Consider the following 56,304-nt stretch of genomic DNA (forward strand, 5'->3'; position numbering starts at 1 on the left):
CGGCCGGCTCTGCGGAGCCGGCCGCCCCTCGGCGTATCTTGGGGCCCATGCCTCCCAAGTCCCGTACGTACCAACCGCAGAAGGTCCGCGCCGCACTGGCCGCCCAGACCGGGGCGCTGTGCTCCGTCGTGAGCGGCCTCACCGCGGAGCAGCTGGACCTGCCGACGAGGCTGGGCGAGTGGACGGTCCGGGAGCTGGTCGCGCACCTCGCCGTCCAACTCGACTACGTGCCCGCGCACCTGGACGATCCGCTCCAGGGCCGCCCGCCCCTGGACCTGTCGGGGTGGGTGGCGGCGGTCGGCACGGTCGCGGCAGTGCTGGACGAGCAGGCCAGGGAGCGGGCCTCGGCGGACTTCGGCGGGGATCCGGCCTCGGTGGCGGTGGCCTTCGGACGGTCCGCCGACGCGCTGACCGGACTGCTGGAACGGCCCGAAGCGGCAGACCCGGCACGGCGGTTCGAGATCCGGCTCGGCTCGATGACGCTCGCCGACATGCTGGTGACCCGGCTGGTGGAGACCGTCGTGCACGCCGACGACCTGGCCGACGCGCTCGGCCTGGACGCCTTCCCGCACGACCGCCAGGCCCTCGCCGCCGTCACCCGGATGCTGGCCGACGCCTTCGCGGACCACGTCCCCGGCGGCGCGGTGGAGCTGCGGATCCCGCCGTACGCCGTCGTCCAGGCCGTGGAGGGCCCCCGGCACACCCGGGGCACCCCGCCCAACGTGGTCGAGACCGACCCGCTGACCTGGATCCGGCTGGCCACCGGGCGGACCGACTGGGCGGCGGCGGTGGAGGCGGCCGCGGTGTCCGCCTCGGGGGAGCGCAGCGACCTGCGGGCGCACCTGCCGGTGCTCGGGTAGCCGGCTCAGCGCAGTTGCCCTGCCGCCGCCTCGGCGACCTTGCGCAGCGGCTCGCCGGCGATGTCCCGACTCCGTTGGGGTGCGGTCGGGTTCGGGACCGCCGGGGGCTACGGGACGGCCGGGCCGCCGAGGTAGGTGCCCTCCGCCGAGTACGGCCAGGCGTTGGGCGTGCAGCCCTTGAGGCCGTAGATCTGCTGCATCATCGCGGGTGCCGGCTTGCCGGGGGCGGGGCAGCCCTCGTGGCCGTGGCCGATCCGGTGGCCCACCTCGTGGTTGACGATCAGCGCCCGGTACTCCTCGATCGGCCCGCTGAACTGCGGTGAACCGGTGTTCCAGCGCTTGGAGTTGACGACCACCTGGTCGCCGACGTTGCAGTTGACCTCGCCGTGGGTGTCCAGGCCGGAGGCGCCGCAGATCCGGTCCACGGTGGCCGGTGAGGCGATCTTCACGGTGAAGTCGTACGAGCCGGTCGCGACCAGCTGGAAGCCGTTCCGGCGGTCGTTGGTCCAGCCGCGCGGGTCGCCGAGGATGCCGTGGATCTGGGCGGCGGCGTCCGCCGCGTCGATCCCGATGCCGTCCTCGACCTCGACCCGGTAGCGGCGCACGTTGCCGCGCCCGACCGCCTTGGCGTTGGCCGGGGCGGTGGTGAAGGTGCCCGGGCCCTTGGTGGGGCCGGGATCCGGTGCGGTGGGCGTCGGGGTGGGCGTGGGCGTGGGCGTCGGTGTGGGCGTGGGGGTGGCGACCGGGGTGGGGGTCGGCGTCGCCGCGGCGGTCTCCTCGCCGGGCGGGACGGCCCGCGCCTGGGTGGTCGGGGCGGCGGCCGGAGTGTCGGAGTGTCGGTCCAGCAGGACCGCGGTGGCGCCGAGCAGCACGGCGGCTGCCACCACTGCCGTGAGCATGCCAGGGCTCAATCTCCGACGGGGCCGGCGGCGTCTGCGGCCGCCCTTCTTCTGCTGGGCGGCTCGCCTACTGGCGGGTCGGACTGCGGGCACGACCGTCACCTTGGCATGGCGAACGGGTGAATGTCCATGTACCCGGTATGCAGATCGCCGGGTCTTCCTCCACACCGGGCCGTGCGACGGCGCCGTGACATCGCCGATCGACCGCACCTCGGACGATGCACCCACGGTGCGGCGGTTGACCCCTGCGTCTCGGGTGGCAGACTTCAGGGCATGGCGATTCACAGGAATCTTCTCGACGGTCCCGAACCGACCCTCCTGCCCGAGGAGGAGCGGCCCTACCGCATGCTGGCGGAGGAGTCCGCCTCACCGACCCAGGTGGCGGCCGAGTTCCCGTCCTTCTGCCTGGCCTGGGCCATGCTCGCCGACGACGCCTACGCGGCCGGCCGGTACGTCGAGTCGTACGCCTACGCCCGTACCGGCTACCACCGGGGCCTGGACGCGCTGCGGCGCAACGGCTGGAAGGGCCACGGCCCGGTGCCGTGGGAGCACCGCGGCAACCGCGGCTTCCTGCGCTGCCTGGCGGCGCTCGCGCGGGCGGCCGGCGCGATCAAGGAGACCGAGGAGGAGGCCCGCTGCTGGCAGTTCCTGAAGGACAGCAGCGCGGAGGCGTACGCGGAGCTCAAGCAGTAGGACCCGGACGTGCGGGTGCCCCCGGCGGAGGACCGCCGGGGGCACCCGTGTTCCACGCGGCTGCCGCGCTCGCACGCGGCCGCCGGGCTCACTTCAGGCGCTTGCCCGCCGAACGCAGCTGCTCGGCGGCCTCGACCACGCGGGCGGCCATGCCGGCCTCGGCCAGCTTGCCCCAGGTGCGGGGGTCGTAGGTGTTCTTCTTGCCGACCTCGCCGTCGACCTTCAGCACGCCGTCGTAGTTGGCGAACATGTGGCCGGCGACCGGGCGGGTGAAGGCGTACTGGGTGTCGGTGTCCAGGTTCATCTTCACGACGCCGTTCTCCAGCGCGGTGGCGATCTCCTCGGCGGTGGAGCCCGAGCCGCCGTGGAAGACGAAGTCGAACGGGTCGGTCTTGCCGTACTGCTTGCCGATCGCGTCCTGCAGCTCGCGCAGCAGCTCCGGCTTCAGCACGACGTTGCCCGGCTTGTACACACCGTGCACGTTGCCGAACGAGGCGGCCAGCAGGTAGCGGCCCTTCTCGCCCAGGCCCAGCGCCTCGGCGGTGCGCACGGCGTCGTTGACGGTGGTGTACAGCTCGTCGTTGATCTCGTGGGTGACGCCGTCCTCCTCGCCACCGGTCGGGGTGATCTCGACCTCAAGGATGATCTTGGCGGCGGCGGCCTGGGCCAGCAGCTCCTGGGCGATGGCCAGGTTGTCGGAGAGGGTCTCGGCGGAGCCGTCCCACATGTGCGACTGGAACAGCGGGTTCTCGCCCTTGGCCACGCGCTCGGCCGAGACCGCCAGCAGCGGGCGGACGTAGCCGTCGAGCTTGTCCTTCGGGCAGTGGTCGGTGTGCAGCGCGACGGTGATGTCGTACTTGGCGGCGACGATGTGCGCGAACTCGGCGAGCGCGACCGCGCCGGTCACCATGTCCTTGTTGTGCTGACCGCCCAGGAACTCCGCGCCACCGGTCGAGATCTGGATGATGCCGTCGCTCTCGGCCTCGGCGAATCCACGCAGCGCGGCGTGCAGGGTCTGCGACGACGTGACGTTGATGGCCGGGTAGGCGAACTTGCCCGCCTTGGCCCGGTCGAGCATCTCGTTGTAGACCTCGGGAGTTGCGATGGGCATGCGATCCGCTCCTGTCGGGTTGCGGCGTACGGACGGTGCTGTCCGACGCTGTGTACGCCTTCGTGACGACTCCGTGCCGGCCCGCCGACGCGCGGCGTTGCGATGTGGCTCTCCGGCACCAAGGTTCGAGCGACCTCCGCGGTACGGCCATGAGGGTGGTGGGCCGCCGCGGACCGGACGCCTCGGCCATCTTCCCAGACTCGTGCCCGCAGGTCAGCAGGAGCCCGCCTGTCGGAACGCGGCACCGTGCGGCCGGTGGGGCGGGTGGGGCCCGCGTGCGTCGGGCGGCGTCGGGAGCCCGGCGCACGGTACGCCCGCCCGCCCGCAAGGTACGCCCGCTATCCTGCGCCCGTGGACTACAACCAGCTGGCCGTCAACCTGCTCGACGCCAAATCCCTGATCTCGTCCCTCGGCGCCATCGGGCTGATCGCGATCATCTTCGCGGAGACCGGCCTGCTGGTCGGCTTCTTCTTCCCGGGTGACTCGCTGCTGATCATCGCGGGCGTCGCCGCCTCGAACGCCGCCTCGTCGGTGCTCGGCGACGGTGCCAGGCTGCCGATCGCGGTCCTGCTCATCGGCTGCCCGGTGGCGGCGATCGCCGGCGCCCAGCTGGGGCACCTGATCGGTGCCAAGGTCGGGCCGAAGATGTTCGACAAGCCCGATTCGAAGATCTTCCGACGCCAGTACGTGCAGAAGGCGGAGGAGTACTTCAACAAGTTCGGCTCCGGCAAGGCCGTGGTGCTGGCGCGCTTCATCCCGGTCGTCCGCACCTTCCTGAACCCGGTCGCCGGCACCCTGGAGATGCCCGCCCGGACGTTCTTCCTGTGGAACGTCATCGGCGGTGTGCTCTGGACCGAGTCCATGCTGCTGATCGGCTACTTCTTCGGCGAGGCGCTCGCCCCGGTGATCGACAAGTACCTGATCCCGGCGGCGCTGCTGATCGTGCTGCTGTCGATCTCGCCGATCCTGATCGAGGTCGTGCGCGAGCGGAAGAAGAAGAAGGCCGGCGGCGCCGACGCCGGCGACGGCCACGCGCAGGCCGGTGGCGGTCGGCACCGGCGGAGCTGAGCGCCCGGCCCGTAGGACGGCCGGAGGGCCGGGTCTGTTTCACGTGAAACAGACCCGGCCCTCCGTCGTTCGTGCGGTCGTCCGCGGGCGTGGGGTCGTCCGGAGACGTGGGGTGGTCGGGAGGTCAGAGACCCAGGTCGTCCAGGGTGTACGCGGTCACGTACTCCAGGCCCTGCTCCTGGACGGCACCCGCGCCGCCGCGCTCCACGATCACCGCGACGCCGACCACCTCGGCGCCCGCCTCGCGCAGCGCCTCGACGGCGGTCAGCACCGAGCCGCCCGTGGTGGAGGTGTCCTCGACCGCCAGCACCCGGCGGCCCTTCACCTCCGGACCCTCGATCCGGCGCTGCAGGCCGTGCGCCTTGCCGGCCTTGCGGACCACGAAGGCGTCCAGCTTCTGCCCGCGCGCGGCGGCGGCGTGCAGCATCGACGCGGCCACCGGGTCGGCGCCCAGGGTCAGACCGCCGACGGCGTCGTACTCCAGGTGCGAGGTCGCGTCCAGCATCACCCGGCCGACCAGCGGGGCGGCCTCGCCGTCCAGCGTGATCCGGCGCAGGTCGACGTAGTAGTCGGCCTCCTTGCCGGAGGAGAGGGTGACCTTGCCGTGCACGACGGCCTTGTCCTTGATCTGTGCCAGCAGGGCGTCGCGGTCGTTGCTCATGAGCGTTCAGTCTAGGGCCTGGCGACGCCCCCGGCGCTCCCGACTAGCGGCGACGCAGCGCCCTGACCAGCACCACGGCACCGCCCAGCAGGGCCACCGAACCGCCGATCACCCACGGCATCGCGTTGCGGCCGCCGGTGCCCGGCACCACGATCCCGCCGGCCTCGCCGCCCCACCGGGACGCCGCCCGGGCCCGCGCACTGCGGGCCGGCAGCGCCGGGGCGTACGGGCCGCGCGGCGGGGCGTGGTCCACCTCCTCGGCGGACCGGCCGACGATGCTGCGGCGCACCGGGCCGGTCAGCGCCGGCTCCTCCTCGTACGCGAAGAGCGGCTCGACGGGGATCTCCTCGGCGACGGCGTCCTGCTCCGCGGCGCCGGGCTCGACGTCGTCCTCGGGCTCGACGTCGTCCCGGTCCTGGCCGGTGGCGCGGTCCGTGTCCTCGTCCTCGTCCTCGTCGGCGGAGCCGGTGGGGAGGCCGAAGCGCTCGGCGTCGGCGTCGGAGAAGGCGATCAGGTCGGAGAGGTCGTCGTCGAGGTCGTCACCGGGCTGGTCCTGACGGTCCTCGATGAAGATCACCCCGGCGGTCTCGGTCCCGGCCTCGGCTTCGGTCTCGGTCTCGGCCTCGGTCTCGGCTTCGGTCGCCGCCTCGGCGTCGGAGTCCTCGTCCTGGTCCCGGTCCTGCTCGCCCTCCGGGGCGACCAGGGCGGCGGCGAACCTGTCCAGCAGACGGCGGCCGGTGGCGTCGAGGGTCTCCTCGTCGAACTCGGTCAGCCGACCGGTGGCGCTGAGGTCGCCGGTGAAGCGGATGACGGCGGTGCCGTCCTCGGCACCGTCCGCGACGCTGACCCGGACGGTGGCCGTCGCCTCGCCGCTGCCCCGGGCCTCCTGGCCCTCGGCGAGCACCGTCAGAACGCCCTCCCGGCCCTCGATCAGCGACAGCACGCCCTTGTACGTGATCGTGGAGCTGCCGACCCGCAGCTTCAGCCGCCCGCTGATCTCCTCGGCGGGCCCGGCCCCGACCGCAGCCGGCTCGGTGCTCAGCCCCGGCACACTCCGCGCCAGCAGCGCCGGATCCTGCAGGGCCTGCCGCACCAGCTCGGCGGGCATCGGGACGACAACCTCATGCTCCATGCCACGGAGCCTACCGACCCAACCCCGCCCGGTCCCTACCCACCACCACCCGACTTTCCCCACCCCACCCGCCCCACCCCGGCCCGCCGCCCCGCCTCCTCGGCCCGTCGAGGAGGCGGCCCCGCTCCGCGCGGGGCGTCCAGGACCGGCGGTGCGCGGCGACCCGTCGGCTGCGTCTGCTTCGCCGCCCCGTCGGCTGCGGGCTGTCGTGGTCAGTGCGGGCTGAGGAGGGTGAGGGCGGCCGGGGGACGGGCGGGGCGGAGGGCGGCGAGGCGGGTGGTGGAGGTGCGGAGGGTGTCGGGGGTGAGGGCCCGGGGCGGTGGGGCGTCGGGGGCGAGGGCGAGCGGGGGGTGGGTGGCGGCGGCGAGGAGGTAGTTCTGCCCGGAGGAGTCCGGCTGCCCGGGACGGCAGCTGGCGCTGGGGCTGCCCGGGACGGCGTACGGGGCGGTCTGCAGTCCGGCCGTGCGCAGGCCGGAGTCGATCTGCCAGAGGCCGTTCAGGTCGCTCCCGGCCCGGACGGCGATCCGGCCGCCGGGGGAGAGCAGCCGGGCGGCGAGGCCGTAGAACTCCTGGGAGTGGAACTTGACCGGCCCGCCGTCGGCCGGTGCGGGCAGGTCGGCGAGCACCACGTCGTACGGTCCGTCGTCCTCGGTGGCGCTCGCGCCGCGCAGCCAGGCCATCGGGTCGGCGGCGGTGGTGCGGACCCGCGGGTCGTCCAGGGAGTGGCCGCCGAGGCCGGCGAGCCCGGGGTCGGTGCGGGCGAGCCGGGGGAGGGCGGGGTCGGCGTCGACCAGGCGGACGGAGTGGACGCCGCGGTGGCGCAGCACCTCCCGCAGGGCGAGCCCGTCGCCGCCGCCGAGCAGCAGGACCCGGCTGTCCGGCCCGGCGGCCATCGCGGGGTGGACCAGGCCCTCGCTGGCCCGGTACTCGTCGGGCCCGCAGGCCGCGAGCCGTCCGTCGAGGTAGAGCCGGAGCGGGCCCTCGGCGGGGCCGGTGAGCACGATCTCCTGGTTCCGGCTGCGGGTGGCGAAGCGGACCTGGTCGCCGTAGAGGGCGTGCCGGGCGGCGCGTTCGATCGCGTCGGAGCCGGCCGCGGCCGCGGCGAGCAGGCCGAGGACGAGCAGGCAGCCGCCCCAGAGCAGCCGTCGTATCCGCGGGGCGGGTTCCTCCCGGAAGAGCCAGAGCACCAGGGCGGCGCCCGCGACGGCGTTGACGGCGCCGGTGAGGAGCGCGCCGTCGCCGGGGCCGAGCGTCGGCATGATCAGGAACGGGAAGGCGAGTCCGCCGATCAGTGCCCCCACGTAGTCGGCGGCGAAGAGGTCGGCTGCCGCGCGCCCGGCGTCCTCGCGTCTGATCCGTTGGACGAGGGTCATCAGCAGGGGGATCTCGGCGCCGATCAGGATGCCGATGAGGCAGGTGAGGCCGACCATCACGGCCTGGTAGCGGCCGAGCCAGGCCCAGCAGGAGTAGAGGGCGAGGACGGAGAGGCCACCCGTGAGGGCGAGCGCGCACTCGACCAGGGCGAAGGCGGTGGCGGGCCGGCGGGTGAGCCGTTTGGCGAGCAGCGAGCCGAGGCCCATCGCGAACACCATGACGGAGAGCACCACGGAGGTCTGGGTGACGGTGTCCCCGAGTAGGTAGTCGCCGAGCGCGACGAGTTCGAGTTCGTAGACCAGCCCGCAGGCCGCACAGACGAAGGCGGCCGTCAGGACGGCCAGCCGGGCGAGCCGGGGGCGGGAGCGCAGCCGGGATCGACGGCGGGCGGGCAGTGGGGCGAGGCCGTGCCCGGGCCGGGGTGGGGCGCCGTCGTCGAGGTCCACTCGCGGGCGTGCGGGCGGACCGGCCGGATGGTTGATCACGAACAAACGCTAGGGGACGTGCGGGACGGATAGCTGCGCCCATCCGACGGACAGTGGGCCACGCCGGATTGACGAACCGTTCCTGCGTACGATTCGAAGGGCTTTCCTTGGCAGCCTATGGCCGGGTCGGTGTTCGCGTCCCGGCTTTCGGGAGTCACGGCCCCGACACCACGAGCGAGGAGCGGGTGCACACCAGCTGCCCCTCCTGCGGGTAGGCGTGCCAGGTCCGCCAGAGCAGGCGGTCGGTGCCGCCCTGGGTGACCAGCGCGGTGAAGGCGCTCGGGTCGCCGGGGAAGACCCCGGCGAGGCCGCGCGGGTGGCCCTCGACCAGGGCCAGCAGTTCCTGGGCGCGGGCGGCGAAGTCGTGCGGCGGCAGCGCCTCGATCCGGGCGGCGAACTCGTACTCCCAGCCGCCGACCTGCTTGGCCACCCGGGCCGGCAGCGGGGTGCGGCGGCCGGGCAGGCAGGCGACGGTCTCCAGGCACCGGCCGGGACCGGCGTCGATCACCACCTGGTGCGAGGCGCCCAGCAGCCGCAGCTGGAGGGTGCCGGTCGCGCCCGGACGGCCGCCTCCGTCGAGTCTCAGGTCGCGGACCGCGAGAGCGGGCAGCGGGTCGCCGCCGAGGCACCAGGCGAGGTCACCGGCGCGGGTGTCCGTGTAGGAGGTCTGCAGTGTGGTGAGCATGCTCGGCTCCGCGTTTCAGCTCCGTGCGCGCCCGCCGAGCAGCAGCGAGTAGGCCTAGGCGATGGCGAGGCTGTTCGTGGCTGTGCGGCCCTGGGCGCGGCCGACCGTGGAAGGAAGGATTCCGGCTGGAGATTCAGCAGCAGAGAAGCACGAATACGCCGGGTCCGCCGGTGATTTACCCAACTTTGTCAAGCATTCACCGTTTCGAGCACACCTGCTTCCCGGCTCTGATCGACCCGGTGTGCGACTTTGCACAGCGCGCGCCCCTAGCACCGGGTCGTGCGCCGTGCGCGCCGGTTGTGCGCTGCCAGCGCGCATCACGCGCCGCCGCCCTCGATGCACGGGGCGGGGAGGGCGGCGGAGGTGTGCCGGATGGTGCGCCGGTTTTGCCCTGGGGGCGGCAAACCGGCCGTCCGATCAGGCGAGTTGATGGCCCCTCAGGATAGGCGTCCGGTCGGCGTCGACCGTCGTCGGGAGGTGTGAAAGGGGGCGCGCGGGCCCTCGGAGGCGCCGTAGGCGGGACACGCGCTCCCGGCGGACGTCATCCCTTTTGCAGCAAGTGAAGCGGATCAGGCTACGGCCGGCGTCGGAGCCGTCGTCCGGCGCGGGGTGGCAGGGTGTGACCCGCCTCACGGGCGTCCGTCGAAACTGCGTCAGCTTCCCTTGTCATCTCACTCTTCGCACTGATCCGAGGTGCGGACAGCATGGGGGTGTCGTTGTGGCGGATGACGGGGCGAAGGCGGGTGGGCCGGAGTTCAAGGTCCGGCCGGGGGAGTTGACGGACGCCGCGCCGACCTTCGAGAACCAGAGCAAGGCGCTGAAGACGGCGCTCGACACGCTCAAGCGCAGTCTGGCCGACGCGGGCAGTCCGTGGGGTGGTGACAAGCAGGGCAACGAGTTCGCGACGGCGTACAACGGTCCGCACGACAAGGTGCTCTCGGCGCTGGACGTCCTGGTCCAGGGGCTCGGCAGCATCGGCGCGGGGCTGCGCGCCCACGCCGACAACCATGCCGGGGCCGACGACCACGCCAAGAACCTGCTGTCGTGATCCGCCCCGTCCCTTACCTCGGGTCGGCCTGTGGGTGAGTCCACGGTCGCGAAGGCCGTTCAGAAGGTCACCGGCATGTGGTGGCCGGATGCGGACCCGGACAAGTTGCGCAAGGTCGCCGACGCGTGGGAGGCGATGGCCACCGCCATCGACAACGTCACCGCGCCGACCAATCAGGCCGCGGCCGCCATCGTGGCCAACAACCACGGCCCGGCGATCGACGCTTTCGGCACGTTCTGGGGGCAGTACTACGGCGGCAAGGACAGCGCGGGCAAGGGCAAGGGCTGGCTGCCCGACACCGCGGAGGCGTGCCGCAGTCTGGCCAAGGCGCTGCGGGAGTTCGCCCACGAGGTCGACAAGGCGATCAAGAAGCTGGAGGAGGAGGCCGCGATCGTCGGCGGCACCCTGGTCGTCGGCGCGGCCCTCGCCTTCGTGACCTTCAGCATCTCGGCGGACATCGCCGTCGCCACCGCCGCGGGCATCGTGGCCACCGCCGCGTCGGTCGGTGTCGCGGTCTCCGAGGTCGTGGCCACGATCGCGGCCACGATCCTGGTCGGTGCCGTGTTCGGTGCGGTCGAGGCGATCGCCGTGGACGTCGCCGTCGCTCAGCCGATCCGGGTGGAGTTCTTCGGTGACGGCGGCTACAGCCTCACCGAGGCCGCCGACTCCGCCAAGACCGGCGGCATCATGGGCGCGGCCGGCGGCGGCCTCGGCGCCGGCGGACGTGCCGTGGCTGCCGCCGCCGAGAGCGCCGAGAGCGCCTCGGTCGTCCTCAACGGTCTCGCCAGGGTGGCCAACGCCGCCGACACCCTCCCGGGCCGCATGGTCACCGGTGCCGGCCTCACCTACGGCTACGACGCCGCGTTCAAGACCGGGCCCGTCATGCCCCTGGACCTCATCGTCGGCGCAGTCGGCGCCGCGGCCGCGCCCGGAGGTACCCCGAAGCGCCGCCCGAGCTTCACGGGGGCCGAGGCCAATGGCTTCGCGCGCACACCTGACGGCGCTCCCGAGCCGTGGGTGTCCGAATCCGGATCCCGGTACGTGCACGACCCGGAGAGCAGTACGGGAATCGACCCCCGGGCCGTCAGGATCTACGAGGAATACCGCACCAGGACCGACGACATCGCGGAGGTGGCCACCGACGCCAAGGTCGATCCGCGAATCGTCGAAGTCGCGAAGAACAACCTCATGGTGAACCGCCATGACGTTCAGATCGGCCCGGGTGAGAAGAACGTCATGAAGGACGTCTACTTCGAACCCGAATGGGAGATCGCGCGGCGCTGGAACGCCATCGTGAAGGGCATCCCGGCGCCGAAGGACAAAATCGAGATCATCCGCTCCGTCATCGCCCACGAGTACGTGGAGGCCAAGCTCTTCGAAGCCGGCCTCCCGTATCTGCCCAGCCACCCCGACTGCTGGGTGGGCGCCCGGCCGGAAGCCCATCCCGACCACTTCAGCGCCCACCAGCTGGCGCCCAACAGCTTTGATAAGATTGACTTTTCGAGCGACAACATAACCAGTTCACTCTGGATCTGGAAGAAGTACGGTATCGAGGTTCCGCCCGTTCCGATTGCCGACGATCTCTCGAATCTCGACGTTCTGGTCGACGCGATTAAATCCCACCTCCGGGCGAAAGGTTACGACCTCAAGTGAGTTCCGACGCTGTGCAGTCGATGGTTGATCGCCTCAAGGCCGTCGACTGGAAGTCCCCGGGCGAGGCCATCGAGAAGGGCTATTCGCGCGCTGCGCTGATGGAGGAGTACTTCCGGCGGGCCGCGCTCTGGCTCGACGCCTATGGAGAGCCCCAGATGTGGCCCTTCTTCGACCTCGCGGAGATCGTGGACCCTTCCGTCCGTGCCGACCCGGCGGTGATCGCGGACATCGAGAACTTCATCGACGACGCCTCCGGCTCGTCGTACGCCATGGACAGCGGCGCGGCCGCCGTCCAGTGGGCCGCCCTGACCAGTGCGCCCGGGGTGCAACTGCCCCCGCTGCCGGATCCGTTCGAGCCCCTGCTCCGCCTCTACGAACGCGGCGGCTCCAGCTTCCGCTTCACCAACGGCTTCATCGACTTCGGCATGACCATGGTGCCGCGCAGCACCTGGCGGAAGCACCTGGCCCCGAGCCCGGCCGTCGAACTGGACGACCGGGCTCTGGACGCACTGGACGCGGAGGGCTGGGCCCGTTTCAACAACCCGACCGGCTGACGTCCACACCCCGACCGGCCGGCGTCGACACCCCGACCGGCCGGCGTCGACGCCCCGACCGGCCGGCGCGCCGGTCAGAGCCGCTGGAGTCGTGCCACCGCCTCGCGCAGGACCTCGTCCTTCTTGCAGAAGGTGAAGCGGATCAGGCTGCGTCCGGCGTCGGCGTCGTCGTAGAAGACGGCGTTGGGGATGGCGACGACGCCGCAGCGCTCGGGCAGGGCGCGGCAGAACTCGACGCCGTCCTTCTCGCCGAGCGGGGTGATGTCGGTGGTGACGAAGTACGTGCCCTCGGGGGTGAAGGCCCGGAAGCCGGCCGCGGTGAGGCCGTCGACCAGCAGGTCGCGCTTGCGCCGCAGGTCGGCGCGGAGGGTGTCGAAGTACGTGTCGGGCAGCCGCAGCGCCTCGGCGACGGCGTACTGGAACGGGCCGGCGCTCACATAGGTGAGGTACTGCTTGGCGGTGCGCACGGCGGAGACCAGGGTCGGGCTCGCGGTCACCCAGCCGACCTTCCAGCCGGTGAAGGAGAAGGTCTTGCCGGCGGAGGAGATGGTGACGGTGCGGTCGCGCATGCTGGGCAGGGCGGCCATCGGGTGGTGGGTGGCGCCGAAGACCAGGTGCTCGTAGACCTCGTCGGTGACCACCAGCAGGTCGTGCTCGACGGCCAGTTCGGCGATGGCCGTCAGCTCGTCGGCGGTCAGGACGGTGCCGGTGGGGTTGTGCGGGGTGTTGATCAGCAGCAGCCGGGTGCGCGGGGTGATCAGGGCGCGCAGCTCGTCGAGGTCGGGGCGGAAGTCCGGGGCCCGCAGGGTGAGCGGGCGGCGGGTGGCGCCGGCCATCGCGATGCAGGCGGCGTAGGAGTCGTAGAAGGGTTCGAGGGCGATCACCTCGTCGCCGGGCTCCAGCAGGGCCAGCAGGGTGGCGGCGATGGCCTCGGTGGCACCGGCGGTGACCAGTACCTCGGTGTCGGGGTCGTACCCGAGGCCGTGGAAGCGCTGCTGGTGCTCGGCGATCGCGGTGCGCAGCTCGGGGATGCCGGGGCCGGGCGGGTACTGGTTTCCGCGGCCCTCGCGCAGGGCCCGGACGGCTGCCTCGCGGACCTCCTCGGGCCCGTCCGTGTCCGGGAAGCCCTGGCCGAGGTTGATCGAGCCGGTGGCCGTGGCCAGGGCGGACATCTCCGCGAAGATCGTCGTTCCCATGCCCGCCAGTCGGCGGTTCAACAGCGGCCTCGCACTCATGCCCGGCTCCTCGTGGCTCGTCGGTGGGGTCCATCCTCCGGGGCGGGCGGACGCGCGAACAAGACCGTCGGCCCGTGTCGTTCGACCCGGTCGAGCGCTACGTCACGGCGCCGACGAACCGCGGACGGCCAGGGCCTGGTTCCGGTAGCGGTCCTGTCCGGTGATCTCCTCCCCGAACCAGGCCGGGGGCTCGAACGCCTCCGCCTCGGCGGGCGAGTCGAACTCCACCTCGACGGTGCGCAGGCCCTGCAGCGGGCCGGCGTACACGTCCAGGTAGGCGGTGGTCGGACCGAGCGGCACGGGCGTCCTGGTCTTCTCCAGCCGGGCGCCGTCCGTGGCGGGCCACAGTTCGCTGAACTGCTCCGCGGAGAGCTCGACCTCCAGCTCCGTGCGGACGAGGCCCGAGCCCTCCTTCACGGTGAGGAAGCAGCGCTCGCCGTGGCGCCGCAACCGGACCTCCTTCGGGCCGAGCGCCACGTACCCCTGGAGGATGCGCTCGCCGGCGGGCGCCGCGGGCTCCAGCTCCGGCCGGTCCGCCAGGTACTTCCGCTCGATCTCCACGCCCATGACCGTGACCCTCCTCGTCCACGTGCCGTCGTCCGCGTGCCGTCGTCCGCGTACCTGCGCCGGAAGGCCCGGACCGGGCCCCGGGGCCCCTGGCAGCCCGAACGGTGCCGGGACGGTGCCGGGACGGTGCCGGGGTCGGGGGCCGGGAACGGGCACGGCCCGCCACCGGCGCGAGCGCCGGGCGGGCCGTACCGGACGGTGCCGGGGAGGGATCAGGCCTCGTCGGTGCCCTCGGGGGCCTCGCCGTCCTCGCCCTCGATCTCGTTCTGCAGGCCCAGGCGCTCGACGATCCACTGCTCGAAGCCGACCGCGGCCTGGGTCCAGTTGGCGGTGGTGGTCACGAAGTAGTCCAGGTTGACGCCGTGGCCGACGATCATCTGGGCCTCGCCGATCAGGCGGACGACGCCGTCCTCGTGGGTGTGGGTGTAGACCTTGGGCCAGAGGGTCTCGCGGTTCCACTCGTCGATCAGGTCGAGGACCTCGCCCTTCTTCTCCAGCGGGTACGCGCGGTCGTAGAAGGCACGGACCGCGAAGAGCTCCTTCTGGTCGCCGCGGAACATGTAGTAGACGCGGAAGCCCTCCCAGGGGGCGGTGAGGTCGCCCTCCTCGTCCACGACGTGCTTGAGCTGCATCTGGTCGAGCAGCTGGGCGACCAGGCTCTGGTCCGGCACGATGATCGGCGGGGGGCCGGCCGGCTGCCCGCCCTGGCCGCCGGGCTGTCCGCCCTGGGGCGCGCCGAAGGACGGGATGGACGACGGGTCGATGCTCATGGGGGTCCTCTTCCTCAGTGCACGTGGTGGCCGGCAATGAGAGGCCGCCCTTTCCACCTCCCATCCTGCCTCATTCGGGGCTCCGCTCACAGGGGCACCCGGGGGCGCGTCGATCTTCGCCGCGGCGCTGTTCGGGGGTCTGCCGCGGGGCTCGGGGAGGGCTCCCGGCGGGTCTGCTGACACGGCTCGCGACGGGGCTCGCGGAGGGGTCACGGCGGGCGGCGGTCACGGAGGGTGTCCGGTCGGTGCGACGGGCCGCGCGACGGCGCTTGAGTGAGCCACGTCACGCGCCCGGCGCACGGGTTCGCCTGCCGGGCGGGCCGGATGCGGTTAGCGTGCGATGGAACTCGCTTCACACAAAGCCCGTTCTGCAAGGGCAAGTTGAGCTGTTCCGAGTCGAGGGGGGGAACACATGGACGGAACGGTGACGGGGGAGGGGGCATCGCTCGGGGCACTGCTGCGGACCATCCGGCTGGACCGGGGGATGACGCAGGAGCAACTGGGTGACGCCACGGGGTTGAGCGTGCGGTCGATCCGGGACCTGGAGCGGGGCGTGTCCTGCCCGCGGGTCTCGACCCTGCGGCTGCTGACCCAGACCTGGAACCTGCCGGAGGCGCAGGGGGCCGAGCTGCACCGGCTGGCGCGCGGCTGGCGGGACCGGTCGAGGCGGCGGCAGAGGCGGGGCGCGGCCGACTGACGGCGGGCGCCGCGGCCGGCGCACGTACGGGGCCCGGCCGGCCGGACACGGCTGCGCGGGCCGCCCCCGTCCGGGTGGACGGGAGCGGCCCGCGCGCGGCACTACTTCTCCAGCGGCCCCCGGCCACGGACGGTGAGGCGGTCGCCCTCCTCGTCGAGCTCGACCAGGACGGTGTCCCCGTCGTGCACCGCGCCGGACAGGATCGCCCGGGCCAGCTGATCGCCGATCGCGGACTGCACCAGCCGGCGCAGCGGGCGGGCGCCGTACGCCGGGTCGTAGCCGGTCAGCGCCAGCCAGTCGCGGGCGGCCTCGGAGACCTCCAGGGTGAGCCGCCGCTCGTTCAGCCGCTCGCCGAGGCGGGCCACCTGCAGGTCGACGATCCGGCTCAGCTCGCCGGTGCCCAGCGGGTCGAAGACCACGATGTCGTCCAGCCGGTTGAGGAACTCCGGCTTGAACGCGGCCCGGACGGCGCCCAGCACCAGCTCCCGCTTCTCCGCCTCCGGGGTGCTCGGGTCGACCAGGTACTGGCTGCCCAGGTTGGAGGTGAGGATCAGGATGGCGTTGCGGAAGTCCACCGTGCGGCCCTGGCCGTCGGTGAGCCGCCCGTCGTCCAGCACCTGGAGCAGGACGTCGAAGACCTCCGGGTGCGCCTTCTCCACCTCGTCCAGCAGGACGACGCTGTACGGGCGGCGGCGGACCGCCTCGGTGAGCTGGCCGCCCTCCTCGTAGCCGACGTACCCGGGCGGGGCGCCGACCAGGCGGGAGACCGAGTGCTTCTCGCCGTACTCGCTCATGTCGATCCGGACCATCGCCCGCTCGTCATCGAACAGGAAGTCGGCGAGGGCCTTGGCGAGTTCGGTCTTGCCGACACCCGTCGGGCCGAGGAAGAGGAAGGAACCGGTCGGACGGTCCGGGTCGGCGATGCCGGAGCGGGTGCGCCGCACCGCGTCCGAGACGGCCTGCACGGCCTCCGCCTGGCCGATCAGGCGCCTTCCCAACTCCTCCTCCATGCGCAGGAGTTTGGCGCTCTCGCCCTCCAGCAGGCGGCCGGCCGGGATGCCCGTCCAGGAGGCGACCACGTCGGCCACGTCGTCCGGGCCGACCTCCTCCTTGACCATGGAGGCGGACGCGTCCTGGTCGGCGGCGCGCTCCTGGGCGTCGGTGAGCTCCGTCTCGGCGGCCGGGATCTCGGCGTACATCAGCTTGGAAGCCCGCTCGAAGTCCCCGTCGCGCTGGGCGCGTTCGAGCGCGCCGTGCAGGTCGTCCAGCCGCTCCTTGAGCTCGCCGACCCGGTTGAGGCTCTTCTTCTCCTGCTCCCAGCGCGCCGTGAGCACGCTCAACTGCTCGTTCTTGTCGGCGAGATCGCGCCGCAGCCGGGCGAGCCGGTCGACCGAGGCCGGGTCCGACTCCTTCTCCAGGGCCAGCTCCTCCATCCGCAACCGGTCGACGGCACGCTGGAGTTCGTCGATCTCGACCGGGGAGGAGTCGATCTCCATCCGCAGCCGGGAGGCCGCCTCGTCGACCAGGTCGATCGCCTTGTCGGGCAGGAAGCGGGAGGTGATGTAGCGGTTGGACAGGGTGGCCGCGGCGACCAGGGCGGCGTCCGAGATCTGCACCTTGTGGTGCGCCTCGTACCGGCCCTTGAGGCCGCGCAGGATGGCGATCGAGTCCTCCACGCTGGGCTCGCCGACCAGCACCTGCTGGAAGCGGCGCTCCAGGGCGGGGTCCTTCTCGATCCGCTCGCGGTACTCGTCCAGCGTGGTGGCGCCGACCATCCGCAGCTCGCCGCGGGCCAGCATCGGCTTGAGCATGTTGCCCGCGTCCATCGCGGAGTCGCCGCCCGCGCCCGCGCCGACCATGGTGTGCAGTTCGTCGATGAAGGTGACGACCCGGCCGTCGGAGGCCTTGATGTCGTTCAGGACGGCCTTCAGCCGCTCCTCGAACTCGCCGCGGTACTTGGCGCCCGCGACCATCGCGCCGAGGTCCAGCGCGACCAGCCGCTTGCCGCGCAGCGACTCGGGCACGTCGCCGGCCACGATGCGCTGCGCCAGGCCCTCGACCACGGCGGTCTTGCCGACGCCCGGCTCGCCGATCAGCACCGGGTTGTTCTTGGTCCGGCGGGAGAGCACCTGGACCACCCGGCGGATCTCGTGGTCGCGGCCGATGACCGGGTCGAGCTTGCCGTCCCGGGCGGCCTGGGTGAGGTCGGTGCCGTACTTCTCCAGGGCCTTGTAGGTGCCCTCGGGGTCCGGCGAGGTGACCTTGCCGCTGCCGCGGACGTCCTTGAACGCGGCGAGCAGGGCCTTCGGCGTCGCGCCCTGCTGCACCAGCAGCTCGGCGACCGGACCGCCCTCGGCGGCCAGGCCGACCATCAGGTGCTCGGTGGAGACGTACTGGTCGTCCAGGTCGTCCGCGCGCTTGCCGGCCTCGGTGAGCACCGCGAGGGTGTCCCGGGCGAGCTGGGGGGCGGCGACCGTCGAGCCCATCGCGCTGGGCAGCGCGGCCGACTGGCGGCGGGCCTCGGAGCCGACCCGGGCGACGTCCGCCCCGACCGCCTCCAGCAGGGGCCGGGCGATGCCCTCGGGCTGCTCCAGCAGGGCGATCAGGATGTGCACCGGCTTGACGTCCGGGTTGCCGGCCGCGCCCGCCTGCCGGATCGCGGCGGACAGGGCGTCCTGCGTCTTGGTGGTGAACTTGCTGGCGTCCACTGCTGGGGGGTCCTCCCTCGTCGTCCTGCACTTCTGATGCCTACAGCATGCACTAAGTTGAGTCTATTCCGCTCAACCTTCCGTGAAACCGTCCCTGGGGCGACTTCCGGCCGAACGCTCGGGGATGCTCCGGCGGGTCAGCACCAGCAGCTCCCGGGCCGGGCCGCCCGGCCGCTGCCCGGCCGGCCACACCGCGCGCAGCGGCCGCCGCAGGTCCAGCCCCGCCTCCAGCGGCACCTCGACCAGCCGACGGGTCGCCAGCTCCTCCACCACCGCCAGCTCGCTCAGGCAGACCGGCCCCGCCCCGGTCATCGCCGCCGACTTCAGCGCGGTGGACGAGGCCAGTTCGAGCCGGGGCTGCGCGGCGCCCCCGAACGGCCGCAGGGCCGTCTCCAGCACCTCCCGGGTGCCCGAGCCGGGCTCGCGCAGCACCAGCGGGGTGGCCGCCAGCTCGGGCCCGGTCAGCGGGGTGCGGCGGCGCGCCCACGGGTGGCCGGGCGCCACCACGACCACCAGCCGGTCGGCCGCCACCACCGCGCCGGCCAGTCCGGGCGGGGTGGCCGGGCCCTCGACGAAGCCGAGGTCGGCGTCCCCGGCCAGGACGTGCCCGGCGACCTCGGCCGAGTTCGCCGTCCGCAGCGTCACCGCGGTGCCCGGACTGGCCTCGGCGAGCCCCATCAGCCAGCCCGGCATCAGGTACTCGGCGACGGTCAGGCTGGCCACCACCCGCAGCTTGGCGTCCCGCCGCTCGCGCAGCGCGTCGATCCCGGCGTCCAGCGCCTGCGCCGCCTCCACCACCTGCCGGGCCCACTCGACCACCAGCCGGCCCGCCTCGGTCGGCTTGCTCCCCCGGGGCGAGCGGTCCAGCAGCGGGACGCCGATCTGCCGTTCCATGCCCTTGATCCGGGCGCTGGCGGTGGGCTGGCTGACGCCCAGCTCGGCCGCCGCCCGTCCGACGCTGCCCAGCCGGGCCACCGCGAGCAGCAGTTCCAGGGCGCCGAGTTCGGGGACGCGCGGGGAGAGTGCCATAGGTCCAGGCTATGCCCCCATAGGATCCTCGGCGCTACCGCCGGCCGGCCTTCGGACCGATGGTGGGGAGCATGTCCACCTTGGCCGAACCCCGCCTCCTCACCCGCCCCGCCGCCCGCCGTTCCCGGTACGACCTGGCCCAGCTCGGCCCCAACTGGTACGCCGCCGTGATGGGCACCGCGATCCTCGGCAACGGCGCCGCCGTCCTGCCGGTGCGACTGCCCGGGCTGATCGGCTTCGGCGAGGTGATGTGGGCGCTCGGCCTGGCCGCCCTGCTGGTGCTGGCCTCGGCCCGGCTGGTCCACCTCACCCGGCACCGCGGGGCCGCCCGCACCCAGCTGCTGGACACCCCGGCCACCGCCGTCTTCTACGGCTGTCCGCCGATGGCCGTGCTCGCGGTCGGCCTCGGGACGGTGCTGCTCGGCTCCCGGGTCATCGGCACCGGCCCGGCGGTCGCCGTCGACGCCGTGCTGTGGGGCGTCGGCACCCTGTACGCGCTGGCCGTCGCCGGCGGCATCCCGTACCTGATGATCACCCGGCACCGGCTCTCCGCCCTGGAGGCCAACCCGACCTGGCTGCTGCCGGTGGTCGCCCCGCTGGTCGCCTCCGCCTGCGGACCGGTGCTGGTCCCGCACCTGCCCTCCGGAGCGCCGCAGCAGGCCATGCTGTACGCCTGCTGCGCGCTGTTCGGGATCGGGCTGCTGGCCACCCTGGTGCTGCTGCCGGTGGTGTTCACCGGCCTGCTCCACAGCAAGCTGCCGACCCTGGTGCTCACCCCCTCCCTCTTCCTGGTGCTCGGCCCGCTCGGCCAGTCCGTCACCGCCGTCCACCAGCTCGCCGACGCCGCCCGCCCGGTGCTGCCCGCACTGGCACCCGTCATGCTCGACCTCGCCGAGCTGTACGGCGTCGCGGTGATCGGGGTCGCCGTGCTCTGGCTGGCCGTCGCGCTCGCCGCCAACCTGCGGGCCCGCCGGGCCGGGATGCCCTTCGCCATGACCTGGTGGGCGTACACCTTCCCGATCGGCACCTGCGTCACCGGCGCCTCCGCGCTCGCCCGGCACACCGGGTTCGGGGGCTTCACCGCGCTGGCCGCCGGGCTGTACCTGCTGCTGGCGCTCGCCTGGGCGCTCGCGGCGGGCGGTACCGCGGCCGGGCTGGCGCGCGGGCGGCTGCTGGCGCGCTGAGGCCACCGGGCGGGCCGGGCGGACGGGACGGTCGTGGGCGGCCGAACGGCGCGGCCGGGCGGGGTCTGATGGTCACCGCGCGTAGACATGCAGCTCAGGACCATGAGGCCGCTGCAGGAATGCGCACCCGCACTCTGACCGTGCACAGCCAACCGGCGGTACCGCCGGGCGCCGCCCGTACCCCCCGCTGGCCTCGGCCTTTACCGGAACCCGCCCCGCCGCCCGCCTCCCCGCGCCCGCCCCGCGGTGCAGATAGCTGCAATTGCGCGAACATGCACTCGGGCGGCACTTGTTCACCGGCCGTCACGCTGTGATGGTGGAGACACGCCAAGTCGTCCGGGCAACCGCAGCCCGATGGTGGCGACTTGCTCTTCGGAACTGACCGCAGGCGCACCAATCCCGCGCCAGTGGAACGGGGGGGAAGAGCGCCGGCCGGGGACCATGTGTGGTGATGGCCCCCGGAACCGGAGCCGTCGAGGCGTTGCTGCTCCGCCTCGACGGAAGCGCCGTGGCATTGGCGTGCGGACGGCGGCCCCCGGACAACCCGGTGTGCGACGGCACCCGGACCCGGGGGCCCGCCGTCACGACGGATACCGTGACCGCCGGACCGCATGATCACGCCGTACCGGCACCCGGTACCGTGAGCGCCCGGCAACCGGCAACCGGCCGACGACCGGTACCCGCGGCTCGGGCGGCTCGCGCGGCGAGCCGGCGGGGTGGCGCGGGCAACACCAGGCACACGCGTCCGGCAGGGAGAGTGCGACGTGACGGCTGAACCGGCGGTCGCGCCGCACCAGGCGGCGCCCGTGATCGAGGAACCCGACGAAGCCGCCCGCCAGCTGTACCTGGCGATCATCGCCGAAGGCGGCCGCATCCCCTGCGCAGGTGTCACGGACACCGACCGGGCCGCCCTCCAACAGCTCATCGACATCGGCCTGCTGATGGTCAACCCGATGGACCGCTGCTACACCGCCGTCAGCCCCCGCTCGGTCAGCGACCGGCTCGGCGCCGAACTCCGCAGCGAGGCCACCCGGCTCCTGGTCCGCGCCGAGAGCCTCCCCGGCGCCCTGGACGGCCTCACCCGCGCCTACGACGCCATGCCCCGCCCCTCCGGCCGGTCCGGCGGAGCCGTCCACGTCGAAGGGCACGTCCACATCCGCCAGCGGATCTCCCAACTGGTCTCCGACTGCCGCTTCGAGGTCCTCACCGCCCAGCCGGGCCACCGCCCCGCCGACACCCTGCAGGTCGCCGTCCGCCAGGACGTCCAGCTCCTCCAGCGCGGCTGCTCACTGCGCACCATCTACCAGCCGGTCGCCCTCGCCGAGCCGCCCGCCCTCGCCTACGCCGAGGAGGTCACCCGGCACGGCTCCCTCATCCGCGTCCTCGACGAACCCTTCCAGCGGCTCATCGTCTTCGACCGGACCGTCGCCGTGATCTCCGCCAGCGACGACAACAGCACCGCCGCCTTCATCAGCGACCCGGCCACCATCACCTTCCTGGTCGGCACCTTCGAACGCGACTGGGCGCGCGCCGACACCACCGAAGCCGCCGCCGCCCTCGGCCAGGGCCCCGCCCGCACCATCCCCGACCGGGTCGGCCGCCTGCTCGCCCGCGGCCTCACCCAGCGCGCCGTCGCCACCCGCCTCGGCCTCAGCGAACGCACCGTCGCCGCCCACATCTCCCGCCTCCGCGACCGCTACGGCGCCCAGACCCTCTTCCAGCTCGGCTGGCTGATGAGAGGCGCCCGCGATGACCGATGAGCCCGGCCCGGCCGAGCGGGCCCTCTACCTCACCGCCGTCCGGGCCGGCGGCCGGCTGCGCCCCGAACACCTCGCCTCCGCCGACCGCCCTGCCTTCGCCGCCCTCGTCGCCCGCGGCCTCCTCACCGCCTCCGCCACCGGCTGGACCGCCGCCAACCCGCGAGCCCTCGGCGACCGCATCGGCACCGAACTGCGCACCCGCGCGACCCGGCTGCTCCAGTACGCCGAACAGCTCCCGGGCGCCCTCGCCCCGCTCACCCTCGCCTACGACGCCGTCCGCCGACCGGACGGACCGCGTGGCGACGCCGTCCGCATCGACGGCAACGTCGACATCCGCCAGCGCATCTCCGAACTCATCTCGGAATGCCGGGAAGAAGTCCTGGCCGCCCAACCCGGCCCCCGCCCGGTCGACGGCCTGCGGATGGCCCTCGCCCAGGACCTCTCCCTGCTGCGCCGCGGCTGCTCACTGCGCACCGTCTACCAGCCGGCCGCCCTCGCCGACCACAACGTCCGCCGCCAGGTCGCCCTCCGCACCCGCCAGGGCGCCCGGGTCCGGCTCCTCGCCGAACCGTACGACCGGCTGCTCGTCTTCGACCGCAGGACGGCCGTCGTCCCCGCCTCCGACGACCGCAGCCGCGCCACCTTCCTCACCGACCCCGCCGTCGTGGCCCACCTGGTCGCCCACTTCGAACGCGACTGGGCCCGCGCCGCCCCCGCCGACCGCCACCTCGACCCCCCGCACCCCACCACCGTCCGCATCGGCCGCCTGCTCGCCCGCGGCCTCACCCAGCGCGCCGTCGCCACCCGCCTCGGCCTCAGCGAACGCACCGTCGCCGCCCACATCTCCCGCCTGCGCGACCGCTACGGCGCCGACACCCTCTTCCACCTCGGCTGGCGCCTGCGCGGGGAGCACCATGACTGACGCCCCCTCCACCCACCTCGCCGCCGCCCTCCCGGACCCGGCCGCCCGCGAGCTCTACCTCGCGATCCTGCGCGAGGGCGGCCGCGTCCCGATCGCCGACATCGGGGCGGAGGACGAGTCCGCCCTCCGGCGGTTGGTGGAACTCGGCCTGTTGGTACCGCAGTTGCAGGACGCCGCCTACAGCGCGGTCGACCCGCGGGTCGCCACCGAGCGGATCGGCACCGGGATCCGCCTGGAGAGCGCCCGCCTGCTCACGGAGGCCGAACAACTCCCCGAGCTGATGGGCGAACTCACCCGCGCCTACGACGCGACCCCCAAGCGGCGGAGCGCGAGCACCGGCGTGCGCTACCTCGCCGCCAAGGAGGACATCCGCCACGAACTGGAGCAGCTGGCGCAGGAGTTCCCCGACGAGATTCTGACCGCCCAGCCCGGCGGCCCCCGCCCGGCGGAGCTGCTGCCCGACTCCCTCGACCGCGCCCGGCGCATCCACGAACGCGGCGGCACCGTCAGGACGTTGTACGAGCCCTCGGCCAAACTCGACCCGCTGACCGTCCGGTTCGCAGCCGAAGTCACCGGGCTCGGCTGCACCACCCGGGTCGTCTCCGTCCCCTTCAAACGCTTCCTGGTCTTCGACCGGACGGTGGCCGTCATCCCCGCCGCCGACGACTACAACAGCGCCGCCGTGGTCGACGACCCGGCGACGGTCGGCTTCGTCGTCGACACCTTCGAACAGCTCTGGCAACAGGCCGAAGGCGTCAACTGGGCGGCCCTCGCGAACGGTTCCGCCACGCCGACGGTCCACGAGCAGGTGGCCCGCCTGCTCGCCCAAGGCCACACCCAACGGGCCATCGCCACCCGCCTCGGCCTGAGCGAGCGGACGGTCGCCGCCCACATCGCCCGGCTGCGCGAGCTGCACGACGCCGAGACCCTGTTCCAGCTGGGCTGGCAGATGAGGGGAGCTCGCAATGTCTGACGCCGTACCCGATCTACCCGCCGCCGCCAGGGAGCTCTACCGGGAGATCCTCAAGGAGGGCGGGCGCCTCCGTGTCAGCGAGGTCCGCCCCGAGGACGAACCGACGGTCAAGCAGCTCGCGGACCTCGGCTTGCTCTTCCTGCACATCGCCGACGGGGCCTACACCGCAGTGAACCCCCGAGCCGTTGGTGAACGTATCGGCGCGGAGCTCATGGCAGAGGGAGCCCGGCTGATCACTCAGGCAGCGCTTGTCCCCAAACAGCTGGACGACCTGACCCAGGCCTATGACACGGCGCCTCGTCGTCACCGCGACCGTTCGTCCGGTGTGCAGTACGTCACGGGGAGGGAACAGATCCGGCACCGCGTGGCCCAGATTCTTGCCGATCATCCCAATGAGACCCTCTCCATGCAGCCGGGAGCTGCTCGCCCGGCCGAGCACTTGGCGGAGGCTCTCGACTCCGACCGCCGTCACCTGGAGAAGGGCGGCACCATGCGGGTGATCTACGAGGCGGCCGTTCTGTCGGACACGCCGACCGTTGCTTTCGCGGCAGCGGTGACCGAACTCGGCGTCGCCATTCGAGTGTTGCCCGTGCCTTTCACCCGGCTGTTCATCTTCGGCCGAGCAGTTGCCGTGATTCCCGCAGCTCCTGACAACAGCAGTGCGGCGGTCATCGAAGACCCGGCCGTGGTCGACTTCCTGGTGCGGGACTTCGAACTGCACTGGCAACTGGCCGAAGGAGTGAACTGGGCTGCTCTCGTCACGGGAACAGCCGAGCCGGCTGTGCACGAGCGGGTGGGCCGCATGCTCGCCCGTGGGCTCACGCAGCGGGCGATCGCGAGCCGTCTGGGCCTGAGCGAGCGGACGGTCGCCGCCCACATCGCCCGCCTGCGCGAGCTGCACGACGCCGAGACCCTGTTCCAGCTGGGCTGGCAGATGAGGGGCGCCCGTGATGCCTGAGCTCGATCCGCCCCGGGCCCACCGCGCGGCGTCCCGCCGGAGGGGAGTCGACCGGCGGGACGCTTTCGGGGGCGGGGGCCGACCGGATCCGGCCTGTGATCGCCCGGTTCGTCAGGGACTGTCCGCACAAGGCCCTGACTTCCCGGCCGAGCAGGATCCACCGGTCGGCGCCCTCCTGTTGCCGCGTCGGGCCCGGGTTTTCGGTCGCACCGTCGCGCTGATCCCGGCGACCCCTGGCAACGGGGTCGCCGCCGTGGTGGCGGATCCTGCGATGGTGCCGACGGTGCCGATGGGCCTGAGCGAGCGGAGGGTCGAGGGTCACGCCGCCCGGCTGCGTGAGCGCTGCTCAGCCGGTGGCGGCGCCGGTCGGCCAGTAGCCGGGGACCGGGGGCTGCTGCCGGGGGACGTTGAACTGCTCGCCGGGGGCGGTCCAGAAGCCCTCGCGCAGGGAGAGCGCCATGCCGGCCCAGTCGAGGGCGGTCTCGACCGTGTGGTTGAGGGCCTCCTGCGACCAGGTGTCGTCGAAGACCAGCGGCAGGACGGGGGCGACCTGCTCGATGGTGGCGATCAGCGGGTTGTGGGTGATGGCCTCGTCGACGAGGAGGACGATCGGCTTCCGCAGCGCCGACGCCCAGCCCAGCTCCAGGCTCACGCCGGCCGAGAGCGGCGCTCCCACGTAGGCGAACACCAGGTCCGCGGACTGCAGGGCGCGGAAGTCGGACGGAACGCGGGGCTCCGGGGCGCGGCCGGAGATGGTCCAGGCATCGCTGTGGTGCGCGCTGTACACGGCGGCACCGCTGCGGAGCAGCGTGGTGCGGAGCGTCGTCAGCCGCGTCCGGCTGGCGAGCGTCACCACGCTGTCCGCCGGGCCGGTGAGCCGCATCAGCGGCGCGGCCAGGAACACACGTGCACGCCGGCCCTCGGGGGCCTGGCTGTCGTGGTGACGCAGGTAGGGCTCGGTCATGTCGACTCCGGGGAAAGGCCGATCGGGAGAGTGCGCGTCGGCGATGCGTTGGATGTGGGCTGCTCTGTGCGGTGATGATGGTGGTGAACGACTGGATAATTTGACGGTACATTGGCAAGGTGTGGCGGCTTGCCGGACCATTGGGAGCGAACTGATCGTCCATCGCGGGGCAGCGCCGCGTCCAGGGTTGCCCAGTGTCATCTGGATGCCTGGCAGGGAGATGACGCACAGTCCGCAAGCTGCAGACAGTGGCCTGCCTCTCGCGTGGAACTAGGTCAGCCGTTATCCTGTTCGACGCTTCTAGTGGCGGTTCTCGACAGAGAGAGTGGGGGCGTGACTGACATGCGCCGGTTTGTCCGCAAGGTTGTGCTTTCGTTGGCTTTTGCCGCTGCTGTGGTTGGCGCCGGCTCTCTCACGGATGCTGTCGACTCGCATGGTGCGAGCGCTGCCCGGGCTGCCGTGACCGTCGCGGACGACATTTCCTGGCAGTGAGCTCGGCATGTGAGCACTCGGTCGCCTGCCGGAGCTCTTGAATAGCCTTACCAATCCTGGCCTGAAATTGGCATGGCGGTCATTCGGCAGGTTCCTGGGACTTTCGGCCGATGACGTAACCGAGTTGGAACAGCGAGTCGACCTTGTAGTCGTCGCGCATCTCGGCAATATGCCTCGCGAGTGTCCGCTCGCTGATCCCCAGGCGTCTTGCGATGACCCGGTGGTTCGTACCCTCAAGCATCTGGTCAATGATCGTCTGGCGCAGGCGTGACACCACCTGTTGCGGCACCGTGCGGGCGCCCTCGAATTCCAGCGCCCGGCTCCAGCATCGCTCGAACACCTCCTCGGCGAGGTAGTTGACGACTGCCGGGTCGTATATGAAGGCGGCCAGGCTCATGTCATCGACGATCGGAATGACGGCGACCCGTCGATTCATCACGATGAGCCGGTTATAGGGCTCGTCGAGGGTGCGGTACTGGCCGCCGGCTCGGGCAAGCGTGGCCACGTAATCCCTGGTCGGCTGGTGGTACCGCGTGCTGGCATGGTAGATCGTCCGCATCTCCGTGCCACTGCGAAGCGTTTCCAGGTCGTGTTCGATCATTCCGGCGAGCAGTTCCGGAAGCCGCGGCCCCCCGGGCTGGAGCGCCAAAGCCTCCTCCAGTCCGGATTCTCTGAACTGTTCCAGTCTCTGACGAATCAGGGCCTTTCCCTGCACATACTCGATCGACCCTCCGCGCTGCTTCGGGGTGTGGAATTCCCGGGCCAGCTCCTGAAGTTCGGAGGGGAGAGATACGGCGCGAGACAGGAGCTCCAGCGCCTGGCGCTGCCAGGAATGACTGAGACTTGTCGAGAGCTGTGTCGGGTCGGCGGCCACGAATATGGACGGGTCATCGCTGTCGGGCACGAGAAGGCCAATCCTGACCAGTTCGTCCCGGGCAGCACCGTCCTGATCGACATTGGAGCCCAACGGCAGCCTGCCGTCACCTCGGATGACGGCGAGATACAGCTCGCGGGCTTCTGCCGAAAGGACGGTCAAGCCGGCGGCAAGGGGCTGCTCTCGTTCACTCATCCGCGACTCCTTGCCGTCACCTGATACCTGTGTCCCATCAGCACCGACGCTGAATCGACAGCATGCCAGACCTGGTGTGTCCTCTGGAGAGGCTTTGTGACCGCACTCTCTCACCAACGCGTTGCCGCCGGCACCCCCCGAACAGGAGGGGGCCGGCGGCGGTGTCCGGGCGGGGCCGTCGGTCAGCGCTTGGGGCGCCAGACGACGAGGGCGCTGGACTGGGGGGTGGGCGGCTGGTACGGGACGAGGTCGCGGCGGTAGGAGGCGTGGACGGCGGCCTCGCGCTGCTGGAGGGCGGTTGCGGCGCCTTCCAGGGAGTCGACCAGTTCCGCGACGCGGGACTGCAGGGCGGTGACCTGGTTCTCCAGCTCGATGATCCGCTTGATGCCCGCCAGGTTGATGCCTTCGTCCTGGGAGAGCCGCTGGACCTCGCGCAGCTGCTGGATGTCGCGGGCCGAGTAGCGGCGGCCGCGGCCGGCGGTGCGGTCGGGGCAGACCAGGCCGAGGCGGTCGTACTGGCGCAGGGTCTGCGGGTGCAGGCCGGACAGTTCGGCGGCCACGGAGATGACGTACACCGGGGTGTCCTCGGTGAGGACGTACGGCGGTGCGGCCGAGGGGGCCCGGCGGGTGCGGCGGGTGCCGTCCCCGGGCAGGCCTTCGCCGACGCCGGGGCCGATCGAGCCACCGGGGTTGACCGGGTTGATCGGATTCATCGGGGACATCTGGTCGTCACGCTCCCTTCGCCGCCCGGAAGAGGGCTGCTCGCGGATCGTCGGAGGCGGTGGCCTCGCGGTACTGCTCCAGGGCGTCCAGCGCGTCGCCGCTGACGTGCTGGGGGACCACGACCTCGACGGTGACGAGGAGGTCGCCGCGGGTGCCGTCCTTGCGGGTGGCGCCCTTCCCGCGGGCGCGCATGGTGAGGCCGTTGGCGCTGCCCGGGGGCAGCTTGAGCTTCACGGAGGGCCCGCCGAGGGTGGGTACTTCGATGGTGGCGCCGAGGGCCGCCTCGGGGAAGGTGACCGGGACGGTCACGGTGAGGTTGTCGCCCTTGCGCCCGAAGACCGGGTGCGGGTCGACGTGCACGGTGACGTAGAGGTCGCCGGGCTGGCCGCCGCGTTCGCCCTGGGCGCCCTTGCCCTTGAGCCGGATCCGCTGGTCGGCGTGGACGCCGGCCGGGATGCGGACCTGCATGGTGCGGGCCGAGCTGGCCCGGCCGCTGCCGTGGCAGTCGGTGCACGGGTCGTCGACGATCATGCCCCGGCCGCGGCAGTCCTTGCACGGCTCGGAGAGCGCGAAGGCGCCCTGGCCGCGGCTGACGGTGCCCGCGCCGACGCAGGTGGGACAGACCCGCGGGGTGGTGCCGGACTTGGCGCCGGTGCCGTTGCAGGTGCGGCAGGGGGCCTGGCTGGTCATCCGCAGCGGGACGGTCGCGCCGTCGACCGCCTCCTCGAAGGAGAGGGTCACCTCGGTCTCGACGTCGGCGCCGCGCCGCGGCTGGGCCTGCCGGGTGCCGCCGCCGCGGTTGAACAGGCCGCCGAAGACGTCGCCGAGCCCGCCGCCGGCGGCGCCGCCGCCCTGGCTGCCGCTGAAGAGGTCGCCGAAGTCGAAGCTGTAGCTGCCGGTGCCGCCGGGGCCGCCGCCGGCCCGGAAGCCGCCGTTGGCGAAGAGGCTGCGGGCCTCGTCGTACTCCTTGCGGCGCTTCTCGTCGGAGAGGACGTCGTACGCCTCGGAGATGTCCTTGAACCGCTCCTCGGCCTTGCTGTCACCCTTGTTGGCGTCGGGGTGGAACTCGCGCGCGAGCTTGCGGTAGGTCTTCTTGATCTCGGTGGCGGTGGCGTCCTTGGGCACGCCGAGGACCTTGTAGTAGTCCTTCTCCACGTAGTCCTTACCGCTCACGGCTTGAGCCACCTCCCGAGTCCATCGTCACTGTGCTGTCAACAGCAGCAGAACGCAACGCCGTTGACAGCGCGCTGCGGAGCCGGCCGCCGTACTGGCCGGCGCACGACTCCGCAGCGCACTGGTTGTCAGCTGTCACAGGTTGTCAGCTGTCCGAGCCACCGTCGGACTTGTCCGCGTCGCCCGACTTGGCGTCGGTGTCGGCGGCCGTCTGGCTGCCCGGCTGGGGCTCCGCGACGGCGACCATCGCCGGGCGGATGATCCGCTCGCCGATGCGGTAACCGGGCTGGAGGATCTGGACGCAGGTGTCCTCGGTGACGTCCGAGGAGTAGCTGTGCATCAGCGCCTCGTGCATGGTCGGGTCGAAGGGCTCGCCCTCCTTGCCGAACTGCTGCAGGCCCAGCTTGGCGACGACCGTCTCCAGCGAGTCGGAGACGGACTTGAAGCCGCCGGTGACCTCGCCGTGCTCGCGGGCGCGGCCGATGTCGTCCAGGACCGGGATCAGGGACTCCAGGATGTTGGAGACCGCGATCTCGCGGACGGTCAGCCGGTCGCGCTCGACCCGCTTGCGGTAGTTCTGGTACTCGGCCTGCAGACGCTGCAGGTCACCGGTGCGCTCGGCCAGTTCGCGCTTGGCGGTGGCGAGCTCCTCCGAGGCGCCCTCGGCGGCACCGGCCGCCGCGGCTTCCTCGGCGGCCTTGATCACGGCCTCCTCGGCGGCGGAGTCGTCGCCGGGCTTGCCGCCCTGCGGCTTGTCCGTCATGCCGACGCACCGCCCTTGGGCTTCTCGTCGTCCACGATCTCGGCGTCGACGACGTCGTCCTCGGCCTTGGCCTGGGCGGAGTCACCGGCACCGGCGGCACCGGCGGTGGCGTCGGCGTTGGCGTAGAGCGCCTGGCCGAGCTTCTGCGCGGTGGTGGAGACCTTCTCCGAGGCCTCGCGGATCTTCGCGATGTCCTCGCCCTTCAGGGCCTCCTTGAGCTCGCCGATGGCGGTCTCGACCTCGGTCTTGACGTCGGCCGGGAGCTTGTCGGAGTTGTCCGCGATGAACTTCTCGGTCGAGTAGACGAGCTGCTCGGCGGAGTTGCGGGTCTCGACGGCCTCGCGGCGCTTGTGGTCGTCCTCCGCGTACTGCTCGGCCTCGCGGCGCATGCGGTCGACCTCGTCCTTCGGCAGCGAGGAGCCGCCGGTGACGGTCATCTTCTGCTCCTTGCCGGTGCCGAGGTCCTTCGCGCCGACGTGCATGATGCCGTTGGCGTCGATGTCGAAGGTGACCTCGATCTGCGGCAGGCCGCGCGGCGCCGGCGGGAGGCCGGTCAGCTCGAACATGCCGAGCTTCTTGTTGTACGCGGCGATCTCGCGCTCGCCCTGGTAGACCTGGATCTGCACGGACGGCTGGTTGTCCTCGGCCGTGGTGAAGATCTCGGAGCGCTTGGTCGGGATCGTGGTGTTGCGCTCGATCAGCTTGGTCATGATGCCGCCCTTGGTCTCGATGCCGAGGGACAGCGGGGTGACGTCCAGCAGGAGGACGTCCTTGACCTCGCCCTTGAGGACACCGGCCTGGAGCGCGGCGCCGATGGCGACGACCTCGTCCGGGTTGACGCCCTTGTTGGCGTCCTGGCCGCCGGTCAGCTCCTTGACGAGCTCGGCGACGGCCGGCATGCGGGTCGAGCCGCCGACGAGGACGACGTGGTCGATCTCGGAGAGCGAGATGCCGGCGTCCTTGATGACGTTGTGGAACGGGACCTTGCAGCGCTCCAGCAGGTCCGTGGTCAGCTGCTGGAACTGGGCCCGGGTGAGCTTCTCGTCCAGGTGCAGCGGGCCCTCGGCGGAGGCCGTGATGTACGGCAGGTTGATCGAGGTCTCGGAGGACGAGGACAGCTCGATCTTGGCCTTCTCGGCGGCCTCGCGCAGACGCTGCAGGGCCATCTTGTCCTTGGACAGGTCGACGCCGTGGCCGGACTGGAAGACCTTGACCAGGTGGTCGACGACGCGCTGGTCCCAGTCGTCACCACCGAGGTGGTTGTCACCGTTGGTGGCCTTCACCTCGACGACCCCGTCGCCGATCTCCAGGAGGGAGACGTCGAAGGTGCCGCCGCCGAGGTCGAAGACCAGGATCGTCTGGTCGTCCTTGTCGAGGCCGTACGCGAGGGCGGCCGCGGTCGGCTCGTTGACGATGCGCAGGACGTTGAGGCCCGCGATCTCACCGGCCTCCTTGGTGGCCTGGCGCTCGGAGTCGTTGAAGTACGCCGGGACGGTGATGACGGCGTCGGTGACGGTCTCGCCCAGGTACGCCTCGGCGTCGCGCTTCAGCTTCTGCAGCACGAAGGCCGAGATCTGCTGCGGGTTGAAGTCCTTGCCGTCGATGTTGATCTTCCACCCGGTGCCCATGTGGCGCTTGACCGAGCGGATGGTGCGGTCGACGTTGGTGACCGCCTGGCGCTTGGCCACCTCGCCGACCAGGACCTCGCCGTTCTTGGCGAAGGCGACGACGGACGGCGTGGTCCGAGCGCCCTCGGCGTTCGTGATGACGGTGGGCTCGCCACCCTCCAGAACGCTGACGACCGAGTTCGTCGTGCCGAGGTCGATGCCGACCGCGCGTGCCATCGTAGATACCTCCACGGAAGAGTTGAGCTTTACAGGCTCAAGGATGCATGACCCGGCGGGCAGCGTCAACAGCTATGAGCGGGCGTCGCTCAACTTTGCTGAGCGTCACCGCGCGGCGGGGCCGTTGAGGGGCCGGTCCGGGCCGGTGGAGTGCCGGTCCGCCCGGACGGCGGGCGGGGCCCCGTCGTGGCGCGGCTGCGACCGCGTGACTGCCGCCATAGCTTGGGAATCTTCTGGAGAAGTGTTAGCGACCGGTAATGTCCGGGCCGTCGGCCCGGCAAGTTACCCACCAGTACAATCGAAGCCGACAACCGTGGAACACAGAGACTGCTCAACCGCAAAGCCGCAGGAGACGGAGAGCCGATGCAGCTAGCAGCGATCGTCATCTCGCTGGTCACGTTCGTGATCGGCACCGCGCTCGCCGCCCGTGCGGCGCTGTACATCTACAAGGTGGTGCGCACAGGTGCGCAGGACTCCACCCGCTTCGGGCAGCCCGCCCAGCGGGTGAAGACCGTCGCGACCGAATTCGTCGGTCACACCAGGATGAACCGCTGGGGGATCGTGGGCATCGCCCACTGGTTCGTCGCCGTCGGCTTCTTCAGCCTGGTGCTGACCATCGTCAACGCCTTCGGCCAGCTGTTCGACGCCGACTTCGCGCTGCCGATCATCGGCCACTGGATGATCTGGCAGCTCTTCGTCGAGCTCGTCGGCACCCTGACCACGCTGGGCATCCTGGTCCTGATCGTGATCCGGCTGATGAGCCTGCCGTCGCGCTCCGGCCGCAAGTCCCGCTTCGCCGGCTCGATCGCCTGGCAGGCCTTCTACGTCGAGTACACGATCCTCGGCATCGGCCTCTGCATCCTGATGCTGCGCGCGCTGGAGGGCGCCCTCAACGGCGTCGACTCGTACGGTCCGGAGCACCTGGTCTCGTACCCGCTCGTCACCGCCCTCAGCGGGCTGTCGCACGGCACGCTGGAGAACCTGATCTACCTGTTCGCGATGCTGAAGATCTGCATCTCGTTCGCGTGGGCGACCACCATCGGCCTCAACCCCTCGATGGGTGTCGCCTGGCACCGGTTCCTCGGCTTCTTCAACATCTACTTCAAGCGCGAGGAGGACGGCGGCACCGCGCTCGGCGAGCTCCGTCCGATGACCAGCAACGGTCAGCCGATCGACTTCGAGGACCCGGCCGACGACGCCGTCTTCGGCGTCTCCCAGGTCGAGCACTTCTCCTGGAAGGGCATCCTCGACTTCTCCACCTGCACCGAGTGCGGCCGCTGCCAGTCGCAGTGCCCCGCCTGGAACACCGGCAAGCCGCTCTCGCCGAAGCTGCTGATCATGAGCCTGCGCGAGCACGCCTACGGCAAGGCCCCGTACCTGCTGGCCGGCGGCGGCAAGGACATGGAGGGCAACGAGCAGGCCACCTCCGAGCAGCTGAAGGACGTCCCGGCGGCCGCCCTGGCCGAGGCCGAGCGCCCGCTGATCGGCACCGCCGAGGAGAACGGCGTCATCGACCCGGACGTCCTGTGGTCCTGCACCACCTGCGGCGCCTGCGTCGAGCAGTGCCCGGTGGACATCGAGCACGTCGACCACATCGTCGACATGCGCCGCTACCAGGTGATGATCGAGAGCAACTTCCCGACCGAGGCCGGGACGATGCTCAAGAACCTGGAGAACAAGGGCAACCCGTGGGGCCTGGCCACCAAGGCGCGCCTGGACTGGGTCAAGGAGCTCAAGAAGGAGACCGGCATCGAGGTGCCGGTGATCGGCGAGGACATCGACCCCGCCGAGGTCGAGTACCTCTACTGGGTCGGCTGCGCCGGCGCCCTGGAGGACCGCGCCAAGAAGACCACCAAGGCCTTCGCCGAGCTGCTGCACACCGCGGGCGTGAAGTTCGCCATCCTCGGCAAGGAGGAGACCTGCACCGGTGACTCCCCGCGCCGCCTGGGCAACGAGTTCCTCTTCCAGATGCTCGGCGCGCAGAACGTCGAGACGCTGAACGCCGCGCTGGAGGACGCCCCGACCAAGCGGATCGTGGCCACCTGCCCGCACTGCTTCAACACCATCGCCAACGAGTACCCGCAGCTCGGCGGGCACTTCGAGGTGATCCACCACACCCAGCTGCTGCAGCACCTGATCGACGAGGGCAAGCTCGTCCCGGTCAACCCGGTCGAGGGCCTGATCACCTACCACGACCCCTGCTACCTGGGCCGCCACAACAAGGTCTACAGCCCGCCGCGCGAGATCATGGACAAGGTCCCGGGTCTGCGCCAGCAGGAGATGCACCGCCACAAGGAGCGCGGCTTCTGCTGCGGCGCCGGCGGTGCCCGGATGTGGATGGAGGAGCGCATCGGCAAGCGGATCAACACCGAGCGCGTGGACGAGGCGCTGTCGCTCAACCCCGACATCGTCTCCACCGCCTGCCCGTTCTGCCTGGTGATGCTCTCCGACTCGGTGAACGGCAAGAAGAACGAGGGCGCGGCCAAGGAGAACCTGAAGGTGGTCGACGTGGCCCAGCTGCTGCTCGACTCGGTGAAGGCCACCCCGCCGGCCGAGGCCGAGGAGCGGCCCGCGACGGTGGACGCCTAGCCGTTCACCGGCCGAAAGCCCGCTGTTCGACAGTTCTGCTACAACTGCCCGGCCCGGTGGACGCCGCCAACGCGCCCACCGGGCCGGGCTTTTGGGTCGTTGCGGAGGCGCGCGGCGACACCGGCCGGCGGCGGCGAGTGATCTCCGTCGCACGGGCGCCGGACGGGCATTCGGTTGGAAGGAAATACAGTAGGCGCCGGACCGGCTCCGTGCCGGTCGACCCGCGCCGGACACAAGGCCGGACGGGTGCCGACCCGCGCCGGCCGGACGGGTCCGGAAGACCGACTGCAGAACACCGATTCCAGAACACCGACTCCAGAACACCGACGGAGGCACCGGCCGCCGGGCCGGGCCGCAGAGACCACAAGGGGAACAGCGCAGACCATGACCGAGGCGATCATGCTGGTCGGTGGTAAGGGCACGCGACTGCGTCCGCTGACCACCCACACCCCCAAGCCCATGCTGCCGGTGGCAGGCGTCCCGTTCATCGCGCACCAGCTGGCCCGTGCGGCGGCCGCCGGCGTCACCCGCGTCGTGCTGGCCACCTCGTACCTGGCCGAGGTGTTCGAGGACCACTTCCAGGACGGCACGCCGTACGGCATCGAGCTGGTCTACCTGACCGAGCGCGAACCGCTGGGCACCGGCGGGGCCATCCGCAACGCCGCCTCCGGCCTGACCTGCGGCCCCGACGAGCCGGTCCTGGTCTTCAACGGCGACATCCTCTCCGGCCTGGACATCGCCGCCCTGCGCGACGGCCACGTGGCCGCCGGGGCCGACGTCACCCTGCACCTCACCCGGGTCGAGGACCCGCGCGCCTTCGGCCTCGTCCCGACCGACGAGAACGGCCGGGTGCTGGAGTTCCTGGAGAAGCCGGAGACCCCGGAGCAGATCGTCACCGACCAGATCAACGCCGGCTGCTACGTCTTCACCCGGTCCGTGATCGACCGCATCCCGGTCGGCCGCGAGGTGTCCGTCGAGCGCGAGACCTTCCCCGAGCTGCTGGCCACCGGCGCCCTGCTGCGCGGCGTCGTCGACACCTCGTACTGGCTGGACCTCGGCACCCCGGCCGCGTTCGTCCGCGGCTCGGCCGACCTGGTGCTCGGCAAGGTCGACTCCCCGGCCGTCCCCGGTCCGACCGGCGACGCCCTGCTGCTGCCCGGCGCCACCGTCCACCCGGGCGCGGTGCTCAGCGGCGGCAGCGTGGTCGCCGAGGACGCGGTGGTCGAGGCCGGCGCGATCGTCGAGGGCAGCGTCATCCTGCCCGGCGCGGTGATCGGCCCGGACACCCTGGTCAAGGACTCGATCGTGGGCGCCTTCGCGACCATCGGCGACCGCTCGGCGCTGGACGGCGCGGTGATCGGCGACGGCGCGATCGTGGAATCGGACAACGAGCTGCCGAACGGCATCCGGATCGCCTGCGGCACCCTGCTGCCGGTCGGCGCCGTCCGCACCTCGGCCGGCCCGGGCGGCTGCCCGGCCGGCACCAGCGCGGCGGCGGCGGTGCACGGGCCGTCGGTCACCGCGCAGCGGTAGCACCGGCTCCGCGGGAGCCCCGCCCCTCGACCGCTCGGCTGTCCGGCCACCGGTGGGGCGGGGGCGGCTTTCGGCCCCGTTCGTCTCAGCCTCGCTGCAAACCGGCCCCGGCTCCGTCCGGGGCCGACGCGCGTTGGGCCGGACGGGTACCTTCAGAGCGTGGCTGGTAATCGATACGACAGCGGTCAGGGCGCCGACCGTCCGCACGGCGGGTGGTCGGCCCCACCGCCGCCGGCGGGGGCGCCCGGGGGGCACGGGCGGACGGACGGGCCGGAGTACTTCACGGCTCCGCACCCGGGAACCGCAGGTGGACCGGGGGGCACGGCCGACGACGGGTACGACCCGTACGCGGCCGACCGGCCCGGGAGCACCCGCGCCTTCCCGACGGGCGCCCCGTACGCGGGCGGCGGCCCGTACGGGCAGGAACCGCCGCACCAGGGCTACTACGACCAGGGGCACCGCCCGGACCAGGGGCAGTACGGGCAGTATCCGCCCGACGGCTACGCCCCCGACGGCTACGCCCCCGACGGCTACGGCCCCGACGGCTACGGGCAGCAGCCGCCGTACGAGCACCAGGCGTACGAGCAGCAGCAGCCGCCGTACGGCCAGGACAACGTCGCCGTCTACCGGGCCGGCGGCCAGTCCGCCCCGCAGGCGACCGGCCCCCGGCCGCAGTGGCGCGAGCTGTTCGTCGGCCTCTTCCGCAGCCCGACCGCGATGTTCGACCGCACCCGCGACCACCAGGTCTGGCTGCCCGCCCTCACCGTCTCCCTGCTGTACGGGGCGCTCGCGGTGCTCGGCATCGGGCTGACCCACGACGACATCGTCAACTCCACCTTCACCGTGGCGCTGACCGGCATCCTCGCCGCCGCCATCGGCTTCACCGTGGCCGGCGCGGTCTTCGGCGGGGTCACCTACGCCCTGGCCCGCCAGCTCGGCGGCGACGGCCCGTGGAAGGCGACGGTCGGCCTGGCCGCGCTGATCGGCTGGCTGACCGACGCGCCCCGGCTGCTGCTCGCCCTGGTGCTGCCCTCCGGCAGCGCCGTCGTCCAGGTCGTCGGCTGGGCGACCTGGGCGCTCTGCGCGTTCCTGCTGACCGCTATGGTCCGTCGGCTGCACGACCTGCCCTGGGGCAAGGCGGCCGGCGCCGCGGCGCTGCAGCTGCTCGCCCTGCTGGTGCTGATCAAGCTGCCGACCCTGGGCTGACCGGCGAAGGGCAGAATGGTGGACGGGCCGCGGCCGAGCGCCGGGGCCCGTCCACCCTCTTCGCCCCACGTCCACCGGAGCCAGGCATGACCCTCCCCACCACCCACGTCAGCTTCCCGGCCGGGGCGGTGACCGGCGAGTCCCCGGTGCTCGCGGTGCACCCGCTGGCCGACGGCCGGTACGCCGTCGTGACCGGCGCGACCCCGTTCCACCCGCTCGACCACACCTGGCCCGACCAGCCGGCCGACCTCGGCACCCTGACCGTGGACGGCACCGAGCTGGCCGTGGTCGACTGCCTGACCGGCGCCGTCGGCCCGGACGACGACGCGCTGCTGGTCGGCGCCGACATCCCGGTCCGGCGCGGCGACGAGGAGTGGTCCTGGCTGGTCCTGCACGTCCTCGACACCGACCCCGGTGACATCGTCGGCCGCACCGCGGCGCTCGCCGTCGACGCCGACCGCCGGGGCGCCCTCAGCGCCTCGCACAGCGGCTGCCACCTGCTCGCCCTCGCCCTCAACGCCGCGCTCGCCCCGCGCTGGCGCAAGGACCCGGGCCGCTCGGACGCCTTCGGCAACCCGGACTTCGACAGCCTCGCCATGGCGAGCTCGGTCATGGACACCCAGGCCAGCACCGACACCTACCGGCTCGGCAAGTCGCTGAAGAAGAAGGGCTTCACGGCGGACGCCACCGAGGAGTTCCCCGCCCTGGCCGACGCCCTGCCCGCCCTCACCGAGGACGTCAACGCCCGGCTCGCCGCCTGGGTCGCCGCCGACGCCCCGGTCCGCATCGAGGTGCCCGGCCCCGAGCTCACCGCCCGCCGCCAGTGGCACTGCGAGCTGCCCGAGGGCGGCGCGCAGATCTTCTGCGGCGGCACCCACCTGCACCACCTCGGCGAGCTGGCCGAGCTGCGCACCGAGCTGCGGCTGTCCGAGGACGGCACCGAGCTGGTCGCCGTCACCAGCCCCAAGCGGGCCTGAGAACGCCGCGGGCGGCCACCCCTCGCCCGAGGGGTGGCCGCCCGGCCTGCGTGCGCTCTGCTGGGTCCGGCAGGTCCGGCAGGTCCGCCGGGACCGTCGGGACTGCTGGGACCGCCAGGACCGCTGGGTCCTCGCCGTGTGCTCAGACCGCGCTGCGGTGGAAGTTCAGGTACGAGCGGGACGGCGTCGGGCCGCGCTGACCCTGGTAGCGCGAGCCGTAGCGCTCCGAGCCGTACGGGTGCTCCGACGGCGAGGAGAGGCGGAACAGGCAGAGCTGCCCGATCTTCATGCCCGGGTACAGCTTGATCGGCAGCGTCGCGACGTTCGACAGCTCCAGCGTCACGTGGCCGCTGAAGCCGGGGTCGATGAAGCCGGCCGTGGAGTGGGTGAGCAGGCCCAGCCGGCCCAGGCTCGACTTGCCCTCCAGGCGGGAGGCCACGTCCTCGGGCAGCGAGATGACCTCGTACGTCGAGGCCAGCACGAACTCGCCCGGGTGCAGGATGAACGCCTCGTCGCCCTCCGGCTCGACCAGCCGGGTCAGGTCCGGCTGCTCCTCCGAGGGGTCGATGTGCGGGTACTTGTGGTTCTCGAACACGCGGAAGAAGCGGTCGAGGCGCACGTCGATACTCGACGGCTGGATCATCGACGGGTCGAACGGGTCGATGACGACCCGGCCCAGGTCGATTTCGGTCCGGATGTCCTTGTCAGAGAGCAGCACGCTTCGAGGTTACGTGCAAGAAAGGGCCCCGGACGAATCCGCCCGGGGCCCCACTGCGTCCTCCTGGTCCTACCGCCGACCGTCAGGCCAGGAACTCCGCGGCCTCCAGCCGCATCGCCTGCGCCAGTTGCGGCTCCGACAGCTCCCGCACGTCGGCCAGCACCGAACTCCGCAGCCGTCCGCACTGCGGACAGCGGATCAACCGCCCGGGACCGAGCCGGCCCGGACCGAGGTTCTGCATCGGGAACGTGGTGGTGCTGAACAGGTGCCCCTCGGCACAACGAACGACGGCGCGCTGCTCCATCGATCCCCTTCCCATCCCTAACCCAGTACTCACCCGTACTCACGCGCCCCGGCGGCCGAGCCCCGGGACAGCGTCACATTAGGGGATGTTCCGGACATTCCTCGCCGTGGCTCGCCGCCCCCGACCCCACCCACCGGAGCGCTCGTACGCGGCCCACACAGTACGCCTCCGGACCCGCCCCCACCCCGCTCCGCCGCGCCCCCGGATCCCTCGTGCAATCGCAGTCACGGATGGGGTACAGTGGCACTGGATCGAGCGGTCTCTGACGGCTCATCAGGCGGGCGTAGTTTAATGGTAGAACATGAGCTTCCCAAGCTTAGAGCGCGAGTTCGATTCTCGTCGCCCGCTCCAGCAGTAAAGGCCCAGGTCAGCGACCTGGGCCTTTTGCGTTGTCCGGAGCGATCCGAGCCTGCCGTGCCGGGCCCGTGCCGGATCGGGGCCGGATCCGGGCCGGAACGCGCCTGGGACGGCGGCCGCTCCCGGGCAGGGCCGCGGCGAGGGGCGACCACGGCGGCGTTGCTGCCGTCGGAGATCCCGGCCCGCTGCCGAGGCTCCCGGCGCTGCCGTCGCCGGCCGGGGTCGACGGGTACAGGAGCTGAACCATATGCACCTTTGTGGCGTCTTCTGCCCCAACACCCATCCTGATCAAGGAGCTCCCCGCCGTGGACGTCCACCCCGTCACCGCCCTGTTCCCGATGCTCGGCCCCGACGAACTCCTCGACCTCGCCGAGGACATCGAGTCCAACGGTCTGACCGAGCCCGTCGTCCTGGACGAGGACGGTGTCCTCCTGGACGGCCGCAACCGCGTCGCCGCCTGCGAACTGGCCGACGTCGAAGTCCGTTTCACCATCTATCAGGGCGACGACCCGGTCGGCCTGGTCGTGTCCGCCAACCGTCACCGCCGGAACACCAACCCCGGCCAGCGCGCCATGATCACCGCGATGGCGCGCTCACTCTCACAGCACTCCCTCCCCTCCGCCATCGCCCGCCACGGCATCAACCTCACTCGCCTGTCCATCGCCACCACCGTGCTCGAACACGCCCCCGACCTCGCCGAACAGGTCCGCGTCGGCACCCTTTCCCTGAACGCCGCCTACACCACCGCCCGTAGACGCAAGGCCGATGCCAAGGCCCTCCTCGCCCAGCACGCACGGCTGCGTCGGCAGGCCCCCGACCTCGCCGAGCAGGTCATCACCGGTCACCTCGGCCTCACCGAGGCCACCGCGGCCCTCGACGCCCGGCACGAGGAGGAACACCTCCGCAGGCGTGTCGAGGAGATCGACGCCATCCGCCTCGCCGACGGCGACACCGAGCCCTCCTTCGCCCGGGCCGCCGAACGCGGCGACACCGACTGGCGCCACGCCCACGAGCGCGCGGAGCAGTACCTCGCCCAGCGTCACGACGCCATCCGCCAGATCCAGCAGGGCCTGGCCGGCATCGCCGAAGCCTGGAGCGCCGTCCAGGAGCTCGCTCACCACCCCCGGAGCCCGTACGCCCGGGAAGTCCTCAAGGGCCTCACCGGTCCGGCCCGTGCCCTCGCCAACCGTCTCATCGCCCTCGAAGCCGCTTGCGCCATGGGCGGTGCGTGACGCCGTACTTCGCCGTCCGCACGGCCACGGTGGGGATCGGACGTCCCACGGGCGGAACCCGCGCACCCGCGCGGTGCTGACCGCGCTTCAGTCCGCCGACGCGGGAGCGATCCTGCGTCGGCCGGCTGAAGTGCGGCCGGGGCGCCCGTCAGCCGAGGAGCACCGCATCCGGGTACGTCTGCACCGGTTCGAACAGCCCGAACAGGTGGCCTTCTGCGTCGTCCGCGTGGGGGGCCGGTTCCGGGGAAAGCCCGGTCGGGGGTGGGGTGTGCGTCCTAGGATCGGCGGATGACCGATGCGACCGCGCAGCAGCTGCGCGTTCTTCCCGAGGCCCTGTGCGTCGAGCGGCCGGCCGATGAGGCGTCGGCCCTGGCGTCGGCGTGGATCTCGCTGGTCCGGGCGCCCGAGGGGCTGACCGTGGTGCGGGTGGTGGACGAGCGGGTGGACGGCGCGTCCGTCGAGCGGTGGAGGGCGCTGTACAGCGGCGACGAGGCCCACGGGCTCGACCTGCCGGGTGTGCTGTCGCGGCTGCTCGCGCCATTGGCGGCGGCCGGAGTGCCGGTGTTCGTGGCGTCGACGTTCAACGCCGACCTGGTGCTGCTGCCCGCGGAGCGGCTCGCCGGGGCGGTGGAGGTGCTCCGGTCGGCCGGTCACCGCGTCGAGGGCTGAGCGGGACGGGCCGGGGCGACAGCCCGGCCGCCCCCTCGGAGGCCGGGCTGTCGGGTTCGGTCGGGCCCCGGCTCAGCGGTTGGCGAGCGCTTCGAGGGTGGGGACGAGGGCGGTCGGGGTGGGGAGGGCGGCGTTCTCGGCGCGGAGCCGGTGGGCGGTGTCGCGGAGGCCCTGGTCGGTGATGAGGCGGTCGAGGATGGCGGTGTCCACGGCGTCGGAGGCCGAGCTCAGGGCGGCGCCGGTCGCGGTGAGGGCCTCGGTGTTGATGAAGTGGTCCGCGCCCTGGGGGAGGAGCAGCTGGGGCAGGCCGGCCTGGAGGGCGGTCAGCATGGTGCCCGAGCCGCCGTGGTGGATCAGTGCGTCGGCGCGGTTGAGCAGTTCGTTCAGCGGGACCCAGGGCAGGCCGCGGACGTTGTCGGGCAGGGTGCCGAGCGGGGCGAGGTCGGCTCCGCCGACGGCGAGCGAGAAGTCGGCGTCGACCTCGGCCGCGGCCTCGACCAGGCGGACGACCGCCCGGACGCCGTCGAGCTCGGCGAGGACGGTGCCCAGGGTGACGACGATCCGCGGACGGTCGGCGGGGCGGAGGAACTCGGTCGGGACGACGCCGCCGCCGTTGTAGGGGATGTAGCGCATCGGCAGGCCGTCCGGGTCGCCGCCGAGCGGGCCGACGTTGAGCGCGGTGGAGGCGGCCGGGCCGGCCAGGCCGTGCCGCTCGTAGACGTCGGTGAAGTGGGAGGCGAGCAGGTCGCTCATCGGGAGGCCCGCGCTGACCCCGAAGTTGTTGATCACCGACGGGATCTTGAGCAGGGTCGCGACCAGCGGTGCGGCGGCCTGGAAGGAGTCGTGGACGAGCAGGTCGGCGCCCCAGTCGGTGGCGGCCTCCAGCAGCCCGTCGACGCCGGGGCGGGAGGCGTGCGCGAAGATCGCGGCCGCCATGTCGAAGATCTCTTCCTGCGGCTTGTCCGGGGAGACGTACTGGATCTTGCCTTCGAGGCGCTCCTCGAACAGTTCCCGCAGGCTCCTGCCGTCGCCGATCTCGACGATCGGGAAGCCCGCGCTGCGGAGCTGGTCGAGCGGCTGCCCGCAGGCGAACAGGACCTCGTGCCCGGCGGCGCGCAACGCCTGGGCGGTCGGGACCATCGGGAAGAGGTGACCGGCCGCCGCGGGACCGGTGAAGAGTATGCGCATGGTGGACTCCTTGCCAATGAAGCTTACGAAGCAGTCTCACCTTGGAAGTTGACGTCCAGTCAATTTGATTCCAATCACCATGCGCGCTAATCAGCCGTTTTGATCAGGGGCTTGTCTCCCGGGCGGCGGTGTGCTCCCGTTCCTGCCTCCGCCGCCCGCCGCCCGTGGTCCGTCGCCCGGCGCCCGTCGCCCGCTGCGCGCCGCTCATGCGGCGTCGAGGAACTCCCGGACGGTCTTGACGAACGCCTCGCCCTCCTCGGCGAACACGATGTGGCCGGTGTCGAACTCGGCGTAGACGCTGCCCGGGAGGGCGGCGTGCAGGCGCCGCGGGTTCTGCACCGGGACGGTGGCGTCCTGGGTGCAGCCGACCACCAGGGCGGGGGCCTGGACGTGGGGCAGCAGCGGGGTGAGGTCGAGGTCGAGGTCGAGGGCGACGTGCCGCAGGGTGCCGGGAGTCGGCTGCATGTAGGCGGCGTTGGCCTCGACCGCCTCGCGGCCGATCCGGTCGAGGAAGCCGCGGCTGAAGGCGGTGAGGGTGGCGTAGCCGCCGAACGCGGCCGGGTTGTCGGCGAGGGACAGCCAGGTGGCCATGGACAGGCGCATGTACTCGTCCTGTTCGGCGCTGATCCAGCCGGCGGCGGCGACCAGGCGGCGGACCTGGTCGGGGCGCTGGGCGGCGGCCGCGGTGGCGACGACGGCGCCGAGCGAGAAGCCGAAGACGTCGGCGGGGCCGCGCCCGGCGTCGTCGATCACGGCGTTGACCTGGGTGGCGAGGGTCTCCAGGGTCAGCGGGGAGCCGTCGTCCTCGGCGGCCTCGCTGCCGGAGAGGTCGGGCAGCAGCACGGTGTAGCGGTCCGTGAAGGAGTCCAGCAGGCCGTCCCACATGCCGGAGCCGGGGCCGGTGCCGTGGACCAGGACGAGGGTGTCGGGGCCGTCGCCGACGACGCGGTAGGGGATGCGGGCGGTGTCGACGGTGATGGTGGGCATGTCGGGGTCCTCTCGGAGTCGGTGGTGCCGGTGGGCGGCGGGCTGTTCCCGTCGGCGGCACGAGAAGTAAACTACACAGTGCAGAGCATTGATGCAACTGCACCGTGCAGTGCAGTTTGGGGTGCGGAAACGGTGGGGGATGGAACTGTCCGTACCCGTCCGCCGTCCAAGCAGTGACGGAATCCCAGCCCGGGTTGAACGCCGGGAGGAGTACGGAGGGCCCTGTGCAGTCAGGTGGTGCCGAACTCAACGTCGGATGCCCGGGTGGGTGCCCCGGCGGCGCGCCGGCCGTGCCCGCCTGGTGGTGGTCGGGGCCGGAGCCCGGGGTGACGGTCGATCAACTCGATGCCGCAGAACGCTGCGAGACGCTGCTCCAGGACACCGTGGACGCCATCGACCCGTCTCCCGCCTGGCAGGAGGCGCCGCCCCGGTCGGGCGCGCGGCTGCCGAAGCCGGGGCGCGAGTCGGCGGTGCTCTGGTACGTCACCCGGGGCCGGGACATCCTCACGGTCGTCTCGCTGCCCCGGCGGTCGGTGCTGGTCGGCGTGGTGGAGCGGCACTGGCGGCGGCGCGGCTGGACGATCACCTCGCTGAACACCGACCCGTACTGCCCGGGGGTGGCCGCGACCACCCGGGACGGCTATCGACTGGCGCTCTGCTTCGGGGAGTTGGGCGAGGCCGGACTGACCGCGAGCTCGCCCGGGGTGGCCCGCTCGGAGCGGCTCCCGGCGCCGGCGGGGGACGGTGGCCGCGGCTCGGCGCCGGTGCCGTCCGTGTGTTGCCCGTACTGGAGCGCGCTGGCGTAGTCCGCCGCCGCAAGGGGATCGGGGGAGGCGTGGAGCGAGTCCCCCCGGACTCGCTCCACGCCGCCTCGTCGCGCGGCTTCGGCGTGGCCGCTCCCCCCGACACCCCGGCAAGCCCCGCCGGCCCCCCTGGCCCCACTCTCCGGCGAGAGCGGTCCGCACAGGCCCCGGCAGGTCCCCACCCCCGGGGACGTCGTTGGTCTCACGCTAACAAACCGCGTGGTTGGTTTGTCAATAGTGGAATCCACGAAACATCCACATTGTGGCGATCGTCCCGGACCGGCCCGAAAGGCTCCGGAGCAGGCGGTTGTGGGCCCGTCAGGCGCATCGGCCGGCGGTCGCGCGCGCCGGGCCGGGCTGCATGCCGTACACACGTCGGGACGGAATCCGACATTCCGAGCATCATGGCAGCACGCAGCGGCACCGCGCGAGCGCTCAGCGCAGCAACCGGCGCTCCTTGGCCACCGCCACCGCACCCGCCCGGGTGTCCACGCCCAACTTGTCGTAGATCCGCCCGAGATGCGTCTTCACCGTGGCCTCGCTGATGAACAGCGCCCGCGCGATCTCCCGGTTGCCCAGCCCCTGCGCCAGCTGTTCGAGGATGTCCAGCTCACGGTCGGTCAGCTGCGGCACGGGTGCCCGCATCTGGGCCATCACCCGGGAGGCGACCGGCGGCGAGAGCACCGTCCGGCCCTGCGCGGCCGCGTGCACGGCGGCGAACAGCTCCTCCGGTCGCTCGGCCTTCAGCAGGTAGCCGGTGGCGCCGGCGGCGATCGCCCGGGTGATGTCGGCGTCGGTGTCGTACGTGGTGAGCACCAGGACGTGCGGACCGCCCGGGGTGGCGGTGATCCGCCGGGTGGCCTCCACGCCGTCGATGCCGTCGCCGAGTTGGAGGTCCATCAGCACCACCTGCGGCGTCAGCCGGGCGGCCAGCGCGACGGCCTCCTCCCCGGTGCTGGCCTCGCCGACCACCTCGATGTCGCCCGCGCTGGCGAGCAGGGCGAGCAGGCCGGCCCGGACCACCGCGTGGTCGTCGCAGACCAGCAGCCGGACGGGAGCGGTACGGGCCGGCGCTCCGCTGCTCATGCGCTCACCGTGCCGCGGAGGTCGCCGAGTTCGTCGAGTTCGTCGAGTTCGTCGACGTCGTTGACGTCGCCGAGGTGGTCGAGGACTTCGGTTCGCGCGTTCATCGGTGCTCCAGGGGGATCACGGCGGAGACGACGGTGCCCTCGCCGGGGGTGCTCTCCACGGTCAGCGTGCCACCCAACTGGCGCAGCCGGGCGCGCATCGCGGGCAGTCCGTACCCGCGGCCGCCCCCGGTGCCCGCGGCCTCCGGGTCGAAGCCCAGCCCGTCGTCCGCGATGTCCAGGACGGCCTGGTCGCCGAGGAAGGACAGCGTGATCGCCGCGGTCGAGGCCCCGGCGTGCTCGCGGACGTTGGCCAGCGCCCCCTGGGCGATCCGCAGCAGCGCGGACTGCGCGGCGGTGGGCAGCGGTACCGGCGTGCCGTCCAGGTGGAAGCGGACCGGCAGGCCGCTCTCGGCGGACTCCCGCCCGGCCAGCGCCCGCAGCGCCCCGTCGAGGGTGCGGCCCTCGGCGAGCTCGGCTGGCGCGAGGTCGTGGACGAAGCGGCGGGCCTCGGCGAGGTTCCGGGCGGTCACCTCGGCGGCGGTCCGGACGTGGGTGCGGGCGGTCGCCGGATCGGTGTCCCAGGTGCGGTCGGCGGCCTGCAGCAGCATCTGCTGGCTGGACAGGCCCTGCGCCAGGGTGTCGTGGATCTCCACGGCCAGCCGCTCGCGCTCGGCCAGGGTGCCCTCGCGCCGTTCGGTGGCGGCGAGTTCGCGCCGGGTGCGGACCAGGTCGGTGATCAGCGCGCGCTGCCGGTCGGCCTGCCGGGCCATGAAGAGGAAGACGCCGGTGCCGAGCGCGGCGACCGTGGGCGGCAGCAGGACGAGGGTGGCGTCCACCCCGCCGGGGAGCCGGATCTCGGCGATCACCACCAGCAGGGTCAGTGCGCCGACCAGCGGGATCGCCGCCCTTGCGGGCAGCGCCCGCAGGGCGGTGTAGATCAGCGGGACGGCGCACCAGGCGAAGCTCGGGGCGAGCAGCACCAGCACCACCCAGAGCGTGACCACCAGCCCCAGCGGCCACCTGCGGCGCCGGCCCGGCGCGGTCGGACGGTGGTGGTCGAGCCAGGAGCCGGCCGGCTGGGCGACGGCCAGGGCGACGCTCAGCCCGATCACCCAGGGCGCCTGGGGGCTGCCGGAGTGGTGGCTGAGGTAGCGGTTGAGCGAGGCGGCGAGCAGGACCACGAAGGCGGAGTCCAGCAGCACCGCCAGTCGGCCCGCGTCCGGATCGCCGGCGTCGCGGCCGCCGACGTCGCGGCCGGCGGTACCGGGCAGGCCGACACTGCCGGGCCGGCCGACGGTGCCGGGCCGTCCGGCGGCGGGGCGGGGCTGTGGCACGGGTGGCTCCTGGTCGGACGGGTGGCGCGCGGTCCGGGCGGCGCGGGGGCCGCCCACCGGCACCGGCCGCGCACCGGGTGCGTGCGGGCGGCAGACCGTACTGACCTGCGCCGATCCCTCGATGGTGACCCGTCCGGCCCGGTCCCGCATCAGCCGATCGGTTGACGCCGCCGTCCCCCATCATGCCCGGACGCACGCGCCGGACCGTCGATGTGGCGGCCCCGGTCCCGGACGGAGGATCGAAGCAACCGCCGGGCGGTCCGCCTCGGCCCGGCGCCCCTGATCCCCGCATCACCCCGCAGAACCGTCGAGGAGCTGGACCATGAAGAAGACCTCCGTGCGCACCCGGGTGCTGACCGGCGCCGTCGCCGCCGCCGCGATCGCCGCCGCCACCGTGGGCGCCGTCTCGGCCAGCGCCGAGACCACCGAGACCCCGGCGGCTCCGGCCGCGGTGAAGGCCGACACGCAGAACAAGAACCTCGCCCAGAGCACCGGCCTGACCATCGACGCCGCCACCCGCGCCGCCCAGGCCGCCCTGGACGCGGCGACCAAGGCCGGCCAGCACGTGTCGGTCGCGGTCGTCGACCGGGACGGTGTCACCCGCGTGCTGCTGAAGGGCGACGGCGCCGGCCCGCAGGCCCCGGAGTCGGCCGAGCGCAAGGCCTTCACGGCGGTCTCCTGGAACGCGCCGACCTCGGAGCTGGCCAAGCGCCTGGCGCAGGCCCCGAACCTCAAGGACATCCCGGGCACGCTGTTCCTGGCCGGCGGCGCCCCGGTGCAGTCGAAGGGCGCTCCGGTCGCGGCCGTCGGTGTCGCGGGCGCGCCCAGCGGCGACCTGGACGAGCAGTTCGCGCAGGCCGGTGTCGCCGAGCTGGCGAAGTGACGCTTCCCCGCCCCGTAGCCCCGTCGGTCGGGTGACCTCCCCCCCGCACCCCGTCGGCGGGGTGACGCCCGGCCGGTCGGCCGTCCCGTGACGCGGGATGGCCGACCGGCCGGTTTCATTGACTCATTCGGGTGAACGCCGGGAGGGTCGCCGCAGAACACGGGGTGACCCTTCGAAAAGCCGCTGCCGCTGTCAGTGCCGCGTGGCAGGCTTCCCGGTATGACGGCGTGGACCCTCAACGACATCGAACGTGCGATCCGCTCCTCCTGGGGTGTCGACACCTGTGCGCCCGAGGATCTGGCCCACTGGCGTCCCGACAATCCCGCCCGCGGCCAGTGCGGGGTGACGGCGATGGTGGTGCACGACCTGCTCGGCGGCGAGCTGATGATGGGCGAAGTGCACGTCGACGGGGTCCGGACGGACCTCCACTGGTGGAACCGCTTCGCCACCGGCTTCGAGATCGATCTCACCCGTGAGCAGTTCGGGCCGGACGAGCTGGTCGGCCCCGGCCGCCCGGTCGCCCGCCCGGCCCGTCCCGGCCGGCTGCAGGCCCAGTACGAGCTGCTGCGCGGCCGGGTGATCGCCGAGCTGGAGCGCGGGGCCGCCGCGCACCGCACCCGGATGCCGGCGCGCGCCTGCGCCTGACCGGCCCGGGCGCCGTGACCGGCCCGAGCGCTCCGAGCGGCCCGGCGCCGTGACCGGCCAGGGCGCCGTGACCGGCCGGGGTCCGTTCGCATCCTGACGTACAGTCGGCCGCAGTGATCGACAGCGGCGACGGGAGTGCGCGGATGACCGGGACGACGGTCGGCTTCGTGGGGCTGGGTTCGATGGGGCGGGGCATGGCCGGCAGCCTGCTGCGGGCCGGTCACACCGTACGGGTCTGGAACCGCTCGCCCGAGCCGGTGGCCGCCCTGGTGGCCGAGGGCGCTCAGGCGGCCGACTCACTGGCGGAGGTGTTCGACGCCGACACGGTGGTCTCCATGCTCGCCAACGACGACGCGGTCGAGCGCCTGCTGCTCGACCCCGCCCTGCTGACCGGCGCCGCGGCGACCCTGCACGTCAACATGGCCACCGTCTCTCTCGCGCTCGCCGAGCGGGCCGAGGCACTGCACGCCGAGCACGGCATCGGCTACGTCGCCGCGCCCGTCCTCGGCCGGCCGCCGGTCGCGGCCGAGGGCCGGCTGAACATCCTCGCCGCGGGCGCCGCCGACCTGCTGGCCAGGGCCGAGCCGCTGTTCGCCGCGATGGGGCAGCGCACCTGGCACTTCGGCGAGAGCCCCCGGCAGGCCAACACCGCCAAGATCAGCACCAACTTCCTGCTGGCCTGCGCGATCGAGTCGCTGGCCGAGGCGTGCAGCCTGGCCGACGCCCACGGGGTCCGGCCGACCGACCTGGTCGAGATGCTCACCAGCACGCTCTTCCCCGGGCCGATCTACTCCGGCTACGGCGCGATGGTGGCCGAGCGGCGGTACGAGCCGGCCGGCTTCCGGCTGCCGCTCGGGCTCAAGGACGTCGGCCTCGCGCTGGAGGCGGGGGCCGCCCGCCACGTGCCGCTGCCCTTCGGCAGCATCCTGCGGGACGCCTTCCTGGACGCGCTGGCGCACGGCGACGGCGACAAGGACTGGGCGGCGGTCGCCGCCGTCGCCCGCCGCCGGGCCGGACTGCCGGAGTGACCGGCGGGCCGCCCGCGTAGCCGACGGCCGGGGCGCGCGCAGCGGCGCGGGCGCGGAATAACCGGAGTGGGCCGGGTGCTCGCACCCTCGTCCGCGCCGTGCGACCCGGGGGAAAGCCGATGTCCGACCAGCAGCCGTCCGATCAGCCGTCCGACCACCAGTCCTTCGACGAGCCGTCCGGCGCCGGGGAGCCGCGCCGCTTCCTGTTCCTCGACGCCAGCGCGCGCACCGACGGCAACTCCGCCCGACTCGCGCGGCTGGCCGCCGAGTCGAGCCTGCCGGCCGGGGCCGAGCAACGCTGGCTGCGGCTCGACGAGCACCCGCTGCCCGTCTTCCGGGATCTGCGGCACGACGGCGACGGCAGCTACCCCGAGCCGGTCGGCCACGAGCGGACCCTGCTGGACGCCACCCTGGCGGCCACCGACCTGGTCCTCGTCGCGCCGCTGTACTGGTACACGCTGCCGACCAGCGCCAAGCTCTACCTCGACCACTGGTCGGGCTGGCTCCGCGTGCCCGGACTGGACTTCCGCACCCGGATGGGCGGCGCCACCCTGTGGGGAGTCACCGCCCTCAGCGGTTCCGACGACAAGGCCGAGCCGCTGATCGGCACGCTTCGGCTGACCGCCGAGTACATGCGGATGCGCTGGGGCGGCGTGCTGCTCGGCAACGGCACCCGCCCGGGCGACGTGCTGCGGGACGAGCGGGCGCTGATCGCGGCCAAGTCCTTCTTCGCGGGCTGACGCGCGCTGACGCGCGCCCGCTCCCCCGCCCCGCCCCCGGCATCGCGCTGACGATCCGACCCCCGGCACCCGTACCGCTCCCGTCCCGGGTGCGGTACGGTCCTCCGGACGTGTACCCGTCACTCCCGGTCATCTTTTGGCAAAGCGCAAAAGCCTTGTACCTGGACGGAGTTGGACGAACCGGGCGCGTTACTTCCACCGCTCGGGCACAGTGCGGCACCCGCCTTCCGGCTCGGCCGGATCGTTCGGTACTCTCCGTCGCACTTTCAGCTTCGCGGGGGGACGGGGCGTCTGCGGCCGCCCCCTCGCGCCCGGGCCTCGCCCGGAAACGTCCGTGAGGTCTCCCTTGTCCATACGTCGCAGTCTTGCCCTCGCCGGCGCCGCCGCGCTCGCGTCCTCGCTCGTGCTGGCCGGCGCCCAGGGCGCCATGGCCGTCGGAGTCACCGGCTCCGCCTCCGCGTCCGCCCCGGCCGAGAAGGCGGGCCACAAGGCCCTGGACCTCTCGGTGCGCGGTGTTCCGGACACCTTCATCGCCGGCGGCGACGCCCGCGTGTTCACCTACCGGATCGACAACTCGACCAAGAGCGACTTCGTCGCCTACCCGCTGCTGAAGTTCAAGAACAAGGCGGGCTCGCTCAAGGCGAAGGACCTCAAGGTCGAGTACAAGCTGTCGGCCGGCCTGCCCGGTGGCGGCACCTGGAAGACCGGTGCCGTCGCGCCCGGCGGCGGCGACGGCGACGACAGCGCCGTGCTGATGCTGCTCGGCGACGTCACCGACGGCAACGCCGCCGACGACGCGCTGCTCTACATCGGCCAGGGCAAGCACATCGACATCGACGTCCGCGCCTCCTTCGCCCAGGACACCCCGCTGGGCAAGGCCGGCGTCGTCCCGGTGGTGTTCTCCGCCGACACCGGCAACCCGGACGACCACGGCAGCTTCAGCTGTGACGGGATCAAGGGCGCCGGCTTCACCATCAAGGCCGGCGGCGGCAAGCCCACCCCGACCGCCACCCCGACCAAGACCGGCAAGCCGACCCCGACGACGAGCCACTCGCCGACGGCCACGGCCACCGCGACCGCGACCGCCACCGCGACGGCCACCGCCACCGCCACCGCGACGGCGACCGCGACCCCGACGACCCCGGCGCCGACCACCCCGGCCCCCGGCACCGGCTCGCCGTCCGCCTCCGCGACCACCGCCGCTCCGGCGCCGTCCGGCAGCAGCACGGACGTCCAGCAGCCGATCGACTTCCCGGTGCAGACCCCGACCGTCACCCCGCCGAAGATCACCCAGGGCGGCGTCGAGAAGGCCAAGACCGCCTCCGACAACGCGGACAAGGCGCTGGCCCAGACCGGTGGCGGCGACGACACCACCGCGATCGCGGCCGTCGGCGGCGCCGTCCTGGTGGCCGGTGTCGGCACCCTCGTGGTGCTGCGCCGCCGCAAGACCGGCCAGCACAGCTGACCAGGGACAACCGTTCCACGGGTACGCCCGTGTCGCCCGCGCCGTCCACCGGACGGTCATGCGGGCGGCACGGGCGGTACTCCTCCGTCACATAGGATGTCCGGCCGGAGGGGGGCGGAACCGGCGGGGAGAGGACAGGTGCGGGAAGCACGCACGGCACGGGCCACCACGGATTACGAGGCGGCGACCGGACGGATCGCGGGACTGCCGCTCCGCAGGCACCACGTCCTGCTGGTCGCCTGGACGGTTCTCTGGTTCTTCCTGGTCGAGCCGAGCGGCGGCTTCTCCTGGCACTACCTGCGCCAGGGCGAGCAGCTGCTCTTCAGCGGCCAGTCGGACGGCGGCCTGTCGCTCTACGCCCACCACCCGGAGCTGCAGATCGGCCCGGTCAGCCTGGCCGCGGCCCGGCTCACCGCTCCGTTCTCGCCGCACATCGGCCAACTGGTCGCCGAGGCGGCGAGCGCCGCGCTCGGCCTGGTGATGCTGGTCGTGATCGGCCGCACCGCGGCCCTCTACTACCTGGGCACCGGCACCAACCACCGCCGGCTCCAGCAGCGGCTGCTGATCGCCGGACTGGCGTTCATCCCGATGTGGGTCGAGGTGTCGGTCCGCTTCGCGCACCTGGACGACGTCCTCGCGCTGTTCTTCACCACGCTCGCCGCCCACGCCCTGGCCCGCGGCAAGCCCACCCAGGTCGCGATCTTCCTGGCGCTGGCGGTGGACTCCAAGCCGTGGGCGATCGCCTTCGCCCCGCTGATCCTGGCGCTGCCCCGGCCCGCCTGGCTGCGCACCGCGCTCTGGTTCGCCCTCCTGGTGGCGATCGCCTGGCTGCCGTTCTACCTGGGCAACCTGGACACCATGGCGGCGGCCAAGTTCACCATCCCCAACCAGCCCGCCTCCGCGCTGCGCTGGTTCGGGGTGACCGACCCGACCACCCCCTGGTGGGACCGCCCGACCCAGTTCGCGCTCGGCATCGGCCTCGGCGCCATCGCGGTGTGGCGCGGCCGCTGGCCGGCCGTGGTGCTGCTCGGCGCGGACGCCCGGATCCTCCTCGACCCGAGCGTCTACACGTACTACACGGCCTCGATCCTGCTCGGCACCCTGCTCTGGGACGCGGTCGGGCAGAAGCGGCTCGTCCCGTGGTGGAGCTGGATCGCGCTGGCCGCGCTGTACGGCGGCACGCTGTTCCTGCCGTCCGACTCGGCCCGCGGCCTCGTCCGGCTCGCCTTCGTGGTGGTCTCCGCCGCGTACGTGCTGCTCTGGCCCACCCAGCAGTCCCGCCGGACCCGGTCCGGCGGCCAGGGCGACGGCGGACGCCGGGCGGCCCGGCGGCGTGAACGGGCGCTGGTCGGCGCCGACGCCTGAGCAGCGCCCGCCCGAGCAGTCGCCCGCCCGCCCGAGCGGCCGCCCGCCCGCCCGAGCGGCCGACGCCCGGACAGACGGCTTGACCCTCACGCGACGTGAGAGCCGAGGGTAGTGGTCAGCACCAGGGAGGAACTCCGATGACCAGTGAGGGCTACTCGGTCGGCGCCGTGGCGAAGATCGCCAAGGTGACCGTCCGCACCCTGCACCACTACGACGAGATCGGCCTGCTGTCCCCGGCCGGCCGTACCCGCTCCGGCTACCGCCGGTACGTGGACGCCGATCTCGACCGGCTGCAGCAGATCCTCTTCTACCGCGAACTCGGGTTCCCCCTGGAGGAGATCGCGGCGATCCTGGACGACCACTCGGTCAGTCCGAGCGAGCACCTCCGGCGGCAGCACCAACTGCTGACCGACCGGATCCGGCACCTCCAGGACATCGCCGCAGCCGTCGAACACGCCATGGAGGCACGGAGAATGGGCATTCAGCTGACCCCGGAGGAGAAGTTCGAGATCTTCGGCGAGGGATACCAGGAGGAGTGGGAGCAGGAGGCCGAGCAGCGCTGGGGCGACACCGCCGCCTGGGCCGAGTCCCAGCGCCGCACCGGCGGCTACTCCAAGGCCGACTGGCAGCGGGTCCAGGCCGAGATGACCGAGCTCAACACCGCGCTGGCCGCGGCGATCACCGCCGGCGAGCCCGCCGACGGCACGGTGGCCACGGACCTCGCCGAGGCGCACCGGCAGCACATCTGCCGGAACTTCTACGACTGCACGTTCACCATCCACCGCGGGCTGGCCGGCCTGTACGTCTCCGACCCGCGCTGGACGAAGGTGTACGAGGAGCTCGCCCCGGGCCTGGCGCAGTGGCTGCACGACGCCATCGTCGCCAACGCCGACCGGCGGGAGAACGCGTAACGGCTCGACACGGTCGTCACACTGTCACGCCGTCACTCCCTCAGGCCGCCACGGCCTGAGGGAGTGACGGCGTGACGCGATCAGGCGACCCCGCGTCCGAACGAACGCCGGTACGCGGTCGGCGAGGTGCGCATCACCCGGCCGAAGTGGTGGCGGAAGGTCGCGGAGCTCTCGAAGCCGACGGCCGCGGCGATCTCCTCCACCGTCCCGTCCGGCGACTCCAGCAGCGGCAGGCTGGCCGCGATGCGCTGGGTGACGACCCAGCGCATCGGGCTGGTCCCGTTGCGGGCGGTGAAGTGCCGCAGGTACGAGCGGTCCGACATCCGGGCGGCGCGGGCCAGCACCGGGACGGTCAGCGGGGACGACAGGTGGTCCAGCGCCCACTGCATGCTGCGGGCGATCCCGTCGTCCTCCTCCTCGACCGTGCCGACCGCCGCCTCGATGAACTGGGCCTGGCCGCCGTCCCGGTGCGGCGCCACCACGAACCGGCGGGCCACGGTGTTGGCCACCTTGGCGCCGTGGTCCCGGCGGACCAGGTGCAGGCAGAGGTCGATCCCGGCCGCACTGCCCGCGCTGGTGAGCACGTCCCCGTTGTCCACGTACAGCACGTCCGGGTTGACCCGCACCGCCGGGTGGCGCTGCTGCAGCAGTTCGGCGTACCGCCAGTGGGTGGTCGCCTCCCGGCCGTCCAGCAGTCCGGCGGCGGCCAGCGCGAAGGCGCCCGAGCAGATCGACACGATCCGGGCGCCGCGCTCGTGCGCCGTGCGCAGTGCCGCCACCAGCCCGGGGGAGACCTCGCCGCCGAAGGCGTTCGGCACCCCGGGGACCACCACCGTGTCGGCGGCCGCCAGTTCGTCCAGCCCGTGCCGGGTGGTCAGCGTGAAGCCGCCCACCGCGTCCAGCGCCGTCCCGGGCCGGTCGGCGCACACCTTCAGGCCGTACCAGGGGGTGGCCAGCAGCCCGGTCAGCTCGGGCCGGGCCAGCCCGAACACCTCGACCACGACGCCGAGTTCGAACGGGGCCATGCCCTCGAAGGCGTACACCGCGACGTCGTGCACGGGCTCCGGCCGCCGGCCGATGGCGACGGCCACCGGTCGCGGCCGCTGCTCGGTGGCGACGGCGGTGGCGACGGCGGTGCCGGCGGCGATTCCGGCGGCGATTCCGGTGCCAGTGTCGGTGTCGGTGCCGACCGCGCCCTCGACGTCCTGCTCGGCCATGCGAACCCCCTGCTCACGGGTGGCGGAACGCCGGTGAGTCTAGTCGTCCGGGCTCCTCGGACATTTCTTCGAACCCACCTGCAACCTCCACCCCTGCTACACGTCCACTAGGTGTGGGGGCGGAGGGAACCGAGGCGAGGGCAGCTGGGAGGATCCCCCCGATCACGATCTTGATCAGGTGGACCTGACGGTCCGGCGAACGCCGTCACCGTCCCGGGGGAAAGCGGAAACACGCATGTCCATGGCCATCGGGCCGACCGTCGTGCCGGGAAAGGCGCGCGGCTTCACCGTCCGCGGTGTGGTCGCCGCGCTGTTCGGCGCGCAGGAGGTCGGCGAGCCCCTCGCCGGCCCCGTCACCGAGCAGGAGGTGAAGCAGCGCCGCTCCGGCTTCCGGCTGCTGCGCGGCGGTCGCAAGCCCGAGGAGGAACGGCCCACCCTGACCGACCTCTACCACGCCCACCGGCTCGGCCTGGTGCGGATGGCCGTGCTCCTGGTCGACCACCAGGACCTGGCCGAGGACGTCGTCCAGGAGGCCTTCACCCAGCTCTACCAGCGCCACGGCGAGGAGCTGGACGACCTGGACAACGCGCTCGGGTACCTGCGGACGTCCGTGGTCAACGGCGCCCGCTCGATGCTGCGCCGTCGCAAGACCGCCCGCGAGTACGTGCCGCCGCACGAGCCCGACGCCGCTTCGGCGGAGGACCACGCGGTCCTCAACGACGAGCACCGTCGGGTCCTGGTGGCGATGCAGGAATTGACTCCCCGCCAGCGAGAGGTGCTGGTGCTGCGCTACTGGTCCGACATGTCGGAGGCGCAGATAGCCGAGACCCTGGGGCTCTCCCGGGGTGCCGTGAAGTCCACGGCCAGTCGTGCCCTGGACGCCTTGGAAAAGCACCTGGAGAAGGTTAGATGACCGACAAGTTCCCCCGCCGTATCGGCGGCGACGGCGACGGGCCGGCCGAAACCCCG

The 56,304-nt window shown here is 72.5% G+C and carries 51 protein-coding genes, 1 tRNA gene and 1 pseudogene (1 of these 53 running past the window's edge); 29 read left to right on the forward strand and 24 right to left on the reverse strand.

Going from position 1 to position 56,304, the window contains the following annotated elements; genetic code table 11:
* Positions 1-47 precede the first annotated feature (47 nt).
* Positions 48-860, forward strand: coding sequence for a maleylpyruvate isomerase family mycothiol-dependent enzyme (locus tag ABT048_RS03460; protein ID WP_350519633.1), 813 nt, complete (start codon positions 48-50; stop codon positions 858-860).
* Between the two features lie 107 nt (positions 861-967).
* On the opposite strand, the gene ABT048_RS03465 is transcribed toward ABT048_RS03460, so the two are convergent.
* Positions 968-1,759 (reverse strand): DUF3152 domain-containing protein, encoded by a 792-nt coding sequence (locus ABT048_RS03465; RefSeq protein WP_350519634.1) that lies wholly within the window; start codon positions 1,757-1,759, stop codon positions 968-970.
* Positions 1,760-2,032: 273 nt separating this feature from the next.
* Here ABT048_RS03465 and ABT048_RS03470 point away from each other — a divergent pair, with 273 nt between their 5' ends.
* Positions 2,033-2,452, forward strand: a complete 420-nt coding sequence (locus ABT048_RS03470) for a DUF3151 domain-containing protein (protein ID WP_350519635.1) — start codon at positions 2,033-2,035, stop codon at positions 2,450-2,452.
* Between the two features lie 88 nt (positions 2,453-2,540).
* Here the strand turns inward: ABT048_RS03470 and fbaA are convergent, their stop codons facing one another.
* Positions 2,541-3,563 (reverse strand): class II fructose-bisphosphate aldolase, encoded by a 1,023-nt coding sequence (fbaA, locus tag ABT048_RS03475; protein ID WP_350519636.1) that lies wholly within the window; start codon positions 3,561-3,563, stop codon positions 2,541-2,543.
* A 351-nt stretch (positions 3,564-3,914) separates the two neighbouring features.
* On the opposite strand from fbaA, the gene ABT048_RS03480 reads away from it, so the two are divergent.
* Positions 3,915-4,631 (forward strand): DedA family protein, encoded by a 717-nt coding sequence (locus ABT048_RS03480; protein WP_350519637.1) that lies wholly within the window; start codon positions 3,915-3,917, stop codon positions 4,629-4,631.
* 124 nt (positions 4,632-4,755) lie between these two features.
* On the opposite strand, the gene pyrE is transcribed toward ABT048_RS03480, so the two are convergent.
* From pyrE to ABT048_RS03500, 4 genes are all read right to left on the reverse strand, one after another.
* Positions 4,756-5,292 (reverse strand): orotate phosphoribosyltransferase, encoded by a 537-nt coding sequence (pyrE, locus tag ABT048_RS03485; RefSeq protein WP_350519638.1) that lies wholly within the window; start codon positions 5,290-5,292, stop codon positions 4,756-4,758.
* 43 nt (positions 5,293-5,335) lie between these two features.
* Positions 5,336-6,424 carry an SRPBCC family protein gene (locus ABT048_RS03490; protein ID WP_350519639.1) on the reverse strand — a complete coding sequence of 363 codons (1,089 nt, stop codon included), beginning with the start codon at positions 6,422-6,424 and terminating at the stop codon, positions 5,336-5,338.
* 212 nt (positions 6,425-6,636) lie between these two features.
* Positions 6,637-8,283 carry a polyamine aminopropyltransferase gene (locus ABT048_RS03495; RefSeq protein WP_350519640.1) on the reverse strand — a complete coding sequence of 549 codons (1,647 nt, stop codon included), beginning with the start codon at positions 8,281-8,283 and terminating at the stop codon, positions 6,637-6,639.
* A gap of 154 nt (positions 8,284-8,437) precedes the next feature.
* Complete coding sequence (locus tag ABT048_RS03500) at positions 8,438-8,968, reverse strand: DUF2617 family protein (protein WP_350519641.1); 531 nt, start codon at positions 8,966-8,968, stop codon at positions 8,438-8,440.
* Between the two features lie 718 nt (positions 8,969-9,686).
* Between ABT048_RS03500 and ABT048_RS03505 the strand changes: the two genes are divergently transcribed.
* Genes ABT048_RS03505 through ABT048_RS03515 form a run of 3 tightly spaced genes read left to right on the forward strand, consistent with a single transcriptional unit; the run spans position 9,687 to position 12,223 of the window.
* Positions 9,687-10,016: a WXG100 family type VII secretion target gene (locus ABT048_RS03505; RefSeq protein WP_350519521.1), complete on the forward strand. Its 330-nt coding sequence runs from the start codon at positions 9,687-9,689 to the stop codon at positions 10,014-10,016.
* 30 nt (positions 10,017-10,046) lie between these two features.
* A complete protein-coding gene (locus ABT048_RS03510; RefSeq protein ID WP_350519642.1) occupies positions 10,047-11,669 on the forward strand; it encodes a WXG100-like domain-containing protein in 1,623 nt (540 codons plus the stop codon).
* Positions 11,666-12,223 carry a hypothetical protein gene (locus tag ABT048_RS03515; protein ID WP_350519643.1) on the forward strand — a complete coding sequence of 186 codons (558 nt, stop codon included), beginning with the start codon at positions 11,666-11,668 and terminating at the stop codon, positions 12,221-12,223. Before ABT048_RS03510 ends, ABT048_RS03515 begins: the two co-directional genes overlap by 4 nt.
* A 74-nt stretch (positions 12,224-12,297) precedes the next feature.
* Here the strand turns inward: ABT048_RS03515 and ABT048_RS03520 are convergent, their stop codons facing one another.
* From ABT048_RS03520 to ABT048_RS03530, 3 genes are all read right to left on the reverse strand, one after another.
* The gene (locus ABT048_RS03520; RefSeq protein ID WP_350519644.1) at positions 12,298-13,458 is read right to left on the reverse strand and encodes a pyridoxal phosphate-dependent aminotransferase; all 1,161 of its coding nucleotides are present in this window, start codon (positions 13,456-13,458) and stop codon (positions 12,298-12,300) included.
* Between the two features lie 102 nt (positions 13,459-13,560).
* A complete protein-coding gene (locus ABT048_RS03525; RefSeq protein ID WP_350519645.1) occupies positions 13,561-14,025 on the reverse strand; it encodes a CYTH domain-containing protein in 465 nt (154 codons plus the stop codon).
* A gap of 212 nt (positions 14,026-14,237) precedes the next feature.
* Positions 14,238-14,795, reverse strand: a complete 558-nt coding sequence (locus ABT048_RS03530) for a type III secretion system chaperone family protein (RefSeq protein ID WP_350519646.1) — start codon at positions 14,793-14,795, stop codon at positions 14,238-14,240.
* A 412-nt stretch (positions 14,796-15,207) separates the two neighbouring features.
* On the opposite strand from ABT048_RS03530, the gene ABT048_RS03535 reads away from it, so the two are divergent.
* The gene (locus ABT048_RS03535) at positions 15,208-15,492 is read left to right on the forward strand and encodes a helix-turn-helix domain-containing protein (protein WP_350519647.1); all 285 of its coding nucleotides are present in this window, start codon (positions 15,208-15,210) and stop codon (positions 15,490-15,492) included.
* A 101-nt stretch (positions 15,493-15,593) separates the two neighbouring features.
* Here ABT048_RS03535 and clpB read toward each other — a convergent pair whose 3' ends face one another.
* Both clpB and ABT048_RS03545 read right to left on the reverse strand, forming a co-directional pair.
* The gene (clpB, locus tag ABT048_RS03540) at positions 15,594-18,200 is read right to left on the reverse strand and encodes an ATP-dependent chaperone ClpB (RefSeq protein ID WP_350519648.1); all 2,607 of its coding nucleotides are present in this window, start codon (positions 18,198-18,200) and stop codon (positions 15,594-15,596) included.
* Between the two features lie 72 nt (positions 18,201-18,272).
* Positions 18,273-19,229 carry a LysR family transcriptional regulator gene (locus ABT048_RS03545; RefSeq protein ID WP_350519649.1) on the reverse strand — a complete coding sequence of 319 codons (957 nt, stop codon included), beginning with the start codon at positions 19,227-19,229 and terminating at the stop codon, positions 18,273-18,275.
* 71 nt (positions 19,230-19,300) lie between these two features.
* On the opposite strand from ABT048_RS03545, the gene ABT048_RS03550 reads away from it, so the two are divergent.
* The 5 genes from ABT048_RS03550 (at position 19,301) to ABT048_RS03570 (ending at position 25,026) form a co-directional block, all read left to right on the forward strand.
* On the forward strand, positions 19,301-20,413 hold the full coding sequence (locus ABT048_RS03550; RefSeq protein WP_350519650.1) for a TDT family transporter: 1,113 nt from the start codon (positions 19,301-19,303) through the stop codon (positions 20,411-20,413).
* A gap of 764 nt (positions 20,414-21,177) precedes the next feature.
* The gene (locus tag ABT048_RS03555; protein WP_350519651.1) at positions 21,178-22,173 is read left to right on the forward strand and encodes a LuxR C-terminal-related transcriptional regulator; all 996 of its coding nucleotides are present in this window, start codon (positions 21,178-21,180) and stop codon (positions 22,171-22,173) included.
* Complete coding sequence (locus ABT048_RS03560) at positions 22,163-23,095, forward strand: LuxR C-terminal-related transcriptional regulator (protein WP_350519652.1); 933 nt, start codon at positions 22,163-22,165, stop codon at positions 23,093-23,095. The genes ABT048_RS03555 and ABT048_RS03560 overlap by 11 nt, the downstream gene beginning before the upstream one ends.
* Entirely contained in the window at positions 23,088-24,068 is a 981-nt protein-coding gene (locus ABT048_RS03565) for a helix-turn-helix transcriptional regulator (RefSeq protein WP_350519653.1), read from the forward strand. Before ABT048_RS03560 ends, ABT048_RS03565 begins: the two co-directional genes overlap by 8 nt.
* A complete protein-coding gene (locus tag ABT048_RS03570) occupies positions 24,061-25,026 on the forward strand; it encodes a helix-turn-helix transcriptional regulator (RefSeq protein ID WP_350519654.1) in 966 nt (321 codons plus the stop codon). The genes ABT048_RS03565 and ABT048_RS03570 overlap by 8 nt, the downstream gene beginning before the upstream one ends.
* A 346-nt stretch (positions 25,027-25,372) precedes the next feature.
* Here the strand turns inward: ABT048_RS03570 and ABT048_RS03575 are convergent, their stop codons facing one another.
* The 6 genes from ABT048_RS03575 to dnaK form a co-directional block, all read right to left on the reverse strand.
* Complete coding sequence (locus tag ABT048_RS03575; protein WP_051709310.1) at positions 25,373-25,990, reverse strand: TIR domain-containing protein; 618 nt, start codon at positions 25,988-25,990, stop codon at positions 25,373-25,375.
* A 571-nt stretch (positions 25,991-26,561) separates the two neighbouring features.
* Positions 26,562-27,551, reverse strand: a complete 990-nt coding sequence (locus ABT048_RS03580; protein WP_350519655.1) for a helix-turn-helix domain-containing protein — start codon at positions 27,549-27,551, stop codon at positions 26,562-26,564.
* Between the two features lie 182 nt (positions 27,552-27,733).
* The gene (locus ABT048_RS03585) at positions 27,734-28,264 is read right to left on the reverse strand and encodes a heat shock protein transcriptional repressor HspR (protein ID WP_502893965.1); all 531 of its coding nucleotides are present in this window, start codon (positions 28,262-28,264) and stop codon (positions 27,734-27,736) included.
* 16 nt (positions 28,265-28,280) lie between these two features.
* Positions 28,281-29,447 carry a molecular chaperone DnaJ gene (gene dnaJ / locus ABT048_RS03590; protein WP_350519657.1) on the reverse strand — a complete coding sequence of 389 codons (1,167 nt, stop codon included), beginning with the start codon at positions 29,445-29,447 and terminating at the stop codon, positions 28,281-28,283.
* 145 nt (positions 29,448-29,592) lie between these two features.
* Positions 29,593-30,210, reverse strand: coding sequence for a nucleotide exchange factor GrpE (grpE, locus tag ABT048_RS03595; protein WP_350519658.1), 618 nt, complete (start codon positions 30,208-30,210; stop codon positions 29,593-29,595).
* Positions 30,207-32,054, reverse strand: coding sequence for a molecular chaperone DnaK (dnaK, locus tag ABT048_RS03600; RefSeq protein WP_350519659.1), 1,848 nt, complete (start codon positions 32,052-32,054; stop codon positions 30,207-30,209). Before dnaK ends, grpE begins: the two co-directional genes overlap by 4 nt.
* A 363-nt stretch (positions 32,055-32,417) precedes the next feature.
* Here dnaK and ABT048_RS03605 point away from each other — a divergent pair, with 363 nt between their 5' ends.
* The 4 genes and pseudogenes from ABT048_RS03605 to ABT048_RS03620 all read left to right on the forward strand — a co-directional run bounded on the left by ABT048_RS03605 (position 32,418) and on the right by ABT048_RS03620 (position 38,359).
* The gene (locus ABT048_RS03605; protein ID WP_350519660.1) at positions 32,418-34,643 is read left to right on the forward strand and encodes a (Fe-S)-binding protein; all 2,226 of its coding nucleotides are present in this window, start codon (positions 32,418-32,420) and stop codon (positions 34,641-34,643) included.
* A gap of 384 nt (positions 34,644-35,027) precedes the next feature.
* Positions 35,028-36,101, forward strand: a pseudogene (manB, locus tag ABT048_RS03610) (mannose-1-phosphate guanylyltransferase); the annotation flags it as partial.
* 234 nt (positions 36,102-36,335) lie between these two features.
* On the forward strand, positions 36,336-37,382 hold the full coding sequence (locus tag ABT048_RS03615) for a Yip1 family protein (protein ID WP_350519661.1): 1,047 nt from the start codon (positions 36,336-36,338) through the stop codon (positions 37,380-37,382).
* 86 nt (positions 37,383-37,468) lie between these two features.
* Positions 37,469-38,359, forward strand: coding sequence for an alanyl-tRNA editing protein (locus ABT048_RS03620; RefSeq protein WP_350519662.1), 891 nt, complete (start codon positions 37,469-37,471; stop codon positions 38,357-38,359).
* A 142-nt stretch (positions 38,360-38,501) separates the two neighbouring features.
* Here the strand turns inward: ABT048_RS03620 and dcd are convergent, their stop codons facing one another.
* Both dcd and ABT048_RS03630 read right to left on the reverse strand, forming a co-directional pair.
* Entirely contained in the window at positions 38,502-39,077 is a 576-nt protein-coding gene (gene dcd / locus ABT048_RS03625; RefSeq protein ID WP_350519663.1) for a dCTP deaminase, read from the reverse strand.
* Between the two features lie 82 nt (positions 39,078-39,159).
* Positions 39,160-39,381, reverse strand: coding sequence for a hypothetical protein (locus tag ABT048_RS03630; RefSeq protein WP_030056617.1), 222 nt, complete (start codon positions 39,379-39,381; stop codon positions 39,160-39,162).
* Between the two features lie 277 nt (positions 39,382-39,658).
* On the opposite strand from ABT048_RS03630, the gene ABT048_RS03635 reads away from it, so the two are divergent.
* From ABT048_RS03635 to ABT048_RS03645, 3 genes are all read left to right on the forward strand, one after another.
* Positions 39,659-39,732, forward strand: a tRNA-Gly gene (locus ABT048_RS03635).
* 311 nt (positions 39,733-40,043) lie between these two features.
* Positions 40,044-40,970: a ParB/RepB/Spo0J family partition protein gene (locus ABT048_RS03640; protein WP_350519664.1), complete on the forward strand. Its 927-nt coding sequence runs from the start codon at positions 40,044-40,046 to the stop codon at positions 40,968-40,970.
* Between the two features lie 288 nt (positions 40,971-41,258).
* A complete protein-coding gene (locus ABT048_RS03645) occupies positions 41,259-41,639 on the forward strand; it encodes an ACT domain-containing protein (RefSeq protein WP_350519665.1) in 381 nt (126 codons plus the stop codon).
* 72 nt (positions 41,640-41,711) lie between these two features.
* Here the strand turns inward: ABT048_RS03645 and ABT048_RS03650 are convergent, their stop codons facing one another.
* A complete protein-coding gene (locus tag ABT048_RS03650) occupies positions 41,712-42,827 on the reverse strand; it encodes a nucleotide disphospho-sugar-binding domain-containing protein (protein WP_350519666.1) in 1,116 nt (371 codons plus the stop codon).
* A 204-nt stretch (positions 42,828-43,031) separates the two neighbouring features.
* A complete protein-coding gene (locus tag ABT048_RS03655; protein WP_350519667.1) occupies positions 43,032-43,814 on the reverse strand; it encodes an alpha/beta fold hydrolase in 783 nt (260 codons plus the stop codon).
* A 326-nt stretch (positions 43,815-44,140) separates the two neighbouring features.
* Here ABT048_RS03655 and ABT048_RS03660 point away from each other — a divergent pair, with 326 nt between their 5' ends.
* On the forward strand, positions 44,141-44,620 hold the full coding sequence (locus ABT048_RS03660; RefSeq protein WP_350519668.1) for a hypothetical protein: 480 nt from the start codon (positions 44,141-44,143) through the stop codon (positions 44,618-44,620).
* 432 nt (positions 44,621-45,052) lie between these two features.
* Here the strand turns inward: ABT048_RS03660 and ABT048_RS03665 are convergent, their stop codons facing one another.
* Together ABT048_RS03665 and ABT048_RS03670 are read right to left on the reverse strand one after the other, a co-directional pair.
* Entirely contained in the window at positions 45,053-45,703 is a 651-nt protein-coding gene (locus tag ABT048_RS03665; protein ID WP_350519669.1) for a response regulator, read from the reverse strand.
* Between the two features lie 100 nt (positions 45,704-45,803).
* Positions 45,804-47,081 (reverse strand): sensor histidine kinase, encoded by a 1,278-nt coding sequence (locus ABT048_RS03670; RefSeq protein WP_502893966.1) that lies wholly within the window; start codon positions 47,079-47,081, stop codon positions 45,804-45,806.
* 322 nt (positions 47,082-47,403) lie between these two features.
* On the opposite strand from ABT048_RS03670, the gene ABT048_RS03675 reads away from it, so the two are divergent.
* The 7 genes from ABT048_RS03675 (at position 47,404) to ABT048_RS03705 (ending at position 54,118) form a co-directional block, all read left to right on the forward strand.
* Positions 47,404-47,964 carry a GlcG/HbpS family heme-binding protein gene (locus ABT048_RS03675; protein WP_350519670.1) on the forward strand — a complete coding sequence of 187 codons (561 nt, stop codon included), beginning with the start codon at positions 47,404-47,406 and terminating at the stop codon, positions 47,962-47,964.
* A 219-nt stretch (positions 47,965-48,183) separates the two neighbouring features.
* Positions 48,184-48,609 (forward strand): YunG family protein, encoded by a 426-nt coding sequence (locus ABT048_RS03680; RefSeq protein WP_350519671.1) that lies wholly within the window; start codon positions 48,184-48,186, stop codon positions 48,607-48,609.
* Positions 48,610-48,722: 113 nt separating this feature from the next.
* A complete protein-coding gene (locus ABT048_RS03685) occupies positions 48,723-49,637 on the forward strand; it encodes an NAD(P)-dependent oxidoreductase (RefSeq protein ID WP_350519672.1) in 915 nt (304 codons plus the stop codon).
* A 119-nt stretch (positions 49,638-49,756) separates the two neighbouring features.
* Positions 49,757-50,377 carry a flavodoxin family protein gene (locus tag ABT048_RS03690; protein ID WP_350519673.1) on the forward strand — a complete coding sequence of 207 codons (621 nt, stop codon included), beginning with the start codon at positions 49,757-49,759 and terminating at the stop codon, positions 50,375-50,377.
* 346 nt (positions 50,378-50,723) lie between these two features.
* A complete protein-coding gene (locus tag ABT048_RS03695) occupies positions 50,724-51,842 on the forward strand; it encodes an LPXTG cell wall anchor domain-containing protein (RefSeq protein ID WP_350519674.1) in 1,119 nt (372 codons plus the stop codon).
* A 138-nt stretch (positions 51,843-51,980) separates the two neighbouring features.
* The gene (locus tag ABT048_RS03700; protein ID WP_402805575.1) at positions 51,981-53,207 is read left to right on the forward strand and encodes a hypothetical protein; all 1,227 of its coding nucleotides are present in this window, start codon (positions 51,981-51,983) and stop codon (positions 53,205-53,207) included.
* Between the two features lie 137 nt (positions 53,208-53,344).
* Positions 53,345-54,118, forward strand: a complete 774-nt coding sequence (locus ABT048_RS03705) for a MerR family transcriptional regulator (protein WP_350519675.1) — start codon at positions 53,345-53,347, stop codon at positions 54,116-54,118.
* Between the two features lie 80 nt (positions 54,119-54,198).
* Here the strand turns inward: ABT048_RS03705 and ABT048_RS03710 are convergent, their stop codons facing one another.
* Positions 54,199-55,176 (reverse strand): helix-turn-helix domain-containing protein, encoded by a 978-nt coding sequence (locus ABT048_RS03710; RefSeq protein ID WP_502893969.1) that lies wholly within the window; start codon positions 55,174-55,176, stop codon positions 54,199-54,201.
* A gap of 394 nt (positions 55,177-55,570) precedes the next feature.
* Here ABT048_RS03710 and ABT048_RS03715 point away from each other — a divergent pair, with 394 nt between their 5' ends.
* Positions 55,571-56,248, forward strand: coding sequence for an RNA polymerase sigma factor (locus ABT048_RS03715; protein WP_350519677.1), 678 nt, complete (start codon positions 55,571-55,573; stop codon positions 56,246-56,248).
* Positions 56,245-56,304, forward strand: the 5' end (the start) of a protein-coding gene (locus ABT048_RS03720) for a hypothetical protein (RefSeq protein ID WP_350519678.1). It continues 1,410 nt past the right edge of the window; 60 of the gene's 1,470 nt are visible here — the first part of the coding sequence; its start codon is at positions 56,245-56,247; the stop codon falls past the right edge of the window. The genes ABT048_RS03715 and ABT048_RS03720 overlap by 4 nt, the downstream gene beginning before the upstream one ends.

Source organism: Kitasatospora sp. NPDC096140 (assembly GCF_040303045.1).
Lineage (GTDB): Bacteria > Actinomycetota > Actinomycetes > Streptomycetales > Streptomycetaceae > Kitasatospora.

What these genes read in the sequence shown, in the direction of transcription:
- ABT048_RS03460 (WP_350519633.1), top strand. Translation starts at nt 48, where the DNA reads ATGCCTCCCAAGTCCCGTACGTACCAACCGCAGAAGGTCCGCGCCGCA.
- grpE (WP_350519658.1), bottom strand. Translation starts at nt 30,210, where the DNA reads ATGACGGACAAGCCGCAGGGCGGCAAGCCCGGCGACGACTCCGCCGCC.
- ABT048_RS03470 (WP_350519635.1), top strand. Translation starts at nt 2,033, where the DNA reads ATGGCGATTCACAGGAATCTTCTCGACGGTCCCGAACCGACCCTCCTG.
- dnaK (WP_350519659.1), bottom strand. Translation starts at nt 32,054, where the DNA reads ATGGCACGCGCGGTCGGCATCGACCTCGGCACGACGAACTCGGTCGTC.
- ABT048_RS03605 (WP_350519660.1), top strand. Translation starts at nt 32,418, where the DNA reads ATGCAGCTAGCAGCGATCGTCATCTCGCTGGTCACGTTCGTGATCGGC.
- ABT048_RS03620 (WP_350519662.1), top strand. Translation starts at nt 37,469, where the DNA reads ATGACCCTCCCCACCACCCACGTCAGCTTCCCGGCCGGGGCGGTGACC.
- ABT048_RS03500 (WP_350519641.1), bottom strand. Translation starts at nt 8,968, where the DNA reads ATGCTCACCACACTGCAGACCTCCTACACGGACACCCGCGCCGGTGAC.
- ABT048_RS03545 (WP_350519649.1), bottom strand. Translation starts at nt 19,229, where the DNA reads ATGGCACTCTCCCCGCGCGTCCCCGAACTCGGCGCCCTGGAACTGCTG.
- ABT048_RS03560 (WP_350519652.1), top strand. Translation starts at nt 22,163, where the DNA reads ATGACCGATGAGCCCGGCCCGGCCGAGCGGGCCCTCTACCTCACCGCC.
- ABT048_RS03465 (WP_350519634.1), bottom strand. Translation starts at nt 1,759, where the DNA reads ATGCTCACGGCAGTGGTGGCAGCCGCCGTGCTGCTCGGCGCCACCGCG.
- fbaA (WP_350519636.1), bottom strand. Translation starts at nt 3,563, where the DNA reads ATGCCCATCGCAACTCCCGAGGTCTACAACGAGATGCTCGACCGGGCC.
- ABT048_RS03715 (WP_350519677.1), top strand. Translation starts at nt 55,571, where the DNA reads ATGTCCATGGCCATCGGGCCGACCGTCGTGCCGGGAAAGGCGCGCGGC.
- ABT048_RS03655 (WP_350519667.1), bottom strand. Translation starts at nt 43,814, where the DNA reads ATGCCCACCATCACCGTCGACACCGCCCGCATCCCCTACCGCGTCGTC.
- ABT048_RS03690 (WP_350519673.1), top strand. Translation starts at nt 49,757, where the DNA reads ATGTCCGACCAGCAGCCGTCCGATCAGCCGTCCGACCACCAGTCCTTC.
- ABT048_RS03705 (WP_350519675.1), top strand. Translation starts at nt 53,345, where the DNA reads ATGACCAGTGAGGGCTACTCGGTCGGCGCCGTGGCGAAGATCGCCAAG.
- ABT048_RS03550 (WP_350519650.1), top strand. Translation starts at nt 19,301, where the DNA reads ATGTCCACCTTGGCCGAACCCCGCCTCCTCACCCGCCCCGCCGCCCGC.
- ABT048_RS03680 (WP_350519671.1), top strand. Translation starts at nt 48,184, where the DNA reads ATGACGGCGTGGACCCTCAACGACATCGAACGTGCGATCCGCTCCTCC.
- ABT048_RS03570 (WP_350519654.1), top strand. Translation starts at nt 24,061, where the DNA reads ATGTCTGACGCCGTACCCGATCTACCCGCCGCCGCCAGGGAGCTCTAC.
- ABT048_RS03520 (WP_350519644.1), bottom strand. Translation starts at nt 13,458, where the DNA reads ATGAGTGCGAGGCCGCTGTTGAACCGCCGACTGGCGGGCATGGGAACG.
- ABT048_RS03530 (WP_350519646.1), bottom strand. Translation starts at nt 14,795, where the DNA reads ATGAGCATCGACCCGTCGTCCATCCCGTCCTTCGGCGCGCCCCAGGGC.
- ABT048_RS03585 (WP_502893965.1), bottom strand. Translation starts at nt 28,264, where the DNA reads ATGAATCCGATCAACCCGGTCAACCCCGGTGGCTCGATCGGCCCCGGC.
- ABT048_RS03665 (WP_350519669.1), bottom strand. Translation starts at nt 45,703, where the DNA reads ATGAGCAGCGGAGCGCCGGCCCGTACCGCTCCCGTCCGGCTGCTGGTC.
- ABT048_RS03675 (WP_350519670.1), top strand. Translation starts at nt 47,404, where the DNA reads ATGAAGAAGACCTCCGTGCGCACCCGGGTGCTGACCGGCGCCGTCGCC.
- pyrE (WP_350519638.1), bottom strand. Translation starts at nt 5,292, where the DNA reads ATGAGCAACGACCGCGACGCCCTGCTGGCACAGATCAAGGACAAGGCC.
- ABT048_RS03575 (WP_051709310.1), bottom strand. Translation starts at nt 25,990, where the DNA reads ATGACCGAGCCCTACCTGCGTCACCACGACAGCCAGGCCCCCGAGGGC.
- ABT048_RS03535 (WP_350519647.1), top strand. Translation starts at nt 15,208, where the DNA reads ATGGACGGAACGGTGACGGGGGAGGGGGCATCGCTCGGGGCACTGCTG.
- ABT048_RS03650 (WP_350519666.1), bottom strand. Translation starts at nt 42,827, where the DNA reads ATGCGCATACTCTTCACCGGTCCCGCGGCGGCCGGTCACCTCTTCCCG.
- ABT048_RS03630 (WP_030056617.1), bottom strand. Translation starts at nt 39,381, where the DNA reads ATGGAGCAGCGCGCCGTCGTTCGTTGTGCCGAGGGGCACCTGTTCAGC.
- ABT048_RS03645 (WP_350519665.1), top strand. Translation starts at nt 41,259, where the DNA reads ATGACCGATGCGACCGCGCAGCAGCTGCGCGTTCTTCCCGAGGCCCTG.
- ABT048_RS03490 (WP_350519639.1), bottom strand. Translation starts at nt 6,424, where the DNA reads ATGGAGCATGAGGTTGTCGTCCCGATGCCCGCCGAGCTGGTGCGGCAG.
- ABT048_RS03580 (WP_350519655.1), bottom strand. Translation starts at nt 27,551, where the DNA reads ATGAGTGAACGAGAGCAGCCCCTTGCCGCCGGCTTGACCGTCCTTTCG.
- ABT048_RS03525 (WP_350519645.1), bottom strand. Translation starts at nt 14,025, where the DNA reads ATGGGCGTGGAGATCGAGCGGAAGTACCTGGCGGACCGGCCGGAGCTG.
- ABT048_RS03565 (WP_350519653.1), top strand. Translation starts at nt 23,088, where the DNA reads ATGACTGACGCCCCCTCCACCCACCTCGCCGCCGCCCTCCCGGACCCG.